This is a genomic window from Pseudomonas sp. Choline-02u-1 (assembly GCF_002836515.1).
Lineage (GTDB): Bacteria > Pseudomonadota > Gammaproteobacteria > Pseudomonadales > Pseudomonadaceae > Aquipseudomonas.
The window spans coordinates 57,672-115,342 of record NZ_PJBC01000002.1; the positions used below are offsets into that span (position 1 = coordinate 57,672).

General features: G+C 61.8%; 43 protein-coding genes (2 of these 43 cut by a window edge). 24 read left to right on the forward strand and 19 right to left on the reverse strand.

Going from position 1 to position 57,671, the window contains the following annotated elements:
- Together CXF97_RS01385 and CXF97_RS01390 are read right to left on the reverse strand one after the other, a co-directional pair.
- On the reverse strand, positions 1 to 1,247 hold the 5' portion of the coding sequence (locus tag CXF97_RS01385; RefSeq protein ID WP_101155462.1) for a methyl-accepting chemotaxis protein. 235 nt of this gene lie to the left of the window's left edge; only the first 1,247 of its 1,482 coding nucleotides appear in the window; it begins with the start codon at positions 1,245 to 1,247; the stop codon falls past the left edge of the window.
- Positions 1,248 to 1,430: 183 nt separating this feature from the next.
- Positions 1,431 to 2,237 carry a TatD family hydrolase gene (locus tag CXF97_RS01390; RefSeq protein ID WP_101155464.1) on the reverse strand — a complete coding sequence of 269 codons (807 nt, stop codon included), beginning with the start codon at positions 2,235 to 2,237 and terminating at the stop codon, positions 1,431 to 1,433.
- Between the two features lie 235 nt (positions 2,238 to 2,472).
- On the opposite strand from CXF97_RS01390, the gene CXF97_RS01395 reads away from it, so the two are divergent.
- The 8 genes from CXF97_RS01395 to CXF97_RS01430 all read left to right on the forward strand — a co-directional run bounded on the left by CXF97_RS01395 (position 2,473) and on the right by CXF97_RS01430 (position 29,662).
- Complete coding sequence (locus tag CXF97_RS01395; protein WP_101155466.1) at positions 2,473 to 3,894, forward strand: transglycosylase SLT domain-containing protein; 1,422 nt, start codon at positions 2,473 to 2,475, stop codon at positions 3,892 to 3,894.
- Between the two features lie 113 nt (positions 3,895 to 4,007).
- A complete protein-coding gene (locus tag CXF97_RS01400; protein WP_039759946.1) occupies positions 4,008 to 4,442 on the forward strand; it encodes a DoxX family protein in 435 nt (144 codons plus the stop codon).
- A 248-nt stretch (positions 4,443 to 4,690) separates the two neighbouring features.
- Positions 4,691 to 4,999: a hypothetical protein gene (locus CXF97_RS01405; RefSeq protein WP_101155468.1), complete on the forward strand. Its 309-nt coding sequence runs from the start codon at positions 4,691 to 4,693 to the stop codon at positions 4,997 to 4,999.
- A gap of 659 nt (positions 5,000 to 5,658) precedes the next feature.
- Positions 5,659 to 15,360: a non-ribosomal peptide synthetase gene (locus CXF97_RS01410; protein ID WP_101155659.1), complete on the forward strand. Its 9,702-nt coding sequence runs from the start codon at positions 5,659 to 5,661 to the stop codon at positions 15,358 to 15,360.
- On the forward strand, positions 15,357 to 19,469 hold the full coding sequence (locus CXF97_RS01415) for a non-ribosomal peptide synthetase (RefSeq protein ID WP_101155470.1): 4,113 nt from the start codon (positions 15,357 to 15,359) through the stop codon (positions 19,467 to 19,469). The genes CXF97_RS01410 and CXF97_RS01415 overlap by 4 nt, the downstream gene beginning before the upstream one ends.
- Positions 19,466 to 28,555 carry a non-ribosomal peptide synthetase gene (locus CXF97_RS01420; protein WP_101155472.1) on the forward strand — a complete coding sequence of 3,030 codons (9,090 nt, stop codon included), beginning with the start codon at positions 19,466 to 19,468 and terminating at the stop codon, positions 28,553 to 28,555. Before CXF97_RS01415 ends, CXF97_RS01420 begins: the two co-directional genes overlap by 4 nt.
- Entirely contained in the window at positions 28,548 to 28,733 is a 186-nt protein-coding gene (locus CXF97_RS01425; protein WP_101155474.1) for an MbtH family NRPS accessory protein, read from the forward strand. The genes CXF97_RS01420 and CXF97_RS01425 overlap by 8 nt, the downstream gene beginning before the upstream one ends.
- Positions 28,734 to 28,792: 59 nt before the next feature.
- Positions 28,793 to 29,662, forward strand: a complete 870-nt coding sequence (locus CXF97_RS01430; RefSeq protein ID WP_101155476.1) for a TauD/TfdA family dioxygenase — start codon at positions 28,793 to 28,795, stop codon at positions 29,660 to 29,662.
- 54 nt (positions 29,663 to 29,716) lie between these two features.
- Here CXF97_RS01430 and CXF97_RS01435 read toward each other — a convergent pair whose 3' ends face one another.
- The 5 genes from CXF97_RS01435 to CXF97_RS01455 all read right to left on the reverse strand — a co-directional run bounded on the left by CXF97_RS01435 (position 29,717) and on the right by CXF97_RS01455 (position 35,425).
- A complete protein-coding gene (locus tag CXF97_RS01435; RefSeq protein ID WP_101155478.1) occupies positions 29,717 to 30,961 on the reverse strand; it encodes an MFS transporter in 1,245 nt (414 codons plus the stop codon).
- On the reverse strand, positions 30,961 to 31,476 hold the full coding sequence (locus CXF97_RS01440) for a GNAT family N-acetyltransferase (protein WP_101155480.1): 516 nt from the start codon (positions 31,474 to 31,476) through the stop codon (positions 30,961 to 30,963). Before CXF97_RS01440 ends, CXF97_RS01435 begins: the two co-directional genes overlap by 1 nt.
- Positions 31,477 to 31,690: 214 nt before the next feature.
- Positions 31,691 to 32,191, reverse strand: a complete 501-nt coding sequence (gene greB, locus CXF97_RS01445; protein ID WP_101155661.1) for a transcription elongation factor GreB — start codon at positions 32,189 to 32,191, stop codon at positions 31,691 to 31,693.
- Positions 32,192 to 32,237: 46 nt separating this feature from the next.
- Positions 32,238 to 34,742, reverse strand: a complete 2,505-nt coding sequence (locus CXF97_RS01450; protein WP_101155482.1) for an ABC transporter permease — start codon at positions 34,740 to 34,742, stop codon at positions 32,238 to 32,240.
- The gene (locus CXF97_RS01455; protein ID WP_016770883.1) at positions 34,742 to 35,425 is read right to left on the reverse strand and encodes an ABC transporter ATP-binding protein; all 684 of its coding nucleotides are present in this window, start codon (positions 35,423 to 35,425) and stop codon (positions 34,742 to 34,744) included. Before CXF97_RS01455 ends, CXF97_RS01450 begins: the two co-directional genes overlap by 1 nt.
- 10 nt (positions 35,426 to 35,435) lie before the next feature.
- On the opposite strand from CXF97_RS01455, the gene CXF97_RS01460 reads away from it, so the two are divergent.
- From CXF97_RS01460 to CXF97_RS01470, 3 genes are all read left to right on the forward strand, one after another.
- Positions 35,436 to 36,041 (forward strand): arylesterase, encoded by a 606-nt coding sequence (locus tag CXF97_RS01460; RefSeq protein ID WP_178081132.1) that lies wholly within the window; start codon positions 35,436 to 35,438, stop codon positions 36,039 to 36,041.
- 57 nt (positions 36,042 to 36,098) lie between these two features.
- Positions 36,099 to 36,392, forward strand: coding sequence for a hypothetical protein (locus CXF97_RS01465; RefSeq protein ID WP_003226812.1), 294 nt, complete (start codon positions 36,099 to 36,101; stop codon positions 36,390 to 36,392).
- A 105-nt stretch (positions 36,393 to 36,497) separates the two neighbouring features.
- Positions 36,498 to 37,466, forward strand: coding sequence for a L,D-transpeptidase family protein (locus tag CXF97_RS01470; RefSeq protein ID WP_101155486.1), 969 nt, complete (start codon positions 36,498 to 36,500; stop codon positions 37,464 to 37,466).
- Positions 37,467 to 37,595: 129 nt separating this feature from the next.
- Here the strand turns inward: CXF97_RS01470 and oprI are convergent, their stop codons facing one another.
- Positions 37,596 to 37,847, reverse strand: coding sequence for an outer membrane lipoprotei OprI (gene oprI, locus CXF97_RS01475; RefSeq protein WP_003183784.1), 252 nt, complete (start codon positions 37,845 to 37,847; stop codon positions 37,596 to 37,598).
- Positions 37,848 to 38,486: 639 nt separating this feature from the next.
- Between oprI and CXF97_RS01480 the strand changes: the two genes are divergently transcribed.
- Complete coding sequence (locus tag CXF97_RS01480) at positions 38,487 to 38,768, forward strand: GNAT family N-acetyltransferase (RefSeq protein WP_016770879.1); 282 nt, start codon at positions 38,487 to 38,489, stop codon at positions 38,766 to 38,768.
- Positions 38,769 to 38,828: 60 nt separating this feature from the next.
- Here CXF97_RS01480 and CXF97_RS01485 read toward each other — a convergent pair whose 3' ends face one another.
- Together CXF97_RS01485 and CXF97_RS01490 are read right to left on the reverse strand one after the other, a co-directional pair.
- Positions 38,829 to 39,905 carry a 3-deoxy-7-phosphoheptulonate synthase gene (locus tag CXF97_RS01485; RefSeq protein ID WP_101155488.1) on the reverse strand — a complete coding sequence of 359 codons (1,077 nt, stop codon included), beginning with the start codon at positions 39,903 to 39,905 and terminating at the stop codon, positions 38,829 to 38,831.
- Between the two features lie 129 nt (positions 39,906 to 40,034).
- Positions 40,035 to 40,478: a PilZ domain-containing protein gene (locus CXF97_RS01490; protein ID WP_101155490.1), complete on the reverse strand. Its 444-nt coding sequence runs from the start codon at positions 40,476 to 40,478 to the stop codon at positions 40,035 to 40,037.
- Here CXF97_RS01490 and CXF97_RS01495 point away from each other — a divergent pair.
- The 5 genes from CXF97_RS01495 to cysB all read left to right on the forward strand — a co-directional run bounded on the left by CXF97_RS01495 (position 40,477) and on the right by cysB (position 44,431).
- Entirely contained in the window at positions 40,477 to 40,863 is a 387-nt protein-coding gene (locus tag CXF97_RS01495) for a co-chaperone YbbN (RefSeq protein WP_101155492.1), read from the forward strand. The genes CXF97_RS01490 and CXF97_RS01495 overlap by 2 nt on opposite strands.
- Positions 40,860 to 41,816 (forward strand): putative 2-dehydropantoate 2-reductase, encoded by a 957-nt coding sequence (locus CXF97_RS01500; RefSeq protein WP_101155494.1) that lies wholly within the window; start codon positions 40,860 to 40,862, stop codon positions 41,814 to 41,816. Before CXF97_RS01495 ends, CXF97_RS01500 begins: the two co-directional genes overlap by 4 nt.
- 20 nt (positions 41,817 to 41,836) lie before the next feature.
- A complete protein-coding gene (locus CXF97_RS01505; RefSeq protein ID WP_101155496.1) occupies positions 41,837 to 42,742 on the forward strand; it encodes a 5'-nucleotidase in 906 nt (301 codons plus the stop codon).
- 97 nt (positions 42,743 to 42,839) lie between these two features.
- On the forward strand, positions 42,840 to 43,343 hold the full coding sequence (locus CXF97_RS01510) for a universal stress protein (protein ID WP_101155498.1): 504 nt from the start codon (positions 42,840 to 42,842) through the stop codon (positions 43,341 to 43,343).
- Between the two features lie 113 nt (positions 43,344 to 43,456).
- On the forward strand, positions 43,457 to 44,431 hold the full coding sequence (cysB, locus tag CXF97_RS01515) for an HTH-type transcriptional regulator CysB (RefSeq protein ID WP_016770873.1): 975 nt from the start codon (positions 43,457 to 43,459) through the stop codon (positions 44,429 to 44,431).
- A 9-nt stretch (positions 44,432 to 44,440) separates the two neighbouring features.
- On the opposite strand, the gene CXF97_RS01520 is transcribed toward cysB, so the two are convergent.
- Both CXF97_RS01520 and CXF97_RS01525 read right to left on the reverse strand, forming a co-directional pair.
- Positions 44,441 to 44,923, reverse strand: a complete 483-nt coding sequence (locus CXF97_RS01520; protein ID WP_101155500.1) for a GreA/GreB family elongation factor — start codon at positions 44,921 to 44,923, stop codon at positions 44,441 to 44,443.
- Between the two features lie 2 nt (positions 44,924 to 44,925).
- On the reverse strand, positions 44,926 to 45,339 hold the full coding sequence (locus tag CXF97_RS01525) for a hypothetical protein (RefSeq protein ID WP_101155502.1): 414 nt from the start codon (positions 45,337 to 45,339) through the stop codon (positions 44,926 to 44,928).
- Between the two features lie 125 nt (positions 45,340 to 45,464).
- On the opposite strand from CXF97_RS01525, the gene earP reads away from it, so the two are divergent.
- Positions 45,465 to 46,607, forward strand: a complete 1,143-nt coding sequence (gene earP / locus CXF97_RS01530) for an elongation factor P maturation arginine rhamnosyltransferase EarP (protein WP_101155504.1) — start codon at positions 45,465 to 45,467, stop codon at positions 46,605 to 46,607.
- A 48-nt stretch (positions 46,608 to 46,655) separates the two neighbouring features.
- Entirely contained in the window at positions 46,656 to 47,225 is a 570-nt protein-coding gene (locus CXF97_RS01535; RefSeq protein ID WP_101155506.1) for an elongation factor P, read from the forward strand.
- An 81-nt stretch (positions 47,226 to 47,306) separates the two neighbouring features.
- Here the strand turns inward: CXF97_RS01535 and CXF97_RS01540 are convergent, their stop codons facing one another.
- From CXF97_RS01540 to CXF97_RS01555, 4 genes are all read right to left on the reverse strand, one after another.
- Positions 47,307 to 48,317, reverse strand: a complete 1,011-nt coding sequence (locus CXF97_RS01540; protein ID WP_101155508.1) for an alpha/beta hydrolase — start codon at positions 48,315 to 48,317, stop codon at positions 47,307 to 47,309.
- Positions 48,318 to 48,353: 36 nt separating this feature from the next.
- Positions 48,354 to 48,773, reverse strand: coding sequence for an organic hydroperoxide resistance protein (locus CXF97_RS01545; protein WP_007940002.1), 420 nt, complete (start codon positions 48,771 to 48,773; stop codon positions 48,354 to 48,356).
- A 327-nt stretch (positions 48,774 to 49,100) separates the two neighbouring features.
- Entirely contained in the window at positions 49,101 to 49,556 is a 456-nt protein-coding gene (locus tag CXF97_RS01550; protein ID WP_101155510.1) for a MarR family winged helix-turn-helix transcriptional regulator, read from the reverse strand.
- Positions 49,557 to 49,632: 76 nt separating this feature from the next.
- Positions 49,633 to 50,589 (reverse strand): LysR substrate-binding domain-containing protein, encoded by a 957-nt coding sequence (locus CXF97_RS01555; RefSeq protein ID WP_101155512.1) that lies wholly within the window; start codon positions 50,587 to 50,589, stop codon positions 49,633 to 49,635.
- Positions 50,590 to 50,701: 112 nt separating this feature from the next.
- Between CXF97_RS01555 and CXF97_RS01560 the strand changes: the two genes are divergently transcribed.
- Positions 50,702 to 51,448, forward strand: a complete 747-nt coding sequence (locus CXF97_RS01560) for a sulfite exporter TauE/SafE family protein (protein ID WP_371918359.1) — start codon at positions 50,702 to 50,704, stop codon at positions 51,446 to 51,448.
- On the opposite strand, the gene CXF97_RS01565 is transcribed toward CXF97_RS01560, so the two are convergent.
- Positions 51,438 to 52,292: a LysR substrate-binding domain-containing protein gene (locus tag CXF97_RS01565; protein ID WP_178081135.1), complete on the reverse strand. Its 855-nt coding sequence runs from the start codon at positions 52,290 to 52,292 to the stop codon at positions 51,438 to 51,440. The two genes, CXF97_RS01560 and CXF97_RS01565, sit on opposite strands and share 11 nt — an antisense overlap.
- Before the next feature lie 97 nt (positions 52,293 to 52,389).
- Between CXF97_RS01565 and CXF97_RS01570 the strand changes: the two genes are divergently transcribed.
- A complete protein-coding gene (locus CXF97_RS01570; RefSeq protein ID WP_101155518.1) occupies positions 52,390 to 52,611 on the forward strand; it encodes a DUF1127 domain-containing protein in 222 nt (73 codons plus the stop codon).
- A 64-nt stretch (positions 52,612 to 52,675) separates the two neighbouring features.
- Entirely contained in the window at positions 52,676 to 53,911 is a 1,236-nt protein-coding gene (locus CXF97_RS01575) for a winged helix-turn-helix domain-containing protein (protein WP_101155520.1), read from the forward strand.
- Between the two features lie 84 nt (positions 53,912 to 53,995).
- Here CXF97_RS01575 and CXF97_RS01580 read toward each other — a convergent pair whose 3' ends face one another.
- On the reverse strand, positions 53,996 to 55,342 hold the full coding sequence (locus CXF97_RS01580; RefSeq protein ID WP_101155522.1) for a class II 3-deoxy-7-phosphoheptulonate synthase: 1,347 nt from the start codon (positions 55,340 to 55,342) through the stop codon (positions 53,996 to 53,998).
- 152 nt (positions 55,343 to 55,494) lie between these two features.
- Here CXF97_RS01580 and CXF97_RS01585 point away from each other — a divergent pair, with 152 nt between their 5' ends.
- On the forward strand, positions 55,495 to 56,250 hold the full coding sequence (locus CXF97_RS01585) for a spermidine synthase (protein WP_101155524.1): 756 nt from the start codon (positions 55,495 to 55,497) through the stop codon (positions 56,248 to 56,250).
- Between the two features lie 116 nt (positions 56,251 to 56,366).
- On the opposite strand, the gene CXF97_RS01590 is transcribed toward CXF97_RS01585, so the two are convergent.
- Positions 56,367 to 57,158: a crotonase/enoyl-CoA hydratase family protein gene (locus CXF97_RS01590; protein ID WP_101155526.1), complete on the reverse strand. Its 792-nt coding sequence runs from the start codon at positions 57,156 to 57,158 to the stop codon at positions 56,367 to 56,369.
- Between the two features lie 420 nt (positions 57,159 to 57,578).
- Here CXF97_RS01590 and CXF97_RS01595 point away from each other — a divergent pair, with 420 nt between their 5' ends.
- Positions 57,579 to 57,671: the 5' portion of a DEAD/DEAH box helicase gene (locus CXF97_RS01595; protein WP_042607879.1), read on the forward strand. Its footprint extends 1,581 nt past the window's final position; 93 of the gene's 1,674 nt are visible here — the first part of the coding sequence; it begins with the start codon at positions 57,579 to 57,581; its stop codon lies off the right edge, out of view.

Genomic DNA, 57,671 nt, shown 5'->3' on the forward strand with positions numbered 1-57,671 from the left:
GCGCCAGCTTCCTGGGCCTGCTGCACGCAGTCGTCGGCCTTGTACGAACTCTCCTGCATGAAATCCACCGCATCGCGGGTGCCGGCCTGCAACGCGGCGATCATGCCGGTGATCTCGTCAGTGGACGCCTGCACGCGCTTGGCGAGGTTGCGCACCTCATCGGCGACCACGGCAAAGCCGCGACCCATCTCCCCGGCGCGGGCGGCTTCGATCGCCGCATTGAGCGCGAGCAGATTGGTCTGTTCGGCGATGCTGTGAATCACGCTGACCACGCCGCTGATCTTCTGGCTGTCCTCGGCCAGGCGTTGAATCATTTCCGCCGTTTGCTGCACGCCGCTGGACAACCCGGCAATCGATTGCTGCACCCGCGCCACCACCTGCTGACCACTGCCGGCGAGGCCGTCGGCGGTTTTCGACAGATCGCGCGTGGCGCCCGCATGTTGAGCGATGTGATAAACGGTGGCGGTCATTTCGTTGATCGCGGTGGCAGCCTGATCGGTTTCGCTCTGCTGACCGAGCATGCCGTGACGCACATCGTTCATGCTTGAGGCCAGCCGCGCGGCACCGACATCCAGTTGCCTCGCGGTGTTGGCAACAGTGTTCACGACGCGTTGATAACCGGCCTGCATGGCATTGAAGGCATTGGCCATCTGCCCGACTTCATCTTTGCCCACCAGTGGTACGCGAGCTGACAGATCGCCGGTTTTTTCAACGTGCAGCATCACGTCTTTCAAGGTGTTGAGCTGGCTGAGCAGAAAGCGGATCAACAGTTGCGAAGCGCCGAGCATTGCCAGCATCAGAATCAAGACCGCCAGCGCATAGTTGGCGAAGCGTTCGCTGAATACTTGGCTCAGGCTCGGCGCATAGGCAATGACCGCCACTTGTTCGCCATCGGCACGGCTGAATACCTCGGCGCCGATCAACGGATTTTCGCCGAGCAGTGGCAGAGGATTGATGGTGTTCCAGCCGATGCTGCCGCTGATTTCCAGCAGCGGTTGATCGTTCAGACGCGGCGCTTCACCGGGCTTGAAGGTCAGCACCTGAGCGGACTTGGGCAACGGTTGCCCGGACGGCCAGGCCTTGAGCAACTGCGCCTGCGCCTGGGCGGATGCCTGCGCGGCGTGGCTGCGGGCCTGTTGTTCGAGGTGTACGGCGTACAAAACCAACAGCAGGGTGGTGACAAAGGCGACCGCGTTGACCGCCCAGAATTTGTATTTCAGCGAGATATTGCTAAGCCAGGCACCCATGGAGGTCTTCTCTGATAGCGGAAACAGTTTTGGCAAGGTGCCATTATTGTGCCGCTATTCAGAAAACCATTTTTTGATGCGGATCAACAGATCAAAGATCAACAGATCGCAGCCTTTGGCAGCTCTTGCATTGGCACGGCGTACATTCTGTAGGAGCTGCCGAAGGCTGCGATCTTTTGCGGTTTACACCAACATCGGAAGATTAAAAAACGCCCGGGCACACGCGGTGGTATGCGCGGCCAGCGCTTCCTCGGTCTCGCCGCGATGCAACGCCACCTCGCGCAGCACTTCGGTCAGGTACGCCGGCTCGTTACGGCCGTTTTTCGGCTTCGGCCGCAGCGTGCGCGGCAACAGATACGGCGCGTCGCTTTCCAGCATCAGCCGTCCCGGCTTGATCTCTTTCACCAGCGAATGCAGATGCGTGCCCCGGCGTTCGTCGCAGATCCACCCGGTTATACCGATGTGCAGATCCAGATCGAGGTAGCTGAACAAGGCCTTTTGCTCGCCAGTGAAGCAGTGCACCACCGCCGCCGGCAGTTGATCGCGGAAGTCCTTGAGGATCTCCAGCAGGCGCTGGCTGGCATCGCGCTCGTGCAGGAACACCGGCAATTGCAGTTCGACGGCCAGCGCCAGATGTTCTTCCAGGACCTTTTCCTGTTGCGGGCGCGGGGAGAAGTCGCGGTTGAAATCCAGCCCGCATTCGCCCACCGCGACGACGCTGGATTCGTTCAACAGACTGCGCAGGCGGCGCGCGCTGTCGGCGTTCCAGTCGCTGGCCGAATGGGGGTGAATACCGGCGGTGGCGAACAGCTGTTTGCCGCTTCCATCCAGTTGCTGGCACAGTTCCAGCGCCTGCTCGCTGCCCTCGACGCTGGTGCCGGTCAGCACCAGTTGGCAGACGCCGGCGGCATAGGCGCGGTCGAGTACGGCCTGGTGTTTGTCGGCGAAACTGGGGTTGGTCAGGTTGACGCCGATATCGATGAGTTGCATGGTGCTACCTCGGGCCGAAGGCCGGAAAGCATATCAGAGCTGTAGATTTATAAGAAAAGCCAAGAACTACAACGAGTTAAGGCTGTCTGTTGAGGCCGCGAAAGACTCCGGGGTGGCGACAATGCCATCACTGTGCCAGTCTCTCGCACTTTACCAGCGCACAAAGCGCTCTGTTTTCGTCGGTGATGTCGTCTCTTTTGCGACGCAATCGCCCCGTATTCTTTTCGGAGAGTGGATGCATCGTCCCTCGGTTCTGCTGCTGTTGTGTGCTGCGTTGCTGCTGCCGATGACGGCGGTCGCGCGCCTGCCCGGGCCGCTGCAAGCCGTGCCGGCAAGCAAGGTCCGCGATCTCTCCGAAATTCGCAGCAGCCGCGTATTGCGGGTGCTGGTCAATCAGAGCCGTAACAGCTCCGGCGAGGTCCAGGGCCAGGCGATTGGTGTCGAATACCATCGCCTGCGCGCCTTCGAGCAATACCTTAACGGCCATGCCCGCGACGGCCAGGAAGTCACCCTCAAAATCATTCCCAAAGCCAAGGATCAACTGCTCGGCGCTTTACAGCGCGGCGAAGGCGATATGGTCGCGCCCGGTGAATTGCTCGATCTGCCCTCGGGCTATGCGGTCGCCAGCAGCGAACCGATTGCCAGCAACGTGCCGCTGGTGCTGGTCGGCATCAAGGGCCAGCGCCGCTATACCAAGGTTGAGCAACTGTCCGGCAAAACCCTGGCGCTGCCCACCGGCAGTGCGGCGGGGGAGGTGGTCAGCCAGCTCAACCAGAAACTGGCGTTGCACAAACTGGCGCCGATCAATATTGAATGGGTTGATCCGACGCTGGCCGTTGAGGACGTGCTGGAGATGGTCCAGGGCGGGATTTTCCACCTGACCATCGTCGAGCAACCGATTGCCGAGCGCTGGGGCAAGATCCTGCCGAAGCTGCGCCTTGATCGGCAATTGAGCCTGGGCGAGCCGGGCGAGGAGCATTGGTTCGTGCGCCGCGATGCGTCGATGTTGCGCGCGAGCATCGACCGCTTTCTTACCGGCTACAAGAAGCCGTCGGACGAAGACGCCGCGTTCCTGCGCATCTATCGCCGTCTCTATCAAGTGCACAATCCGCTGGCCAAAGGTGATCGCCAGCGACTGGAAAAACTTCGTCCGACCCTGCAAAAGCACGCCGACGCTCAGAACATGGACTGGCTCAACCTGGCGGCGCTGGCGTTCAAGGAGTCGCGCCTGCAGCCCAACGCCCGCAGTGGCAGCGGCCCGACCGGGCTGATGCAGATCACCCCGTCTGCCGCGCAACGGGTCGGCGTGAGCAATATCCAGAATCTCGATGCGAATGTTCAGGCCGGCGCCAAGTACCTGGCGATGATCCGCCGCAAGTTTTTCAGCAGCCCGAAACTCAACGAGCGTGAGCGCATGGCTTTCACCCTCGCCGCTTATAACATCGGCCCCGAGCGCGTGCAGGGCATGCGCGCCGAAGCCCGACGCCGTGGCTTGAATCCCAATCAGTGGTTTTTCCAGGTTGAACGCATTGCCATGGAGCAGGTGGGAATGGGCGCCGTCAGCTATGTTAATAGCGTGAACAAGTATTACCTGGCATTCGATCGGGAGCGCGAGTCGCTCGAGCCCCGGCAGCAGAAAGTGGTCAGTCGGAAATAATCTAATAATCCGATTCTTATGGCGCATTTTTTGCGCTTTAAACATGAAATAAACTGATTAATATAGCGACCAACCCAAACACACAAACACTTCTGCACAACAAGGAATGCCCCATGAGTTCTCTGATCAACAAGGTTCTGTTCACCCGCGCCGGTTACGGCCTGACTGTCCTGCGCATTGCTGTCGGCGTGATCTTCGCCGCCCACGGTTCGCAGAAACTCTTTGGTCTGTTCGGTGGCTACGGCCTGGCCGGCACTGCGCAATGGATGGAAAGCATCGGCCTGACCCCGGGTTATCTGATGGCCTCGCTGGCCGGCGGTACGGAATTCTTCGCCGGTCTGGCACTGATTATCGGCCTGCTGGTACGCCCGGCGGCACTCGGTCTGGCGTTCCTCTCGCTGGTGGCAATCTTCTCGGTGCACATCGGCAACGGTCTGTTCATGGCCAACAACGGTTATGAATTCGCCCTGGCGCTGCTGGCCGGTAGCATCGCGGTACTGATCGAAGGTGCCGGCAAGCTTTCGGCGGATCGCGCCATCGCCGGTTGAAGGCTCTGGCTCAAGGGAAAGGCCCGCATTGTGCGGGCCTTTTTTGTTGCGGGCGATTCTTGACACTGGTTGGTCACGTTCTCTAGGATGTTGCTCATGCGCCGATTTAAACAGCTACTTGCGGGGCGCCAGGTGACTTCTACAGTTACCGTCAGAAGCCGGAACAGGGCTTCGAAATACCGCTAAAGCGCTGGTTCGGTGTTGCCTCTCACCTGCCATGCAGACTTTTGAGGCAGAGACACGACACGATGAACGCACTACACCCTCCTGCACGTCCCGCGCCGATCACGGCTCACGTCACCCAGCGCAACCCGAAAATCCTTCTTGGCGGCAAACATCAGCCGACGCTCTTGCGTTATCTCGATGGCTGGCCGCGTCGCAGCGGCGGTCCTGCCGCGTTCCTGATTCAGTTCGTCGACGACGGCGAGTCGCTGGCGCGTTTCGCCACTGACAGTTTTGATCTGGCCGTGATTCAGGCGCCGAGCGCAGAAGATGCGCCGCAAATGATCAAGCAACTGATCCGCGTCGCGCGGCAGGGTCTGATCACTCGGCGCTGAGGCGACGGGGCAGAGTCAGCCCGCAATCGCCCGCCCCTTGCCAGTGGCCGCTGGTTGAAAATCTCTTATGGCGGCCACTGGCGAACAGACAGAATTTGCCCCGTACAGCGTCGACGAATGCGAGCGTTCTCCCCGTAATAACGCGGAGGAATGACTAGTAACATGTTTAAAACTTTTTGTTTACCTCATCCCGGGCAATCGTGGTTATTATTCGGCAACGCCAGGGGTCAATATCCCGGCGTCAAAGGATTGTCGATGGGTTATAAGCCCGGCAATCTCATCCGAACGGGTCCAACCTGGCGCTGACACCCCTGCGCAGGCCGATGCCCGTCGCTGACCCTCAAAGGAAAGGTGAGGTGTTAATTGGTCAAATGGTCTGCATGGGTTGGTGTGGTGGGAAAAACGACACGAGTCGCCATCGCTCCCACCAGTTTCCTCGCTGTTCGTCACTCATTCCTTGCGCTGTTCGCCAGCCAATTCCCCCGCAAATTCGTGTACGCCATTGCGCCCGCTCATGACGCTGGTCCGCAGGCACGCGCCGCACCATCCCCCTGAATTACGCATCACCGATCCGGCACAACGTGTCGGGCCTGACCGGCGGGCTATGAACGTCCCAGCCAAGCACACACAAAAATAATCCAGTCATGGACGGTAGCCTGATGTTCGACAAATCCTCCTTGCGCGGGGCGACCCCCGCGCAGCCCAGCACTACATCCGAAAATCCATCCGACACTGCGTCACTCGCCTACTGGCGCGAGCGGCTGGACGGTGCCCCGGCGTTGCTGGAATTGCCCACCGACCGGCCACGACCGGCGGTGCAGAATCTGCAAACTGCTGCGTACGGGGTGGAACTGGATGCCTCGCTGACCGCAGGCCTGAAAAGTTTGAGCCAACGTGACGCCAACGCTTTGTGCATGACGCTGCTCGCCGGGTGGGCGGTGGTGCTGGCGCGGTTGTCGGGTCAGCACGAGGTGATCATCGGCGCATGCACGGGTAAGTCGGGCAGCATTCTGCCAATGCGCGTGTCACTTGCAGAGGCCACTTCCACAAGCCAGCTGCTGATGCGCATCCGCGCTGCGCTGCACGGTGCCGAGCAGCATCAAGACGTGGCGTTCGAGCAACTGCTCGCGTGCCTCAACCACGAACAAAGCCCCGCCTGCCATCCGCTGATGCAGGTGTTATTCGCCTGGGAAAATTCGCAACCGCTGCCTGCCGGGTTCGACCTGAGCCTGGTGCTGGCTGAATCGCATGGGCGCATCAGCGGCCATTTGCATTACGCCCCAGCGCTGTTCGACGCCGCGACCATCGAGCGTTTTGCCGGTTACCTGAACACGGTGCTGCAGCAGATGGTGGCGCAACCCTCGGCTTCGGTGATGGCGCTGCAAATGCTTGGCGCAGCCGAACGCCAGTACCTGCTCCACGACTGCAACAGCGCCGAGCAATCCTTCGACACCACCCAAGTCGTACACGGTTTGTTCGAAGCCCAGGTGCGGCGCAACCCGGACGCCATCGCCGCCCGCTGGCACGACGAGGCGCTGAGTTATGGCGCACTGAACACTCGTTCGAACCGCCTGGCCCATCACCTGCGCAGCCTGGGTGTCGGGCCGGACGTGCGCGTCGGGCTGTGCCTGGAGCGCTCGCTGGACATGCTGGTCGGCCTGCTGGCGGTGCTGAAGGCAGGCGGTGCGTATGTGCCGCTGGATCCGGCTTATCCTGCCGCGCGGCTGGCGCATATGCTCGCCGACAGTGCCCCCGCCGTGGTGCTGAGCCACGGTTCTGTCGCTGCCAGCCTTGCACATTCCACCGTGCTGGACATCGCCGACACTCGCCCCTGGGACGCGCAACCGGAGGACAACCCCGACCCCAATGAAGTTGGGCTGACGCCTCGGCACCTGGCATACGTGATCTACACATCCGGCTCCACCGGCGCCCCGAAAGGCGTCATGGTCGAGCACCGTGGGCTGATCGCCGTGAGTGCAGCCTGGGAAAAACTCTACAACCTCGACGCGTCCCTCAATCACCTGCAAATGGCTGGTTTTTCTTTCGACGTGTTCAGCGCCGATCTGATCCGCGCCCTCGGTTTTGGGGGCACGCTGGTGCTGTGCCCGCGTGCATCGCTGATGGACCCGCCCGCGCTGTATCGCCTGCTGAGCGATGCTGCGATCGGTTTCGCCGACTTCGTGCCGGCTGTGCTCAATCCGTTGCTGGCCTGGGTTGAAGAAAGCGGCCACGACCTGTCGTTCATGCGCACCGTGGTCTGTGGGTCGGACGTCTGGACTGCCCACAGCGCCCGACAATTGCGCCGACTGGCTGGCGACCACGTGCAGATCGTCCAGGCGTACGGCGTGACCGAAGCGAGCATCGACAGCACGTGTTTTGAATTGCACAAAGGCAGCGTGGCCGACGGCGTGTTGCCTATCGGGCGTGCGCTGGCCAATACGCGGATTTATCTGCTCGATGCCTTGGGCGCCCCGGTGCCGGCGGGTGTCGCCGGGCACTTGCACATCGCAGGCATCGGTGTCGCCCGGGGTTATCTGAATCTGCCGCAACTGACCGCCGAACGTTTCATCGACAGTCCCTTCGTGGCAGGCGAGCGCCTGTATCGCAGCGGTGACCTGGCACGTTATCGGGCGGACGGCGAGTTGGAGTTTTTAGGACGCAATGACTTTCAGGCCAAGCTGCGTGGCCTGCGCCTGGAGCTGGGAGAAATCGAAGCGCGTCTGGCGGACATTGCCGGCGTGCGTGAAAGCGTGGTGCTGTTGCGCCAGGACACGGCTGGCGAATCGCGACTGGTCGCTTACTACTGCGAAAGCCGAGGCGCGGCGCTCAAGCCGCGTTCGCTGCGTAAGCAACTCAACCTCAGCCTGCCGGATTACATGGTGCCCACAGCGTTCGTGCGCCTGGATGCGCTGCCGCTGACGGCCAACGGCAAACTCGATCGCACGCAATTGCCAGCGCCGGACGCTCAGGCCTTAGATCAGCGCGACTATCAGCCGGCGCAAGGTCCACTGGAAATCGCGCTGGCTCAAATCTGGGCCGACGTGCTCGGCGTCGAGCAGGTTGGCCGCCAGGATCAGTTTTTTGCGCTCGGTGGCCACTCGCTGCTGGTGATGCGCGTACTGGCTCAAGTGCGCCAGCAACTCGGCCTGGAAGTGGCCCCCTCGGCGCTGTTTGCTGCGCCGGTGCTGGAACACTTTGCCGAACGGCTCAAACGCAACCAGGACACGGCTCGCGTGGCGATAGCGGCTGTTGAGCGCTCGGGCGCGCAAACGTTGTCGTCTGCGCAGCAGCGCCTGTGGTTCCTCGCACAAATGGAGGGTGGGAACGCGGCGTATCACATGCCGTTGAACCTGCGCTTGCGCGGTCCGTTGCACATCGCAGCCCTTGAACGCAGCCTCAATCAACTGGTGGACCGACATGCCGCGTTGCGCACCACGTTCATCACCGTCGAGGGGGAAGGGCAGCAACTGATCGGTGAGGTGGGGGCTTTCATCAAGCTGGCGGTAACTGACTTGCAAGGTCAACCCGAGGCGCGTCTGGCGCAATTGATCGACGAAGAAGGCGCAAAGCCTTTTGACCTGAGCCGCGGACCGCTGATGCGCGTCAGCCTGTTGCGCCTGGCCGAGGATGACCACGTGATGCTGCTGACCCAGCACCACATCATCTCCGATGGCTGGTCGATGGGCGTGCTCACCCGTGAACTGGGCCTGCTGTACGAAGCGGCGATTCATGAGCGCGACAACCCCTTGCCCCCGCTGCCTGTGCAGTATGTCGATTACGCCGTATGGCAACGCCAATGGCTGACCGGCGATGTGCTGGCCGAGCAGTGCCGCTATTGGCGCGACACCCTCAGCGGCGCGCCGGTATTGCTGGAATTGCCGGCCGATCACAAACGCCCAGCGGTGCAGGACTATCTCGGCGGTTTCGTGCCGTTGGTATTGGATCGGGCCCTGACTGACCGGTTGAAAGCCTTGTGCCGGCAGCAGGGCACCACGCTGTTCATGATATTGCTCGCGGCCTGGTCGCTGGTGCTGTCGCGACTGTCCGGGCAAGCCGATGTGGTGATCGGCGTGCCGTCGGCCAACCGTACGCACCAGGAACTGGAAGGTCTGATCGGCTTCTTCGTCAACACCCTGGCGCTGCGCATGACCCGCGCGGGTTCGCCGACGGTCGCGCAATGGCTGCAGCAAGCGCGCCGCGTTTCGCTGGGTGCCCAGGAACATCAGGACCTGCCGTTCGAACAGGTCGTCGAGTTGCTCAACCCGCCTCGCAGCCTGGCGCACAGCCCGCTGTTCCAGGTGCTGTTTGCCTGGGAACAGGATCAAGACTCGGATCTGCTGTTGTCCGGCCTTGAGGTCAGCCCGGTGCAGAGCAGCCATCATGTGGCCAAGTTCGATCTGCAATTGGCGCTGCATGAGCGTGACGGGCAGATCGTCGGCGGTCTGGAATACGCTTGCGGGTTGTTCGAGCCGGGCACGGTGGCGCAGTTTGCCGAATACCTGCGCCGGGTACTGACGCAGATGGTCGAGCAGCCGGAACAAGCGTTATCGAGCGTCAGCCTGCTGAGCACGGAACAACATCAACAGATCGTCCACGACTGGAACCGTACCGAGCGCGACACCTCGGCCATGCCTGACACGGTCGCGCGCTTTGAAGCCGTGGCCCGGTGCACGCCAGAGGCAGTGGCGTTGATCGCAAATGACCGGCAACTGAGTTATCGCGCACTCAATCAGGCCGCCAATCGCCTCGCGCATTACCTGATCGAGCAAGGCGTGCGGCCCGAGCACCGGGTCGGTCTGTGCCTGGAACGCTCGCCGGAAATGGTCATCGGTTTGCTGGCAATCCTCAAGGCGGGCGCGGCGTATGTGCCTTTCGATCCGGCTTACCCGATGGAGCGTCTGGCGTTCATGTTCAGCGACGCGGCGCCAGCCTTGCTGCTGACTCACAGCGCCTTGCCAAATGCGCTGCCGACCGACATCGACACCTGCTGCCTGGATACAGATATGCAGCGCTGGGCGCATTGTCCGGACACCGATCCGCAGGTGAAGGTCAGCCCGGATAATCTCGGCTACGTGCTCTACACATCCGGCTCCACCGGCCGCCCGAAAGGCGTGGCGCACAATCGCCGCGCGCTGGATAACCTGATTGCCTGGCAGCTTGATCAAGCACCGGCACCGGGCCGGGTCCTGCAATTCGCTTCACTGAATTTCGACGTGTCGTTCCAGGAGATCTGCAGCACCTTGTGCTCGGGAGGCAGCCTGTTGCTGATGACCGAAGACAGTCGCAAAGACCTCGCCGCGCTGCGTCCGACCCTGGTGGCCGAGGGCGTGCAGCGGGCGTTCCTGCCGTTTGCCGTGTTGCAACAACTCGCCGGGCTGACCGAGGCCGATGCACCAACGCCGGCCGGTGGTTGCGAAATCATCACGGCCGGCGAAGCCCTGCAAATCAATGATGAACTGCGCGGATTTGTGCGCGGCCTCGGCGGCGCGCACTTGCACAACCAGTACGGCCCGACCGAAACCCATGTGGTCAGCCAGTTCAGCTTGTCGTGCAGCGACGCCGCCGACTGGCCGGACGCGCCGCCGATTGGCCGACCGATCGCCAACGCGCGGCTGTACGTGCTCGATGACGATATGAACCCGGTGGCGGTCGGCGTGGCGGGGGAGTTGTACATCGCTGGCGCCTGCCTGGCTCGCGGTTACCTGAACCGCCCGGACCTGACCGCCGAACGCTTCGTGCCGGACCCGTTCAGTGGCGAACCCGGCGCGCGCATGTACCGCAGTGGAGACTTGGCGAAATTCCAGGCCGACGGCAACGTGCTGTACTTGGGACGCATCGATCAGCAGGTCAAGTTGCGCGGTTTCCGGGTCGAACTCGGCGAGATCGAGAGCTTGCTGCAACAGCAGCCCGGCGTGCAGGAAGCGGCGGTGTTGCTGCGTGAAGATATGGCAGGTGACAAGCGTCTGGTGGCCTACGTGGTCGGCCCGGCGTCCAGCGAAACCCTGCGTGCCGCACTTCAACGGCACTTGCCTGAGCACATGATTCCCACTGCATGGGTCTCGCTGGCGCAGTTGCCGTTGACCCGCAATGGCAAGCTCGACCGTCTGGCATTACCGACGCCGGAGCGCACCGCCGGGGCTGCTTACGTGGCGCCGCGCGACGACATTGAACAGCAAATGGCCGAGATCTGGGCCGAGGTGCTCAAGTGCGAACGAGTCGGGGTTCACGACAACTTCTTTGAATTGGGCGGCCACTCGCTGCTGGCGACCCGGATGATCTACGCGATCAACCAGCGCATGGGCGCGCAGCTGTCCTTGAGCAATCTGTTCAAGACGCCGGTGCTGATGGATCTGGCGGCGCAGGTGCAGGCCGGGCGCAGCAATGATGCTCAAATCGTCCCGGCCTTCCTTGAGATCGAGGCAGATCGTGACGCGCGGCATGCGCCGTTCCCGCTCACCGATATCCAGCAAGCCTACTGGTTCGGTCGCGAAGCCACGGTCAGCCTCGGCGGGGTCAGTGCTCACGGCTACGAAGAACTGCGCATCCCGGACTTCGACGCCGCACGTTTCGAGCAGGCGCTCAATCGCATGATTCAGCGCCACGACATGCTGCGCGTGGTGTTTCTCACCGACGGTACGCAACAGGTGCTGGAGCAGGTGCCGACCTATTGCATGCCTCGCAGCGATTTGCGCGGTTTGCCCGCGGAGGTCGCGCAACAGGCGCTGCAAGCGACCCGCGAGCGCCAGTCGCACCAGGTGCTGGACGCCAGTCGCTGGCCACTGTTCGAGTTCGGCCTGTCGTTGCTCGATGATGGCATCACCCATTTGCACATCAGCCTGGATGCGTTGATCGTCGATGCCGCGAGCACACAGATTCTCGCCCGCGAGCTCATGGCGTTTTATGCTGACCCTCACCTGAGCCTGCCCGAGCCGGGGCTGACCTTTCGTGATTACGTGCTGGCCGAACATCAACTGCGCAGCGGCATTCGTTATGAACAAGCGCTGAGCTACTGGCGCGAACGGGTCACCCGCCTGGCACCGGCGCCAGACCTGCCGCTGGTTCGCCAGCCGGACAGCATCGGCAATCCGCACTTCACGCGACGCGACCGCGATATGCCGGCGGCGCAGTGGTCGCAGCTCAAAGCCGTGGCCAAACAGTTCGCGGTGACGCCGTCGGTGATGCTCCTCACGGCGTTCAGCGAAGTGCTGGCGCTGTGGAGCCGCCAGCCGCGATTCACCCTGAGCCTGCCGCTGTTCAACCGTTTGCCGTTGCACCCGGACGTCGATGAAATCATCGGCGACTTCACTTCCCTGGTACTGCTGGAAGTTCACGTCGAGGGGGGCATGAGCTTCACCGACAAGGCTCGGGCGTTGCAGGCGCAATTGTGGCAAGACATTGATCACTCGGTGGTCAGCGGCGTGCGGGTATTGCGCGAATTGTCCCAGGCGCGTGGCGTGCAGCAGACGGCAATGCCGATCGTGTTCAACAGCACGCTCTCTGAGGCCGCACCGGAACTCGCTGAATTCAATCTCGCGGACGCGTTGAACGCCCAACCCATGCACAGCATCACTCAGACGCCGCAAGTGTGGCTCGACCACACGTTGCTGGAGCTCGAAGGACGTCTGCTGTTCAACTGGGACAGCATCGATGAGCTGTTTCCGGCGGGCATGATTGAGGACATGTTCGTCGCCTATAACACACTGCTCGATTGCCTGCTGGAGCCGTCGGCCTGGGCGGCGAGTACGCCACAACTGTTGCCAGTGGCGCGTTTGCCGGCACCGCCCGACACTCAAGGCACGTTGCCGTTGATGAACGAGTTGTTCGAGCGTCAGGCTCTCATGACGCCGGCCGCTGTGGCCGTGATTGCTGCGCAACGGCAATTCACCTACGGGCAATTGCGCACGGCGGCGCGGTCTCTGGGGGCGCAGCTTCAGGCCGAGGGCGTGGTGCCCAATCGCCTGGTCGCCGTGATGATGGAACGCGGCTGGGAACAAGTGGTGGCGACCCTGGCGATTCAGTACGCCGGTGGCGCTTATCTGCCGATTGACCCGACCCTGCCGGCGGAACGCGTGCGGCATATCCTTGAGCGCGCCGAAGTCAGCCTGGTGCTGACCCAACCGGCACTGCTTGGCGTGATCGAGTGGCCTGGGCAGGTCAGCGCCATCGCCGTGACCGATGAGGTCATGGTCGAACGCGCGCCGTTGCAACCGGTCAACGTTGCACCCACCGATCTGGCCTACGTGATCTACACCTCCGGTTCCACCGGCATGCCCAAAGGCGTAGTCATCGATCATCGCGGCGCAGTCAACACCTTGCTCGACATCAACCGGCGCTTTGCCGTTGGCCCAACGGATCGGGTGCTGGCGATTTCGTCGCTGAGTTTCGACCTTTCGGTCTATGACTTCTTCGGCACCCTGGCCGCCGGCGCGGCGGTGGTGGTGCTTGAACCGCAACTGGCCCTCGATCCGGCGCACTGGCGGGACTTGATCGAACGTCACCAGGTAAGTTTGTGGAACTCGGTGCCGGCGTTGCTCGGCATGTTGCTTGAATACGTCGAGGGCGAGCGCGGCACACTGCCCGCCAGCCTGCGGGTGGCGATGCTTTCCGGCGACTGGATTCCCCTGACCCTGCCGCAACGGCTGTGGGCGTTGCAGCCGGCGGCGCAACTGTTCAGTCTCGGCGGCGCGACCGAAGCTTCGATCTGGTCGATCTGCTATCCGGTGCAGCACGTCGACCCGGCATGGCGCAGCATCCCTTACGGCAAAGCCCTCGATCACCAGCGCTTCTACGTGCTGGACGAAGCGCTGCAAGTGCGCCCGACCTGGGTCGCCGGGCAGCTCTACATCGGCGGGATCGGCCTTGCTCAGGGTTACTGGCGCGATGAAACGCTCAGCTCCGCCAGCTTCTTCCCGCACCCGCTGACCGGCGAGCGCCTGTACCGGACCGGCGATCTCGGGCGTTGGCTGCCGGATGGCAACATCGAATTCCTTGGCCGCGAGGACAATCAGGTCAAGGTCCAGGGTTATCGCATCGAGTTGGGCGAAATCGAAGCCGCGCTCAATCGTCACCCGGGCGTGCAAGGTGCGGTGGTGCAAATCCTTGGCAGCACGCTTGGAGAAAAACGTCTGGCCTGCTATGTGCTCAAGGCCGATCCGGCGTTGCAAGCCAGCGACTTCGCCCAGTACCTGGCGGACAAACTGCCGGCGTACATGGTGCCGTCGTCGTTCACGTTCGTCGACGCCTGGCCGCTGTCGTCCAACGGCAAGGTCGACAAGAAGCGCCTCCCGGAGCCGTCGCAGCAAGAGCCGTCCGGCGCAGCGCTGGAAGTCGACGGTGCGCAGGAACAGCGGCTGGTGGAGATTGTGCAAGGCGTGCTCAAGCGTGATGCCATCGCTGGCAACGCCAACCTGTTGAACCTCGGCGCAACATCGATCGACATCGTGCGCATCAGTAATGCGCTGTCCAGCGAACTGCATTTTCGCCCGCACGTGGCGCAACTGTTGGCGCAACCGACGTTGCTGCACCTGATCGGCATGTACCGCCAAAGCCTGCAGCACCAGGCATTGGTCAGCAATGCGCAGCAGCGTGTGAGCAGCACCGAGGACGTGATCGAGGATCCGCAACTGCGCGCGCAGTTCAAGGCAGATCAGCGCGGACGTCGCACCTTTGCCCAGACGTCGCCGAGTGTGGCGCTGACATTGCCGCAGACCCCGGCATTCGCCAAGCGATTCAGCGATTACCGCTCGGTGCGCCAATACGCCACGCAACCGATCCAGACCCGCGCCTTTGCCGAGCTGTTGGCTGCACTTGCCCAGGGACAACTCGACGGCGAGGTCAAATACCAGTTTCCGTCGGCCGGCGGTTTGTACCCGATCCAGGCGTACCTGTACGTCAAGCCGGAACGGGTGCTCGGCATCCCCGGTGGCGCGTATTACTACGACCCGTGCGAACACCGCTTGGTGGCGCTCGACAGTGGCGTGCTCGACCCGGACACCTACGACTACTTCGTCAATCGGCCGGTCTTCGAAAACGCCGCGTTTTCGCTGTTTTTCATCGCCGACATGGCTGCGATCCGTCCGCTGTACGGCGAGCGCAGTCGCGACTTCTGCCACATCGAAACCGGCGCCATCGCGCAATTGCTGAGCATGACGTCCATCGAGCAAGGGTTGGGCCTTTGCGGCATGGGCTCGATTGATGAGCAGCAATTACCGGCGCTGTTCAACCTCGGACCGAGCCATCAATTGATCTACTCGATGGTCGGTGGCCTGCGTACCACGGATGAGCAACACCGCGCCGCGGTTGAGGCCTTTGCGCCCGACCGGCCCGGTGATGACAGCGACATGGAGGAATTTGAGGTATGAACGCCTATCAATTGCTGGAGCTGTTCACGCGTCATGGCGTAGCCCTTGAAGTGGACGGCGACAAGCTGCGCTGCAAGGCGCCTCGCGGGTTTCTTACAGACGAGATGATGCAAGCGCTCAAGCTGCACAAGTCTGAACTGATCGCGTTGCTCGGCGGCGATGATGGCGCGGTGATTCCCTCCAGGGCGGGCGATGAAGTGGACTGGCCGCTGTCTTTTTCGCAGCGCCAACTGTGGTTTCTCGATCAACTGGAACCGGGCAACGCGTTCTACAACGTGCCCACAGCGGTGGCGCTCAAAGGGCCGCTGCACGTGCAACTGCTGGAGCGGGCGCTGAACGCGCTGATCCAGCGCCACGAAATGCTGCGCACGACGTTTTGCATGGTCGATGGCGAACCCCGGCAAATTGTCCATCGCGCGATGCCGCTGGCCTTGCAGGTGACCGATCTGAGCAACCTGCCGGGCACCGAACGCGAGCAGCACGTGCGGGCGGCAGTTGATCAAGACGCCCGCGCGCCATTCGATCTGGCCGCCGGCCCACTGTTGCGCGCCTCGTTGCTGCGCCTGGCTGAGGATGAATATCTGTGGCTGTACAGCGTGCACCACATCATCGCCGACGGCTGGTCGATGGGCGTGATCCTGCACGAAGTCGCGACCCTGTACGGCGATTATCTGCGCGGCGATGCGTCGAGTCTGGCGCCATTGCCCGTGCAGTACGCCGACTACGCCCGTTGGCAGCAACGACGCCTGGGTGGGGATGCATTGACTGCGCAACTCGATTACTGGCGGCGCACCCTGGCTGACGCGCCGGCACTGTCGACTGTTCCCACCGACCGGCCACGGCCACTGGTGCAGCGTTACGCTGGCGCTACGTTCAGCTCATCGCTCGACGCCAACACCTTGCGCGAACTCCAGGGCCTGGCCCGACAAACCCAGGGCACGTTGTTCAACGTGTTGATGGGCGCATTGGCCGTGCTGCTGTGGCGGCACAGCGGTCAGCGGGATGTGTGCATCGGTACGCCATTCGCCAACCGCAGCCGCCCGGAAATCGAGCCGCTGATCGGGCACTTCGTCAACACTGTCGTGGTTCGCCAGCGCCTTGATCCTCAGCACACTTTCGCCGAATTGCTGCGGGACGTGCGCGGGCAAATGCTCGACGTGCACGCTCATCAGGACGTGCCGTTCGATCAGGTGGTCGAGGCCGTCAATCCGCAACGCGATACCGCTCATTCGCCGTTGTTCCAGGTCATGCTGGTGCTGCAGAACACGCCCGGGGGCGATCTGGACATGCCCGGTTTGAGCCTGTCGCCGTACAGCACCAGCAGCGCCACGGCCAAGTTCGATCTGGCGTTCGAATGGGTTGAACGGGAAGGGCGGCTGAACCTGTTGGTGGAGTACAACACCGACCTGTTCGACGCGGCGACGATCGAACGCTTGAGCGGGCATTACCGACAGTTGCTCCAGCACATCGTCGAAGACCCCAAGCAGCCGATTGGCGCCTTGTCGCTGCTGGCTGAAGCCGAGCGCGAACAGATCCTCGTGGACTGGAACCGTTGCGCACCGCTGGCACAACCGGTGGACTGCGTGCACCGATTGTTTGAAGCCCAGGTTGCGCGCAACCCGCAAGCCTGTGCGGTGACCTTCGAAGCGCAAACCCTGAGCTACGACGAGTTGAACACCCGGGCCAATCGTCTGGCGGCGTATTTGCGCAGCCTCGGTGTCGGCCCGGACGTGCGCGTGGCAGTGTGCGTCGAGCGTTCGCTGGAGCTGCCGGTGGCCTTGCTCGCGGTGCTCAAGGCCGGCGGCGCGTATGTACCGCTGGACCCTGATTATCCGGTCGGACGCCTGAGCCACATGCTCAGTGACAGCACCCCGGCAGTGCTGCTGACGCTCGGCTCGGCGCACGCGATATTGCGTCAGGCGCAGCAAGGTTCAAGCTGGGACGCGCCGGTGCTCGACCTCCAGGCGCAGACCGCGCTCTGGGCCGATCTGTCGCCGGCAGACCCCGACCCGCGCAGCGTCGGTGTCACGCCCGATCACCTCGCCTATGTGATTTACACCTCAGGCACCACCGGGCTGCCCAAAGGCGCGATGGTCGCGCATCGCGGCCTCGCCAATCTGCTGTTGTGGTGCTCGCAGATCTGCGGCGAACGCGGGGTCATGCTGCACAAGATTCCGTTCGGTTTCGACGCCTCGGCCTGGGAGACTTTCTGGCCGCTGGCCACCGGCGGACGCTTGGTTATCGCGCGTCCTGGCGGCCATCTGGAGCCCGGTTACATGGCGAAAACGGTGCGCGAGCAGCGGGTCACGGCGCTGGTGTTCGTGCCGGCAATGCTGCAGCTGTTCCTCGAAGTCGATGAGGTCAGCCTGTGCACCGAACTGACCGATGTCTTCAGCGGCGGCGGTGAGCTGTCGCCAGCCCTGGCCCGGCGCTTTCAGCAGCGACTGCCCCATGCCCGTTTGCACAACGTCTATGGCCCGACCGAAACCACGGTGATCAACAGTGTCTGGACCCTGGAGCCCGGCGGCGAAGTCCCGGCTCTGCAAGTGCCGATCGGACGGCCGATCCCCAACAACCGTTTTTACGTGCTGGATGAGCGCGATGCGCCGGTGCCGGTCGGGGTGACCGGTCAATTGCACGTCGGCGGCGTGGGTGTCGCGCGCGGTTATCTGGGCTTGGCGCAGCTCACCGCCGAACGCTTTATCGACAACCCGTTTGTGCCGGGAGACCGGTTGTATCGCAGCGGCGATCTGGCGCGTTATCGCCCGGACGGCCAGTTGGAATTCCTCGGTCGCAATGATTTCCAGGTCAAGCTGCGTGGCGTGCGCCTGGAGCTCGGCGAGATTGAAGCGCGGCTGGAGGCCTTCGCCGATATCCGGGCCGCCGTGGTGCTGATGGTCGGCGATACGGCGCAGAACCAGCGGCTGGTTGCCTGTTGTGCGGTGATGGAAACCCCGGATGAATCGGCGCTGCACGCGCACCTGGCGGCGACCCTGCCGCGTGCCGTGTTGCCGAGCGCTTATCTGTGGCTCGACGCGCTGCCGCTGACCGCCAATGGCAAAGTCGATCGCGTGGCCCTGACGACCCTCGCCGATCAAGACCTGGCCAACCGTCAGGTCAACCTCAGCAGCCCGCGCGATCATATTGAATTGACGCTCTACCAAATCTGGAAAGGTCTGTTGCTGGCGACCCAGATCGGCATTCGCGACAACTTCTTCAATGTCGGCGGAACGTCCATCGCGGCGATCAAAATGGCCCACCAGATCGGCCAGACGTTCGGCGTCGAAGTGCCGGTGCGCGTGGTGCTCGGCTACCCGACCATCGAAGCCCTGGGCGGCTGGTTGCGCGCCGGCGCCAGTCCAGCAGCGGGGCAAAGCAACCTGATCGAATTCCGTCGCGGCGCAGGTCAGCGCAATGTGGTGTGCATTCATCCGGCGGGCGGCACTGCGTTTTGCTATTTGTCCCTGGCCAAAGTGCTACCGGAGGAGGTCGGCGTGTACGGCGTGCAGTCACCGGGGCTGAACCCAGGTGAGGTCACCGAGCCGACGGTCGAAGCCATGGCCCAAGCCTATTTGCGCCTGATCGAACCCTTGGCGACGCAGCCGCTGGTGCTCACCGGGTTGTCCTTCGGTGGCCTGGTGGCTTACGAAATGGCCCGGCGCCTGACAGCCGCCGGCCATCGCCGGGTAACCGTGGTATTGCTCGATACCCAAGGCTCGGATGATCCGGGTTTCCGCCAGCAGATCGGCACCGTGGATATGGCCGAGTTCCGCGACAAACTGGTGCGGTTCAATGGCATGTACCCCGGCATCGAAGACGCGCAAGTCGAACGTTATTTCAACCTCTACAACCACAACCGTCTGGCCATGGCTGGCTACGAGTGCGAGCCGCGTGCCGGTCGCGTGGTGTTGATCCAGGCCCGGGAAGGCTTCAGTCGCCAGCAATTGCATCCGCTACGCAGCTTCTGGCGTCGGCGTGCCGATGACTTCCTGGCGAAACTGGTGAATGGCGGTCACTGGGACATGCTCGAAACCGCTGAAGTGCATCGGGTCTCACAGACCCTCAAGCAGGAGCTGCAACGCTTTGACGCGCAGGAGGCGAAATCATGAATCCACAGATGCTGACATTGCTCGCACAATTTGCCGCACAAGTACGCCGCGATCCCCAAGCCCTGGCAGTCGTCGATCAGCAGGTGCGCCTGAGTTACAGCGAACTGGCCAGCGCCAGCGAGCGCATCGCCCGGGGTTTGCAGGCACGGGGCGTGCAACCCGGCGAGTCCGTGGCGCTGTGCATGCCCCGGGGCTGGCAATGGCTGGCCGCGATCCTCGGCGCGCTGAAAGTCGGTGCCGTGGTGGTGCCGCTGGACCGGGCCAGCCCGGCCAAACGCCGCGATTTGATCCTCGCCGATGCCGCCTGCGTGGGGCTGATCGCCGCGGATGAGTCGTGGGCGCCAGCAACCGCGTGTTGGACGGCGAATGTCGACACGCTGCTGGATTACCCGCAGCAACCGCTGCAACCCTTGGCCGACACGTTTGCCGAGGTGAGTTTCCTGTTTTACACCTCGGGCACCACCGGCACACCGAAAGCCGTGGAAGTCGGTGAAAAGGGCGTGCTGCGCCTGACGCAGACCGCAGGCTATATCGAAATCCGTCCGACGGATCGCTTTGCCTGCCTGTCCAATCCGGCCTTCGATGCGTGCAGTTTTGAACTGTGGGCGCCGCTGCTCAACGGTGGCTGCTGCGTGATGATTGCCGATCACGATGTGCTGGACGCGCAACGTCTGGCCCAGGTTCTGGAAGAGGAGCGGATCGACAACCTGTTCATGACCGTTTCGCTGTTCAACACCTTGAGCGCGGACTGGCCCGCGTGTTTTGCCGGCCTGCGTCAGTTGCTGATCGGTGGCGAGCAGATCAGTGCCGCCGCCGTGCGCGCCTGGTACGCGGCGAATCCCCGCAGTCAGTGCCAGATCTTCAATGTCTACGGGCCTACGGAATGCACGACGTTTGCCTTGTGCTACCCGATTGCCCGTGACTTCGGCGGCGCGTCGGTGCCGATTGGCCGGCCATTGCCGGACACCGGCGTGCAGGTGCTGGACGAGCAGCAACGGCCGGTGGCGGCCGGTGAAGTCGGCGAGTTGTACCTCAGCGGCAGCGGTGTCGCCCGTGGCTATCGCAACCGTGCCGAAGACACCGCTCGCAGCTTCGTGCGCCTGGCCGAGCTGGACGGCGGCGCCCAGATTCACTACCGCACCGGTGATCGGGTGCGGATCAATGTCGAAGGGCTGGTCGAATACATTGGCCGCGCTGATCGGCAGGTCAAGGTTCGTGGTTTTCGCATCGAACCGGGGGAGGTGGAGCAACAGATCCTGGAACATCCGCTGGTGCTGCAGGCCTATGTCTGCACCCGACGTCGGGAGGCCGAAGACCATCAGTTGCTGGCATTCATCGTCCCTCGCGAGGGTTTGCAGTACCGTGAATTCGAGGCCCATCTGCAGGCCCGACTGGCGTTCTACATGCTTGCGCACCAGGTGTTTCTGCTCGAGCGACTGCCGTTGACCGCTAACGGCAAGATCGACCGCGACGCCTTGCTGGCACAGCCGTTGAGCCCTTGGCGGCCCCCCGTCGAGCCGAGCGATGTCGAGGGTTCTCCCGCGTTGGACTGGTTGCTTGCACAGGTTCGTTTGCTGCTCGGGCAACCGGCGCTCAATGCGCACGATGACTGGCTCGGCAGTGGCGGCGATTCACTCAAGGCCATGCGTCTGCGTTCAGCCATTCGTACACACTGGCAGCGCGAGATTGCCGTCGCAACGCTGTTGAGCGAGCCGTTCGTGGCACTGGCCGAACAGCTGAACGGGCAACAGGCCGACGTTATCTATCCTCCCGCGCCAGCCGTCAGCCATGCACTGCGTCTGCCGGCCACTGCCGAACAACGCCGCTTGTGGCTGATGCAGCAACGAACGCCGACTTCGACCGCTTATAACGTGCCGCTGATTCTCCATCTGGCTGCCGGTGTTGATGTGTCGTCGCTGGCGCGTGCCGTGGAGCAACTGGTGGAGCGCCATCCGGCCTTGCGCACGGCATTCGTGTCTGGCGCCGATGGCCTCGATCAAGTGATTGCCGAACAAGGGACGGTGTGTCGCACCTTCGAGACAGGGCATTTCACCGAAGAGACCTGGCGAGCCTTTGCAGCATTGGTGTTCGGCACGCCGTTCGATCTGGCGATGCCGACGCTGTTCCAGGCCTGGCTGCTGCCGTTTGCCGATGGAAGTTGCCGGTTGCTGCTCAACCTGCACCACATCATCGTCGATGGCTGGTCGATGAATCTGTTGTTCGACGACCTGACGCAGCTGTATGAAGACGCCGTGCGTAGGCGCGTCAGCCCTCAACCGACACCACAACTGACCACGCTGGAATTCGGCCAATGGCAGCGGCAGTGGAGCGTCGACCCGCATTACCTCGGCCAGCGCGAGGCGTTGGCACGATTGCATCGCCAGCAAGAGGCGCCGTCATCCGCGCTGATGCCGATGCGGGCTGTCAGCCCGCCAGCCAGACTGCATCGCGCACCCTTGGGCGAACTGCGCAACGCGGCCCTTGACCGTTTTTGCAGCCAGCAGCGCCTGACCCGTTTCGAAGTGCTGCTCAGTGTCTTCGCCTGGAGCCTCTACGCGCTGACCGGGCGGGAGCGGCCACGTATCGCCAGTCCAGTGGCGAACCGGCCGCTGGCGCAGTTTGAACCGATGCTGGGGATGTTGGCCAACACCGTGCTGATTCCGACAAGCATCGATGACACCTTGGCGCTGAGCGAGCAATTGCGCCGTCAGACCGACACGGTGCGCGAGGTGCTGGCGTTACAGGACGTCGCGTTGGCGGATGTGGTGGAAGACCTGCGGTTGTCGTCGGACAGCCAGTTGTTCGATTTCATGTTCGTGCTGGAAAACACCGATTACGCCGTACTGGCGCGGTCCGGTTTGCAAGCGACCCTGGAGTTCAGCGAGCACTTGCAGGCCAAATGTCCGTTGACCTTGCTGGTCGTGGGGGCCGAATGCTGGTGGGAATATCAGTGCAGCTACTTTGATCAAGCGCAGATGCACACCGTGCATGAACTGCTTTGCCGCAGCCTCGACCTGCTGCTGGAATCACCGGCCGCCACCCTGGATGATCTCCTCACCCCTTATCGGCGTCACCTGCCGGTGGCCAGTGAAGGTTCGCGCGACGAACCGCCGTTCAACACCGTGGCCGACTGGTTCGGTCATCAAGTGCATTGCACCCCCCACGCGATTGCGCTGGTCGCTGGCCAGCAGCAGTTGAGCTATGGCGAACTGGATGAATTGTCCAACACCCTGGCCGGGGCCTTGATCGAACGCCATCCGCTGCCGAATCCAGACAACACGCCGCTGCATGTGGTGCTGTTTCTTGATGCTTCGGTCGAGCACATCGTTGCCTTGCTGGCCCTGGCAAAACTCAATCTGACCGCCGTACCGCTCGATCCCGGATATCCGCTGGCCGTGCAGCGTCAGGTACTGGAACAGGCGAACCCGCATTGCCTGTTGTTCAGCGCCGCGACCGAAGCGGCACTGGGTCACCTTGATGCCGAGCGTTTTGCCCGGTATCGGGTAGACCTGAAGTGCGAACGCCGAGCGTTCGCACGCGCCCATCATGTCGGCGAGCGCGCGCTGTACACGCTGTTTACCTCCGGCTCCACGGGTACGCCGAAGGGTGTGCAAGTGTCGGATCGGACCCTGTGCAACCTGCTGCACTGGCAGCGCACCGAGGGCCAATTGCCGGCCAGATCGGTGACCTTGCAGTTTTCGATGTTGTCGTTCGACGTATCGTTTCAGGAGATTTTCGCAACCTTGTGCGGCGGCGGCACCTATCACCTGATCACGCCGCGCTGGCGCCAGGATGCACAGGCGTTGCTGGCGTATCTGATTGAGGCGAGGATCGAGCGCCTGTACCTGCCTTGCGTTGCGTTGCAGCATCTGGCGCAAACCGCTGTGGCTCAAGGAACATACCCGCCGGCGTTGCGCGAAGTGGTCACGGCGGGGGAGCAATTACTCTGCACCGACGCGTTGAAAACCTGGTTTGGTGGTCTGCCGCTGGCGACGCTGTTCAACCACTACGGCCCCACCGAAACCCACGTGGTCAGCGCTTACCGCTTGCCGCCGACTACCGCTGACTGGCCGCTGCGCGCACCGATCGGCCACGCCGTCGGCAATGCCCGTTTACTGCTGGTGGACGAGCATGACCGTCCGGTACCGAGCGGTAGCCGTGGTTACCTGTTGGTGGCCGGACCGATGGTGTCGCGCTGCTACCTCGGCGACCCAGCGCTCAACGCGACGCGGTTTGTCGTGTTGCCGCAGGCTGAAGGCGATGCTCGTTTGTGCTATCGCACCGGCGATCTTGCCTGGGCCGACGCTGATGGTTGCCTGCACTACCTGGGGCGCGACGACCAGCAGATCAAACTCAGCGGTCATCGCCTGGAACTGGGGCAGATCGAAGCGGCGCTGATGCAGCTGCCGCCGGTGATCAACGCGGTGGTGATGGTTCAGGCTGAGCCACCGGGCCTGATCGCTTATCTGCAACTGGACGGCGAGCCGGCGATGGCGCAGACGCTGGATCGTCAAGTCGCCAAGCAGTTGCCGGCCCATGTGCGTATTGACGAGTATCGACGGATCGACGCCTGGCCACGTACGCCCAGCGGCAAAATTGATCGCAAGGCGTTAACGGGGTTGGGCGAGGCGCTGCAACGTCGTCGTTCGGTCACCCCGGCCACTGCGTTGAGCCCGTTGGAGCAGCAATTGAGTGCGCTGTTCAGCGCCGAGATCGGCCGGGACATCGAGCCCGATCAAACCTTCTTCGAAGCGGGCGCCACCAGCCTCGGCCTGATGCGCCTGCATGCCCGTTACAACCAGGAACTGACGCACAAGGTGGCGATCGCCGATCTGTTTGAACAGGTGACGGTGCGCAGCCTGGCGGCGCACTTGTCGAGCACGCCATCGAACCCGACCGAGCGGATACGCCATGCCGATGTCGGCCAGCAACCGATGGCGATCATCGGCATGGCGGTCAATGTGGCCGGGGCGCAGAACCTCGAAGAGTTCTGGGCGATGGTGCTGGGCGCCGAGTTGGGCATCGAGCATTTCGAGGCGGCTCAGGGGCGCGTGGGTGCCCGCAGTCAACTGGCCGGAATGCTTGATTTCGACCCCGAGTATTTCGGCATCAGCCGTCAGGAAGCACGGCTGATGGATCCGCAACAGCGGCATCTGTTGATGGCGTGTGTGCAGGCGTTGCAACACGCGGCGATCACGCCGTCTGCCGAAGGCCCGCGCATCGGTCTGGTTGCCAGTTGTGGCGAAACCACCTACTTCCAACAGATGCTGCGCGAGACCGCCGACGGGGATTTGCCGGACGGTTTCCAGATGGCGCTGCACCACGACAAGGACTTCCTGGCGACCAAAGCCGCCTACCACCTCAACCTCACCGGCCCTGCCATGAGCGTGCAGGCGGCCTGCGGCAGCTCGCTGATTGGCGTGCACCTGGCCAGTGCGCTGCTGCGCCAGGGCGACAGTGACGTGATGCTCGCGGCCGGGGTGCTGATCGACCCGACACTGACCGACGGCTATCGCCATCGTTCGCAGCACATTTTTTCCAGTGATGGCCTGTGTCGGCCGTTCAGCGACGATGCCAGCGGCACCATCGGCGCCAGTGGTTATGGCGTGGTGGTGCTCAAGCCGCTGGCCCGCGCCCGCGCCGATGGCGACCGTATTTATGCGCTGATCGAAGCCTCTGCATTGAACAACGACGGCCGCGACAAGATGAGCTACACCGCGCCTTCGGTAGCGGGGCAGAGTGCCGTAATTGGCGAAGCGTTGGCCAGGGCCGGGCTGACCGGTGCCGATATCGGTTACATCGAAGCCCACGGCACCGGCACGTTACTCGGTGACCCGGTCGAGGTGGCGGCGTTGAGCAAGGCGTTCGGTGATGCCCCGGCCGTCAGTTGCGCGTTGGCCTCGGTGAAAAGCCAGATCGGCCATTTGGGCGCGGCCGCCGGGGTCGTCGGGCTGATCCGCGCAAGCCTGGCGGTATTCCACGGCGTGGTGCCGCCGAACCTTGGTTTTGCCCGGATCAATCCGCAGATCGACCTCGCCAATTCGCCGTTTTACATCCCGACCGCAGCGCGGCCATGGCCAGCAGGGCGGCGGCGTTTGGCGGGGGTCAGCAGCTTTGGCATCGGTGGCACGAATGCGCATGTGATCGTGGGGGCCGCGCAGCAGGAGCGAGTGCTGGCTGAGGGCGTGTTGCCCTGCCTGATGATCTCGGCTCACAGCCGTTCGGCTTTGCTGTGCGATGTCGCGGCGATTGCAGGGTATCTGAACGCCTTTCCCGAGCGTCACGAGGCGGTGCTGCGTCACCTGCAATCCGGACGTCGGCAACTGCGTTGGCGCTTGGCAATGGTGTATCGGCCGGGGGAAGCACTGCACACCTCCTTGATCAAGCAAGTGAGCGCATCCGGTGTCAGATTGAACGCCACCGGGCAATCGCCCCAAGCGCTGATCGACGCCTGGTATGACGGTGCCACCATCGACTGGCCGCAGCACTCGGCGCCGCCGCCGTGGGATCTGCCGCCAGCGTCTTTCGATCTTGAAACCTTCCGCTTCCAGAGCGCCGTTGAAACTGAAAACGCAATAGCCGTTGAGCGAAAGCCCTTGGCCGATTGGTTCTACCAACGGCAGTGGTCCCGCGTGCAGCGTTTGCACGCTGAGGCGGTCACGGAACGACGCGAAACGTTGGTCATTTGCAGTAACGACGCGCTCGACACGGCCGTGCTGGAGCGCCTGAACAACGTCTATCAGCGAGTGGTTCAGGTGCGCGCCGGTAATGGTTTCAAACGGCACACGCCGGATCATTTCGAACTCGACCCGCTGGATACCCCGACGCTGACTCGCCTGCTCGATGAGCTGGCCGTGCCTGCCTTGGGCGAACTCGACTGGGTGCACGCGTTACCGCTGTCGGTGACCGGGCCGGTCAATGAGCAAAGCCTGGTGGCAGCGCAATGGGCCGGTCTGGACACCGTCAGCGCCTTGATGCAGGCCTGGGGACAGACCTCGCGAACCACGGCGTTGCGCCTGTGGCTGATGTCGTGGCAGGCCTGCCCGGTTGCGGGTGAGGTGCTGCGTCCCGAACTGGCGGCGCTGGCCGGCATCACCGAAGTGGTACCCCAGGAATACCCGGTACGCTGTCATTGGCTGGATTGGCCGACGCCGCGCATGGATACGCAGCAGCTGATGGCGTTGCTCGCGGCTTCGGCGTCCCTGCCACGGCGCATGGCGATTCGCGACGGTTACCTGTGGCAACCACGGCTGCTTGCCAGTCCGTTACCGGCCAGCGCTGCGCTGGCGAACAGGCTGCCCATGGACGGCACGTTTCTGATATTGGGCGGCACCGGCGGTATCGGTCGCACGTTGGCCGAGCACCTGCTGCAGGCGCCGCAACGACGCATCGTCGTGCTGTCACGCGGGGGTGAAATGCCAGCGGCGCTGGCGGCCTATGGCGGCCGGGTCGAGCACGTCCGGGCTGACATCGCCGACCTGACGCGCTGGCCTGCGGTGCTCGATCAACTGACCTGTCGCTACGGCCGCATGGCGGGAGTGGTTCACGCTGCAGGTGTCGGTGCGGGAAGCCTGATCCGCCAGCGTGATGCCCGGCAGTTGGGTGAAGCCATGGCGTCCAAGACCCGGGGCATGCTCGCGGTCGAGGCGCTGATCGAAGCGATGAGCCCCGGGTTTGTGCTGTATTGCTCATCGATGTCCGCGCTGTTCGGCGGCGCGGGGCACCTGGATTACGCGGCCGCCAGTGGCGTGCTCGACGGCTTCGCCCATTACCGTCCGAACGCCGCCGGCGACTGCGTGCGGCTGAGCATCAACTGGGACGTCTGGCGCGACATCGGCATGGCCACCGGCGCGGGCACTGGCGATGCCGCGCATCAGGGGCACCTGGCGGTCGGCATGACGGCGCAAGAGGGCTGTCGGGTTTTCGATCTGGCCATGGCGACGCAACTGCCACAACTGTTGATCTCGACCACCGGCATCGTTGCTGCACGGCGTTTCTATCCGGTTCGCCATGGCGCCGCCATTGCGCCGGTGGCTGCATCAACGGTGCTGGATCTGCCCAGCCGTCTGCATGAATGCCTGTGCCGATGGCTGGGGGTCAGCAGCCTCGATGAAGACGATTCGCTGTACGAGCTGGGGGCGGATTCGTTGACATTGCTGGACCTGATCGATGAGTTGCAAGCGGCCACCGGCGTGGTGTTCCAGCTGTCGCAATTCAGTCACAAGGTCAGCCTGCGAGAAGTCCTGGCGTTGGTGGACGCGGCTGCAGTCGGTTTGACGTCGGCGGTGCCGGCAACCTGGGCCGACGCGGTGCAGATTGATCAATGGCACGCCGGTGCGGGGCGCGAGTGGCTGTACCTGATTCACCCGGTGGGCGGTGATGTCCAGGCGTACCGAGCGCTGGTGTCGGCGCTGCACCCTGATCTGGGCGTGCGTGTGATTGCCGACCCGGCGTTGCGTCTTCCGGATTTGCCGAACATCGGCGTGACTGAGCGCGCGGCACTTTACTTGAAGGCCATCGAGGCCCGGGAAGCCAACCGCGGTGCCTGGCGCCTGGCTGGGTGGTCGTTTGGCGCCTGGGTGGCGCAGGCGATGTGCAGTCTCGTAGCGCCCTGCGGATTCAGGCAGCCGCTGCTGTACCTGATCGACCCGCCCGCGCCGGACGCCGGAGCGGAACTGGCGAGCATCGGTGCGCAGGCTATCGAGCAGGTTTTCCAGCGCGAGTTTGCCCAGCGCTGGCCCGATTCCCTCGACCGGGCATTGCCCGAAGACCGGCAAGCCTATTTGCAACACCTGACCCGTTGCTGCCAGCACAACATCGCCAGCATGCAGACCTTTCAGCCACCGGCGTTGGCGAACACCTGCGTGCGCATCTTCAGCGCCGCTCAAGCCAACCCCTACAGCGTGGGCGAGGCCTGGAACGCCGCAGACCTGAAACAGGCCTGGCAGGACTTGCTCCCGCAGTTGCTCAGCTGGCAGCGGCTGGACACCGATCACTACGGCATCGTTGCAGGGCCATGGGCGCAGGTGATTGCCGACATTATCAGCACCGATACGCAACCCGAAGAGGGCAATCAGCATGAGTGACAGCAATCCGCAATTCGAGGTGGTTCGCAACGACGAAGGCCAGTATTCCCTCTGGCCGGTGGGCAAGCCGAGCGCCAATGGCTGGACGCAGGTGGGGCAACGCGGCGAACGACAGGCTTGCCTGGATTACATCGCAGAACACTGGACCGACATGCGGCCGCTTTCGCTTCAGGAGTGAGCACTGTTGACCCACAGGGTCTGGTGCCTGGCCATCCAAATTAAAAAAGGTGAGGGAACATGGATCAATTGGCATTGAAAGCTATCGAGGGCATCGCGGGGCAATCCCGCGCGCCTTACCGCAGCATCACCCTGGACCGTCTCACGCCGATCATCGGCGCCGAAGTAGGCGGGATCGATCTGTCACAACCATTGAGTGAAGAGCAACTCACGGAAGTGCGCAGGGCCTTGCTGGAAAATCACGTGCTGGTCTTTCGCGATCAGCATCTGACAGTCGAACAGCACAAGGCTTTCGGCCGACTGTTTGGCGAGCTGCGGGCCTTGCCGGTGGAGGACATCGACGGCGATGACCCTGAGCTGGTCGTCATCCGCGCCAGCGCGAAATCGCGCTTCGTCGCCGGGGAAACCTGGCATTCCGACGGCACGGCGGATCTGGAACCGTCCATGGGCTCGATGCTCTACGTCAAGGAAACCCCGGCCATTGGTACGGGTGGCGATACGCTGTTTGCCAATATGCACCTGGCGCTGGAAATGCTGTCGCCGGCCATGCAGCAGTTCCTCGGGGAGTTGACTGCGATCCACGACGGCGCGATTCCGTGGCAAGGCTTTCAGCCACCGGCCAACCTGCCCAGCACAGAACACCCAGTGGTGGTTCGCCACCCGGAAACCGGCCGCAAGTCACTGTTCGTGAACTCCGGTTTTACCTCGCACATCGTTCAGCTGTCTGGCGGCGAGAGCCAGACGCTGTTGAACATGCTGTTCGACCTGGTTGCGCGGGAACCGATCCTTAGTTGCCGGGTGCGCTGGGCGCCGAACACTCTGGTGTTCTGGGACAACCGCTGCACCCAGCACCACGCGGTCTGGGATTACTTCCCGCATTCGCGCTATGGCGAACGTGTGACGATCCTTGGCAAACAACCCCGCGCGTGACCCCGCTATGGTCCTTGGCGCCAGCGAGATGGATCGCTTCGCCAAGGACAGCCATCAAGCCGGGGGGGACGCTGGCACCAACTCGGGCTGGCTGGCGCGCAATACCCAATACCCCAACAACCCGATCGGAATGCAGGTCAGCGCCAATCCCCAGAACAATACCGCACCACCGTACTGTGCAATCACCACCGCACCGAGTAACGGCGCCAGCGCTGAACCAAACCCCGCCAACATCGAAATCCCGATAAAGCTGCCGCGCATCCCCGGCGGCGCCAGGCGATCGATCAAGGTGCCGAACAGCGGCATCACAATGATCTCGGCAAAGGTTGCAAAGACCACGGCGAACAGCCAACCCGCCCACCATGCCTCGGTGTTCAGTGCTATCAGGGCGTGGGCAATCATCAGGCAGCCCAGCGCCACCAGATAGGCGGTTTTGTCGGCCAGGGCAATCAACCAGTTCATCAGCAACAAGTGCACCACCAGCACCACGGCGGCGTTGGTGAAACTCATCATGGCGATGATGTGGTTGATGTCATCGACGCTCAGTTGCAGCAGGTAGAAGGTCAGAGGTTCGTCCATTTGTGCGTAGAGCAGCACCAGGAAAAAGTTGGCGACGATGATTGATAAAAACAACTGGCTGCGCAGCATCGCGCCGAAGATCTGCCGCAGCGGGGGGGAAGTGGTTTGCGTCAGTTGCGGGTTATGCAACCGTGCACGGTCCGCGTGGATGATCGTCAGGGCCAGCATGGCGCAGGCGCCTATGGCAATGCAGAACACGCCGTCGCTTTGATGGTTGGCAAACCACAGGCCGATCAGCGGGCCGATTGCTGCCGCGCAATTGACCACGTAATAACGGATGTGGAACAGGAAGGTGCGCTGGGCGGCATCGACCGCGGTATCACTTAAGAGCATGCGCAGCAGAGGTTCGAGAATGCTCTGGGACACCGCCATGCCGATGATCGCCACGAAATAGCTGGTTTGCCCGGGTAACAGGCCCATAACCAGGTAACAGCTGGCACTCAGTGCGCACCCCAATAACATCAGATTGCGCGTATTGAAGCGGTCCCCCAGCAGGCCACTGAGTGGCGACAAGGCAATCGATATCACCGCGCCGAGAGCCAGTTGCGCGCCGATTTCAGTGATCGGCGTACCGAAGCGTTGGTTCATCGCCACCGCAATGAATGGCCAGATCATGAACGAAGCGACGCGAGCCAGGCCAATGCCCAGCAACAGCCAGCGCGTCGGAGCGGGCAGGGCACGTAACGAGGCCAGTGTGCCGGTGGCGGGGCGCTGGTCCATCAGCCCAGCCGAAGCTGATAGATCAGGTCGTCAAACCATTGATCACCAATCCGATAGGCCTGGGGCACGCGGCGTTCAAATGTGAAACCGCATTTTTCCAGCACTTTGCACGAGGCGATATTGCCGTCGGTGACGGTCGACTCCAGCGACTCCAGGCCGATGGCCGCCGCGTAGTCGATGATCGCCTTGCGGGCCTCTGTGCCGAAGCCCTTTCCTTGGAACTCCGGTAGCAGCAGCGTGCCAACCTCGGCATGGCCGGGCGACAGAATGCGCATCCCGCTGACGCCGAGTTCCTGCTTGCTGGCCTTGTCGATCACCACCAGACATAACCAGTGCTCGGACTGCGGCGTCCACGCGGGCAGGCGATGGTCGAAACCTTTGCGAATCTGTTCCTCGGCCAGCTCGCCGAATACGAATTGCATGGTCAGGGGTTCGGTGTGCAGCCTGACAAACAACGGCCAATCGGACTCGACCATGGTCCGCAAATGCAACTGCTCGGTGTTCAACGCCAGCATCCATTGCTCCTGATGTGATCAAAAAAGGACAGGGGTTTCAGGCGGCGGGGCTGGCTGCATGACACGAGGTTGATAGCTGCGCCGTGTTCCCTGTAAGCGCGCCAGCTTAAATTATCAGGTGATCGGTGGACATCGCGATTGCGTGCCGATTTGATACACCAAGTGTTCCGGTTTATCGGGAAACGGTGTCGTGCACCTTCGCGCGCACCCTTTGTCAGGGTGAGGTGTTCGCGCTGTCTGGGGAGTTGTCGTATGAAATCCGGTTGATGTACCAGATCGCCTCGCCGGTCGGGGTCTGCACGACGGCTTCGTCACCTTGCCCCTTCTTGAGCAGCGCCCGGGCCATCGGCGAGTCGATCGAAATGTAATCGTTGCGTCCGTAAATTTCGTCGTAACCCACCACTCGGAATTTTTTCAGCTCTCCTTCGTCATTTTCAACCTCGACCCAGGCGCCGAAAAATACCTTTCCTTCCTGCTCGGGGGAATAATCGACGACCCGGACGTCCTCCAGGCGCTTGCGCAGATATCTGATCCGTCGATCAATTTCTCGTAGCAGCTTTTTGTTGTACTGGTAATCGGCGTTTTCGCTACGGTCACCAAGTGACGCCGCCCACGCCACTTTCTGAGTGATCTCGGGCCGGTAGACCCGCCACAAATGATCAAGCTCAGCCTTGAGGGTGTCGTAGCCGCCGCGAGTGATGATATTTGTGGCCAAGACGGCTTCCTTTGGATAAGTCATGCATGTTCAAGGGGCGAGTCTATCAACCCTCGCGCAACACTGTCAGCGGGCTGGCGTTCAGAGCCCGGCGAGTGCCAAACACACCAGCGCCACCAATCAGCGCGGCGCCAATCAACGGCAGCACCAGCAGCCATGGATGCGGATGCCATGGCAGGTCGAAGGCGAAGCGGTACAGCACCAGGCTGACCACTTCCGAGCCGATCGCCGCGAGCAGACCGCTGACCGCACCCAACAAACCGAACTCGATTCGCCGCGCCTTGATCAACAACCGCCGCTCGGCGCCCAACGCACGCAACAGTGCGCCCTGGCGGATGCGTTCATCCAGCGTCGCTTGCAGCCCCGAAAACAGCACCGCCATTCCCGCAGCCAGAACAAACAACAACACGTATTCCACCGCCAGAGTGACCTGGGCGAGGATGCTGCGCAGCTGTTCAAGCAACGCTTCGACCTGCAGGATGGTCACCGCCGGGAAGGTCCGCGACAGCTCGACGATCTGCTGATCATGCCCCGGCGCCAGATAGAAACTGGTCAGGTAGGTCGCGGGCAGATCCTTCAAGGTACCGGGCTGAAAGATCATGAAGAAGTTCGGCTGGAAGTTGTCCCAATTGATCTCGCGCAGGCTGGTGACCTTCGCTTCGCGATTGACCCCGCCGACACTGAACACCATGTGATCGCCGAGTTTGAGTTTAAGGCTTTCGGCCACCTTGCCTTCCACCGAAACCCCCGGCACATCGTCGGACGGCTGACCGCTCCACCATGAGCCGGCGGTGAGCTTGTTGCCGGGAGGCAGATCAGCCGCCCAGGTCAGGCTCAGGTCGCGTTGAATGGCGCGATCCCCCGCCGAGTCCTTGCTGACGATTTGCTGCACCGCCTCGCCATTGATGCTGATCAGTCGTCCCGGCACGACCGGATACAGCGGTGCCGCTTGCGCGGAGACCTTGATCAGGTGGTCGGCGAAAGCCTGTTTGTCAGCCGGCAGGATGTTCAGCGCGAAGTAGTTCGGGGCGTTTTTCGGCAACTGGTTTTGCCAGGTATCGAGCAGTTCACCGCGCAGCAGCGCGATCAGCGCCATCGACAGCAGGATCAGGCCGAACGCCAGCGACTGCCCAGCTGCGGCCAACGGATGACGCAACAATTGGCCAAGGCCCAACCGCCACGGCAACGAGGCGCGGGCGAGCATCCTGCGCAAGCTTTGCAGCAACAGCAGCAGCAGGCCACCCAGCACCAGCGCGGCGACCACGCCACCACCGAGCAGGGCAAAGGTCAACAGCAGGTCGAGACTCAGGCGCCACATGATCAGGCCCAGCGCACCCAGCGCCGCGCCGTAGACCATCCATGTGCTCGACGGGATCGGCAGCATGTCGCGACGCAATACCCGCAGCGGTGGCACGCGACCCAGAGCTGCGAGCGGCGGCAAGGCAAAACCGGCCAGCGCCACCAGCCCGGTGCCGATCCCGGCAATCGCCGGAAACAGGTCACCCGGCGGCACGTCACTCGGCAACAAATCATGCAGCAGCGCGAACAGCCCCAGTTGCGCCAGCCAGCCGAGCAGGGCACCACTGATGGCGGCAACCAGCCCAAGCACGGTCAGTTGCAGACTGAACAGCACCATGGTTTCCCGGCGCGATAAGCCGAGGCAGCGCAGCAAGGCACTGGCATCGAAACGCCGGCTGGCGAAACGGTTGGCCGACAAAGCCACCGCCACCCCGGCCAGCAACACCGCGACCAGACTGGCCATGTTCAGATAGCGCTCGGCCTTGCCCAGCGCGCCGCCAATCTGCCGGTTACCGTCACGGGCGTCCTGGATTCGCTGGTTTGCGGCGAGGCCCGGTTTGATCAGCTCGCGATAGGTTTCCAGCGCCTGCGGTTCGCCGCGCCAGAGTTCGCGATAACTCACCCGGCTGCCGGGTTGCACCACGCCGGTGGCGGCGAGGTCGTCAAGATTGATCAGCACCCGTGGCGTCAGGCTGTAGAAGTTGCCGGCGCGATCCGGCTCATAGGTCAGCACGCGCGTCAGTTTCAGGGTCTTCATGCCGACGTCGATGCTGTCGCCGATCTGCAGATCCAGCGCGGTCAACAGACGCGCCTCGACCCAGGCTTCTCCGGGTTGCGGTTCGCCGCCGACTTCTTCCTGAGCAAAGGGTGCGGGCGCGCTTTTCAGCTCGCCACGCAAGGGATAGGTGCGGTCGACGGCTTTGATGCTGGATAACTGAATGCCGTTGTCGGTGGCAATGACGCTGGAAAACTCCACCACTTGTGCATGATTCAGGCGCAGTTCGGTGCCGCTGCGGATTTGCTCCTCGCGGGCCGGCGAGCTGCCTTCCAGCACCAGATCGGCGCCAAGAAACTCGGTAGCGCGCAGCATCATCGCGCCATTGAGGCGGGCGCCGAAGTAGCCGATCGCGGTGCTCGCCGCGACGGCCACCACCAGCGCAAAGAACAACACACGCAACTCGCCGGCGCGGGCATCGCGCATGAGCTGGCGCAGGGCAAGGCTGAACAGACGCAACAGCGGCAGACGTGCCATCAAGGCTCCAGAGGGGCGACCAGTAGCCCGGCTTCAAGACGGATCAGACGCCGGCAGCGATGGGCCAGGCGTTCGTCGTGGGTGACCAGCACCAGCGTGGTGCCGCGTTCCTTGTTCAACTCGAACAGCAAGTCGCTGATGCGCTCGCCGGTGTGGCTGTCGAGGTTACCGGTCGGCTCGTCGGCGAACAGCACGTCCGGTTCGGCGGCGAAGGCGCGGGCGATGGCTACACGTTGCTGTTCACCGCCAGAGAGCTGGCGCGGCGAGTGGGTCAGGCGCTGGCCGAGGCCGACGCGCTGGAGCAATTGCGTGGCGCGCTCGCGGGCATCTTTGCGGCCATCGAGCTCGAGCGGCAGCATGACGTTTTCCAGCGCATTGAGGCTGTCGAGCAACTGGAACGACTGAAAAACAAAACCGACGTGCTCGGCGCGGATTCGTGCGCGCTGGTCTTCGTCGAGATTGCTCAGGCCTTGGCCGGCGAGGGTGACTTCGCCGCTGCTGGGCAGGTCGAGGCCGGCGAGCAGGCCGAGGAGGGTGGATTTGCCGGAACCGGACGCGCCGACGATGGCCAGGCTGTCGCCCTTGTTCAGTTCCAGGCTGAGTTCGTGCAGGATAGTCAGTTCACCTTCCGCGCTAGGGACCACTTTGCTGAGGTTCTTCGCGGTGAGAATGCTTGCGCCCATGGAGAATCCGATGCGTGTATGGTTTTTGAGTGCTGGCCTGGCCTTGATGTGCATGGCCCAGAACGCAGCGGCGGGTACTGTCCTGATCGTTGGCGATAGTATCAGCGCCGGTTTCGGCCTGGATACCCGTCTGGGGTGGGTGTCGCTGCTCGAGCAGCGGCTCAAACAAGAGGGTTTCGACGACAAAGTGGTCAATGCCTCGATCAGTGGTGACACCAGCGCTGGAGGCCAGGCGCGCCTGCCTGCGCTGCTTGCAGAGCACAAGCCTGCGCTGGTGATCCTCGAACTGGGTGGCAACGATGGCCTGCGCGGGATGCCGCCAACGCAATTGCAACAAAATCTTGCTTCGATGATCGACAGCTCGCGGCAGAACGGCGCCAAGGTGCTGCTGCTCGGCATGCAGTTGCCGCCCAATTATGGCAAGCGTTACACCGATTCGTTCGCCGAGGTTTACGGCAAGCTCGCCGAAGAGAAAAACATCCCGCTGGTGCCGTTTTTTCTCGAAGGTGTCGGCGGCCATCCGGACCTGATGCAGGCCGACGGTCTGCACCCGGCCGCCGGGGCTCAGGGCAAGTTGCTGGAAAATGTCTGGCCGACGCTGAAACCGCTGTTATGAGGCTTTTCTAGTGACAGGCTTTCGGCTAATGTGGCGCCCCCTAATTTGGAGCCCCCGATGCCGCGTCCTGCCTGGTCCCTGTTTGCCTACCAACTGATCGAGCCTGACGAGCAGCTGGACCTCTTCGCCTGCCAGGAAGTGCGGGTGCATCTGGTGACGCGTCAGCTGGAACTGGGTGGCTCGGCCGATCGCACCCTGTGTGGCAGCCTGTTGCCGGCGCAACCGCGCTGGTCGAGCGTGGATCGCCGGGTGTTTCAGGACCAGCGCCTGTGCTCGCTGTGCCGCGCGATACTTGAATCGCAGAAACGCGGTACGTCGCCGATCTGGCCCGAGCTGCGATTCGAACTTTAAGATCAAAAGGCGCGACACGGTCTATCGGCGTGTCTCCCGAATCCCCAAGCCGCGGTGTACAATCGCGCCCTTATACCCTTGATGATCATGCGAAGGATTTTCCGGATGTTGCCGCGCTTTCCTGCCGTCACCCGCTGCCTGACACTTGCCGCCCTGTGTGTGGCCGGTCCCGTTGCTGCATTGGAGCTTCCTCTGCCACCACCCGGCGAAGACATCGTCGGCCAGGTGCAGGTGATCAAAGCCAAGTACGAAGACACCTTCGCTGACTTGGGCACCACCTACGATCTGGGCTATTCGGAAATGGTCGCGGCCAACCCGGGCATCGATGCCTGGCTGCCGGGCGCCGGCACCGAGATCGTCCTGCCAACGCGTTTCATCCTGCCACCGGGGCCGCGTGAAGGCATCGTCATCAACCTCGCCGAATACCGCCTCTATTACTACCCCAAAGGCCGCGACGTTGTTTACACCTTCCCGCTGGGTATCGGCCGCGAAGGCTGGGGCTCGCCGATCGCGCACACCTCGATCATCGCCAAGACACCGAACCCTACCTGGACACCTCCGGCCTCGATCAAGGCCGAACACGCCGCTGACGGTGATCCGCTGCCGAATGTAGTACCGGCCGGTCCTGACAACCCGCTGGGGCCGTTCAAGTTCACCCTCGGCACGCCGGGCTACCTGATCCACGGTTCGAACAAGAAGTTCGGCATCGGCATGCGCACCAGCCACGGCTGCTTCCGCATGTTCAACAACAACGTGCTGGAAATGGCCGGCATGGTCCCGGTGGGCACCTCGGTGCGCATCATCAACGACCCGTACAAGTTCGGGCGCAGTGGCGGCAAGGTCTATCTTGAAGCGCACACGCCGCTCGATGACAAGGGCAATCCGTCGGTGGTCGACAAGCACACGGCGGTGATCAACGCGATGCTCAAGCGTGAAGACATCACCAGCAACCTGCGCATGAACTGGGATGTGGTGCGTGATGTGGTCGCGGCCGAAGACGGTCTGCCGGTAGAGATCGCCGTGCCGAATACCTCGGCGCCGATGGTCAGCAGTGCACCGATCGATCTGCAATAACAGCGTTGAATGAAAAACCCGCCGAGGCGTGCAGCGCCGGCGGGTTTTTTATTGCCTGGAGACAAATGCCGGGCACAAAAAAGCCGATCCGGAAAACCGGATCGGCTCGATAACAATCCCGAGGGATTATTACTTGCGGCTAGCTTTTTCCAGCATGCGCAGAGCACGCTCGTTAGCTTCGTCAGCAGTCTGTTGTGCTTTTTGAGCAGCAGCCAGAGCTTCATCAGCTTTACGGTAAGCTTCGTCTGCACGAGCCTGGGAGCGAGCAGCTGCGTCTTCAGTAGCGGTCAGACGTGCTTCGGTTTCTTTCGATGCGCTGCTGCAACCGGTAGCCAGAACTGCGGCCAGAGCCAGAGCAGAGAATTTCAGAACGTTGTTCATCGTGTTCCCCTTCAAGGACTTTCAAATTAAGTGGCTGTCTCCTCACGATTGAGGAAATAGCCGGCGTACATACTACCCATTACTTGTAGTAAGTAAACTGACGTAGCGCAAGAAGCAAAAAAAATTGTAGGCGTTGATTCTTTTTCGAGCAACTTTTAACTGCGCTGTATAAAAAATATCCAGCTGCAAGCCCCGGCGTGAGCGACTCAAACGGAAAAAGTTCCCACGCTTGGCTGCTGTTTTTGCGACTTTAGGTAAAGTCTTTCTAAATGAATTCGTCCACACTTTTGTTCAGGTTCTGCGAAGCGCTTCGCGTATCTTTGTTGATGCTCAGGTGACTTTAAAAAAGGTTGCACGTCTTAAGTCTCAACATTCCGGCAATGTTCAGGCAAACGGCACGCGAAGAGCGTCTTGCGGCCCAACCTGCGAGCATCGAAGTCCTTGTGCACAAACCGTCCGATGACGAGCGTACCTTGAGCATTTGCGCCAATGGTGCCTACTATTCAGCAGGTGTCAGGTTGCGCGAGATCGGTGTGGCTCTTCTCGGTGTCCATCAGGCACGGGGTGGCGTAGATGTTCCTTCGCCGGGAAAACATCGGTAAGGTAGGGGTCACAATTCAAGACCCGCGAGGAGTAGTGATGAGCGAGGCGTTGTCCATCCACCATGACCAGGCTGGTCATCAATTCGAGACCACTGTGGACGGTCATCGTGCTTACCTGACCTACATGGATCTGGGCAAGCAGACCCTGGATATCTATCGCACCTTCGTGCCCAACGCCCTGCGTGGCCGTGGCATTGCCGCAGCGTTGACTGAACGCGCGCTGCAATACGCCGAAGAAATGGGCTATACGGTGATTCCGTCCTGCTCGTACGTTGAGCGCTATATGGAACGCCATCAGCGCCGCGCCGCCAAAATCTGAACCGTACACACAAAAACGCCGGACACTGTCCGGCGTTTTTTTATGCCTGCAGAACGCAGCTTACGTGCGTTGACGTTTCGGCAACACGTCCTTGAGCTTGGCGTGCATGCTGCGCAAGGTGTTTTCGGTAGCGGACCAATCGATGCAGGCATCGGTGATCGACACGCCATATTGCAGGTCGGCGAGGTCTTTTGGAATCGCCTGGCAGCCCCAGTTCAAGTGGCTTTCAACCATCAGGCCGATGATTGAATGGTTGCCTTCGAGGATCTGGTTGGCGACGTTCTCCATGACCAGCGGTTGCAGGGCCGGGTCCTTGTTGGAGTTGGCGTGGCTGCAGTCGACCATGATGTTCGGCTTGATCTTCGCCTTGTTCAGCGCCTGCTCGCAGAGGGCGACGCTGACCGAATCATAGTTCGGCTTGCCGTTACCGCCGCGCAGCACCACGTGACCGTAGGCATTACCTTTGGTGGTGACGATCGACACGCCACCCTCCTGGTTGATACCGAGGAAGCGGTGCGGGCTCGACACTGACTGCAGGGCGTTGATCGCCACGGTCAGGCCGCCATCCGTGCCGTTCTTGAAGCCGACGGCCGAAGACAGGCCGGAAGCCATTTCGCGGTGAGTCTGCGATTCGGTGGTGCGCGCGCCGATGGCCGACCAGCTGATCAGATCCTGCAGATACTGCGGGGAGATCGGGTCAAGGGCTTCGGTGGCGGTTGGCAGGCCTTTTTCAGCCAGATCCAGCAGCAACTGACGACCGATATGCAGGCCGTCCTGAATCTTGAACGAGTCGTCCAGGTACGGATCGTTGATCAGGCCTTTCCAGCCGACGGTGGTACGCGGCTTCTCGAAGTACACGCGCATGACCAGATACAAGGTATCGGAGACTTCCTCAGCCAGCAGCTTGAGGCGATCGGCGTATTCGTGGGCAGCCTTGATGTCGTGGATCGAGCACGGGCCGATCACGACGAACAGACGGTGGTCGGTGCCATCGAGAATATTGCGAATGACTTCGCGGCCCTTGGTGACGGTGCGCAGGGCGGCGTCGCTCAGGGGGATATCACGCTTGAGCTGATCGGGAGTGATCAGGGTCTCGTTAGAGGCGACGTTTAGGTCGTTGATCGGTAAATCAGCCATCGTTTACTCGTCAGGTCACGGGTGCCGGCCGCCAGCGATCCCCGCGCGGCGGAGCACAGCAGATTTAGCGCGTCGGGGGAGCCGAACCTTAGCGCGTCAGACGCGGCTCGACAATGGGCAAACCGTGCTTTAGTCCAGCGCTGGCTGCGCAAAAGCGTTGCGCAGGTTGTCATGGGAGAACTCTTCGGCGTGATCCTCGACCCATTGCAGGGCCAGCGCCTGAATATCCTGCAGGTCATCGTGGCTGTCCTGCATGCGCCAATAGCGTTCGATCTGGCACACCTGCTCACCCATTCGCGCGCTGAACAGGGTCTGTTCGTCAGTGAAAGCGATGCCCACCAGATAGCCCTTTTTACGCCGCAGACACCAGGCCACATAGCCCGGACAACAGAAGTCGGCATTCAACGTCGGCATGCGCACTTGCAGCGCAGTACCGTGGCGCCAGGCGCGGTGGTAATTGCAAGCGATGCCGCCGAGGCTGATAGTGTGCAGCTGTTGTCTGGAAATGCATTCAGGCTTGAGCAACGTCAATTCAACCGGCACTTCGTCCGGATGAGGAATGAAACGTCCCATGAGCACAGACTCCCTGTGTCGGCCATCTGACATTGTTTCTCCCAGTATAGTGGTCGAATCCGAGCTGACCGACTTCGACGCCGACCAGCGGCTGCTGGCGATGCGCGGGGTTTCCCTGGTGATTTTCACCAGCGTCGGCTGCGCCAGTTGTCGTTATGCCCGCGAGGTCTTGCCGGGCATGCCGCTGGCGCTCGACCGGCTGTGCTGGATCGACGCCGGCGACAATGGCGGCCTGGTCGAGCGTTATCAGGTGTTTCATTTGCCGGCGCTGTTTGTGGTGCGCGACGGCGAGTTCTTTGGCGCGGTGCACGCTCGTCTGACAGTTGATGAACTTGATCAGGCAGTGGCACAGGCGCTGGGTCGAATTGCAGAGGAGTTGCCATGAGCGAGACAGTCAGCAAACCGGTGGTGGGGATTATCGGTACCGGTGCAATCGGTGGGTTTTACGGGGTGATGCTGACGCGCGCCGGTTTCGATGTGCACTTCTTGTTGCGCAGCGAATTCTCGGCGGTGGCTGAACGAGGCTTGCAGATCAACAGTGCGGTGCACGGCTCGATGACACTCAATCCGGCCAATGCCTATTGCGCCGCCGAAGACATGCCGCGCTGTGACTGGCTGCTGGTCGGCACGAAGTCCACCAGCAACGCCGATCTGGCGCCGGCGATCATGCAGGCCGCCCAACCCGACGCAAAAGTGCTGTTGCTGCAGAACGGTCTGAATGTCGAAGACAGCTTGCGGCCGCTGTTGCCCGATTCGCTGCATCTGCTCGGCGGTCTGTGCCTGATCTGCGTGCACCGCGAAGGTCCGGGGCAGATTACCCATCAGGCACTTGGTGCGGTGAACGTCGGTTATCACAGCGGTCCGGCTATCGATGAAGTGGCGCGCATGGCGATTGTCGAGGAGGGCGCCGGGCTGTTTCGCGCCGCCGGCATCGATTCTCAGGCAATGAGCAATCTGCATCAGGCGCGCTGGCAGAAACTGGTGTGGAATATCCCTTATAACGGACTTTCAGTGCTGCTCGGCGCAGGTACTGAAGCGCTGATGAAAGATGTCGACAGCCGCTTGTCGATTCAAGCGTTGATGGCCGAAGTGGTGCAGGGCGCCAAGGCGTGCGGCTACGAGATCCCGCCCGGCTATGCCGAGTACCTGTTCACCATGACGGAAAAAATGCCCGATTACTGGCCGAGCATGTACCACGACTTTTCACACAAGCGCCCGCTGGAGCTGGAGGCGATCTACGCCCGCCCACTGGCGGCGGCAAAAGCGGCAGGCTGCGAATTGCCGCGTATCGAGGCGTTGTATCGCCATTTGGGCTTTATCGACCGACGCAATATTTGAGTCGCAGGCTTGGGGGCAGCATGGCCAATAACATCGATGACAAACTGGTGCTGGCGATTTCCTCGCGCGCCTTGTTCGACCTGAGCGAAAGCCACAAGGTCTACCTGTCGAGCGGCGTCGAAGCCTATCGGCAGTATCAGATCGAGCACGAGGACGAAATTCTCGCGCCGGGCGATGCGTTCCCGCTGGTGGAAAAACTCCTGAGTCTTAACAGTCGTCTCGGCCGCGCGCGGGTCGAGGTGATTCTGGTTTCGCGTAACAGTGCTGACACCGGGCTGCGCGTGTTCAACTCGATTCATCATTATGGTCTGGCGATTTCTCGTGCGGCGTTCGTCGGTGGGCGCAGTCCGTATCCTTATCTGAAAGCGTTTGGCTGCGACCTGTTTCTCTCGACCCACGCCGAAGACGTGCGCGCGGCGCTGGACGCCGGGTTCGCTGCTGCAACGATTCTCTCCGGTGGCGCCAGTCGCGCAGCCAGCGACGAATTGCGCATTGCCTTCGACGGTGACGCAGTGATTTTTTCCGACGAGTCGGAGCGCGTCTATCAGTCTGGAGGGCTGGAAGCGTTCCAGGCCAAGGAACGCGAATCGGCACGCGAGCCGTTGCGCGGCGGGCCGTTCAAGGGCTTTCTGGCAGCGCTCAATCTGTTGCAGCGCGAGTTTCCCGAGGATGATTGCCCGATCCGCACGGCGCTGGTGACCGCGCGTTCGGCGCCGGCCCATGAGCGGGTGATTCGTACGTTGCGGGAATGGGATATTCGTCTCGATGAGTCGCTGTTTCTCGGTGGCCTGACCAAATCGGCGTTCCTCGAAGCGTTCGCCGCCGACGTGTTCTTCGATGACCAGACCGGCCATTGCGAGCTGGCTCGCGAAGTGGTCGCCACCGGCCACGTGCCCCATGGCATCAGCAACGAACCATTGATCTAGAGCCTTTTCATTCAGGACGTTGCGTCGCACGTCGTACTCGCCAAGGCACTGCTAAGCTGAATCAATCTCCGCCATCGTTGGCTCGCGAGGAGGCCCCATGATTCGCTCAATGCTGTATGCCACCGACCTCGGTCTGTACGCACCGTTCGTGATGCAGCATGCCTTGGCATTGGCGCGCACCTTCAATGCCGATCTGTATGTAGTGCACGCGGTGGAACCGATGGGCCTGTTCGCCGAGTCGGTGCTGCAGAGCTATCTCGACGAACAGGCATTGAACGAATTCCATAGTCAGGGTCTGAAAACAGTCATCGCCAATATCGAACAACGGGTGCTTGACAGCTTTCGCGAAGAACTGGGAGACGACGGCGAACAGGATCTGCAGCGCATTCGCGCAGTGCGCGTGCTGCAGGGCGATCCGTCGCAGGTGATTCTCGATCAGGTGCACAAGCTCTCGGTCGATCTGTTGATCGTCGGCAGTCACAGCCACGGTGTCGGCGCAGAAACGCCGTTGGGGCGCACGGCGGCGCGGGTGCTGCAACTGGCCAAAGTGCCGGTGTATCTGGTGCCGCTGATGGAACGCCGGCGGCGTGAGGATCACTGAAGCAGGAATAATGGCGTTTTGATAAAAAAGTTCTAGATTTATTCTTCGAACCATTAATATAGTTATATACCGTCGCTGATGCCCGTGGCGTCTACCTGCTTTGAGGGATTGATATGAAGCTTCAACAACTGCGCTACATCTGGGAAGTGGCGCACCACGACCTCAACGTTTCCGCTACCGCTCAAAGCCTGTACACCTCGCAACCGGGCATCAGTAAGCAGATCCGCCTGCTGGAAGACGAGCTGGGCGTCGAAGTCTTCGCCCGCAGCGGCAAGCACCTGACCCGCGTCACCCCGGCCGGCGAGCGCATCATCACCACCGCTGGCGAGATCCTGCGCAAAGTCGAAAGCATCAAGCAGATTGCCCAGGAATTCTCCAACGAGAAAAAGGGCACCCTGTCGATCGCCACCACCCACACCCAGGCGCGTTATGCGCTGCCGCCGGTGATCAGCAATTTCATCAAGCAATACCCGGACGTGGCCCTGCACATGCATCAGGGCTCGCCGATGCAGATCGCCGAAATGGCCGCTGACGGCACCGTCGATTTCGCCATTGCCACTGAAGCGCTGGAGCTGTTCGGCGATCTGGTGATGATGCCGTGCTACCGCTGGAACCGCTGCGTGGTCGTACCCCACGGCCACCCGCTGACCAAGCTGCCGAAGCTGACTCTCGAAGCGCTGGCCGAATATCCGATTGTTACTTACGTGTTCGGTTTCACCGGCCGTTCCAAGCTCGACGAAGCCTTCAGCCATCGTGGCCTGACGCCGAAAGTGGTGTTCACCGCTGCTGACGCCGACGTGATCAAAACCTACGTGCGTCTGGGTCTGGGCGTAGGCATCGTGGCTAAGATGGCCGTCGATACCAAGCTCGATAACGATCTGGTGGTGCTGGATGCCAGCGAGCTGTTCGAGTCGAGCATCACCAAGATCGGTTTCCGTCGCGGCACTTTCCTGCGTGGCTTCATGTGCGACTTCATCGAGAAATTCGCGCCGCACCTGACCCGTGAAGTCATGGCCAAGGCTATTCAATGCCACAACAAGCAAGAGCTGGAAGAGCTGTTCGACGGCGTCGAACTGCCCGTTCACTAAGCACCCGCTTCAGAGCACCTCGGTGACAGCAAACTGTTGCCGGGTGCCCGCCACCAGAATCTCCACCTCATCACCCTCGAACTTGCCCAGCAGGCTTTTGCCCAGTGGCGAGCGGGGGGTGATGACGGTGATCGGCTGACCCACCAATTCGATTTTCAGGCCCGCCGCGTCCGGCGCCAGAAACAGCCATTGCTCACGGCCCTTTTCATCTTCCAGGCCGAGCAGGGCGCCGACTTCGATGCCGCGATTTTCATCGTAGGCACGCAACGTCAGGTTCTGGCACAGCGCCAGTGAATGACGGATCTCCTCAACCCGCTTCGCCTGACCCGCCGCCAGATACGACGCCTCCAGCCCCAGCGTGTCGTATTTGTTTTCGGCGATGTTTTCTTCGTGGGTCGCGGTTTCGTAAGCGGTTTGCGCGGCGCGCTCGGCGATGTCGAGGTCGATGCGCAGCTTGTCGAGAATCAATTGGTGGACGCTGTGTTTGTTCATGATCAATCGCAGAATTGCAAAACGTTGGCGCGGCTCTTTTCGGTCGGCGCGGTCTGGTCCTGTTGCAGCCAGAACTGGCATTTGGGGTTCGACGCATTGCGCGAGTTGGCGCGCGCCTGATCCAGTCGAGCCTGCTGTTCATTCTTGCGCAGGTTTTCTTCGTACTGCTGGAACATCGGCGTTGCTGGCGGCGCAATGTCCGGCTGTGGCTCGACGGCTGCTGGCGGCTTGGCCAATTGCTGCACCGCTTGCGCGACGGGCGCCAGTTGCTCGGGGAAGATGAAGCGCGAAAGCAGCCAGCAGGTCAGCGCAATGGCGAGGAAACCCAGCCACAGGCCGAGCGCAATGCTGCCGGTCAGCTGCAGCGCGCTAAGCTGAACAGGCAAGGGACGACGCGGATTCGGGCGGTAGGGCATGGCGGCCTCCTGGCGGATGGTTACGGGCAAGCGGCGATTGTCGCACGAAGATTAATCGCCGTCGGCTCTTCTGCACGAAGGCATTTATGCGGACAATCGAGGTTTTTTGCCAACGGGAGAAAGGCATGGCTGAAGCGAAACCCCGCTGGGATATTTTTTGTACCGTGGTCGATAACTTCGGCGACATCGGCGTGACCTGGCGTCTGGCCCGGCAACTGGTGGCCGAACATGCCTTGCCGGTGCGTCTGTGGGTGGATGACCTGCGCGCATTCGAGCGCATCTGCCCGCAGATCGACATCAATCTTGCACAGCAGTGGCAACAGGGTGTCGAGGTGCGTCAGTGGCCGAGCGAATGGCGGCACGCCGACGCTGCCGATGTCGTCATCGCCGCCTTCGCCTGTCAGTTGCCCGCTGACTACATGGACAGCATGGCCGCACGGCAGACACAGCCGCTGTGGCTCAACCTCGATTATCTCAGCGCCGAAGACTGGGTCACCGGCTGTCACGGCTTGCCGTCGGTGAAATACAAATCGGTGCAAAAATTCTTCTTTTTCCCAGGCTTCAAGCCGGGCACCGGTGGCCTGCTACGTGAGCGCGGACTGCTCGAACAGCGTCGGCAGTTTCAGCGGGATGGGTCGGCGCAGCGACATTTCCTGCAAGGCTTGGGCATCGATCCCGCGTCCGACGCGCAATTAATCTCCCTGTTTGCTTATGAAAATGCCGGGCTGGCCAGTTGGCTGGATGTGCTGGCGGCTGACCCGCAACGCACCCACCTGCTGGTGCCGGAAGGGCGGATTCTGGGCGATGTGGCGCGCTGGCTGGGTGCGGAATTTCTGCCGGTGGGCGCGATTCATGTGCGCGATTCACTGACCGTGCAAGTACTGCCGTTCGTCCGTCAGGACCAATATGATCAGCTGCTGTGGTGCTGCGATTTCAACGCAGTGCGTGGCGAGGACTCATTCGTGCGCGCGCAATGGGCCGGGCGGCCAATGCTCTGGCACATTTATCAGCAGGACGACGATATCCATCTGGACAAGCTCGATGCTTTTCTTGCGCTCTATACTCACGGCCTTTCGCCCGCTGCGGCGCAGGCGATGAACGGTCTGTGGCGAGCGTGGAGCGCCGGGCAACCAATCGGCGAGCACTGGCTGGCGGTGCGAAATCATTGGCCTGAGCTTGAGGAAAACGCGCAAGCATGGTGTCTGGAACAGGCCTTGCAGGCCGATCTTGCCACGGCGCTGGTACAGTTTTATGTAAATTGGATATGATACGCGGCCTAGATTTTTGTAAATCCCATCCAAATTCGGATATTCGCAATGAAAACTGGTAAAGAACTCAAACCCGGTACCGTGATCCGTATCGACAACGATCCTTGGCTGGTTCAGAAAGCTGAATTCACCAAGTCGGGCCGTAACAGCGCGATCATGAAGACCAAGCTGAAGAACCTGCTGACCGGTTACAAGACCGAAACCGTTTACGGTGCGGACGACAAACTGGACGACGTGATCCTGGATCGTAAAGAAGCCACCCTGTCGTTCATCAGCGGTGACACTTACACGTTCATGGACACCACTGACTACACCATGTACGAACTGAACGCTGACGACATCGAAGCCGTTCTGCCGTTCGTTGAAGAAGGCATGACCGACGTCTGCGAAGCCGTATTCTTCGAAGGCCGTCTGGTTTCCGTAGAGCTGCCGACCACTATCGTGCGTCAGGTTGACTACACCGAAGGCTCCGCTCGCGGTGACACTTCCGGCAAGGTAATGAAGCCTGCCAAACTGAAGAACGGTACCGAACTGTCGGTTGCCGACTTCATCGAAATCGGCGACATGATCGAGATCGATACCCGCGAAGGCGGTTCCTACAAAGGCCGTGCGAAATAAGCACTGCTTTTTGCGCAAAGAAAAAACCCGACCATTGAGTCGGGTTTTTTTATGCCTGTTGCAAACACTCGGATGGGGTATTTATTTCAGGTGTTCCTTGAGCTCTTGCGCAGCCTGCAACATCGCCGAACGCACCGCCGGAACCTGGCTGACCACATTAAGCAAACCGTAATCGTGGATCATGCCGTTGTAACGCACCGACGTCACCGGCACGCCGGCTTCGTCGAGTTTGCGTGCATAAGCTTCGCCTTCATCACGCAACACGTCGGCACTGGCAGTCTGCACCAGTGCAGGCGGCAAGCCTTTGAGTTGCGCGGTGGTGGCGCGCAGCGGCGAGGCGTAGATCTCGTTGCGCTGTTTGGCGTCGGTGGTGTAGTTGTCCCAGAACCACTTCATCATGTTGCGAGTGAGGAAGTGCCCTTCGGCGTACTGGTCGTACGAACCGGTGTCGAAGTTGGCATCAGTCACCGGCCACAGCAGCGCCTGGAATTTGATTGCCGGGGTGCCTTTGTCCTTGGCCATCAGCGCAACCACTGCGGCCATGTTGCCGCCGACGCTGTTGCCGGCCACGGCCAGGCGCTTGCCGTCGACATTGATCTCTTTGCCGTGTTCCGCCACCCATTTGGTTGCGGCGTAGGCTTGGTTGATCGCCACCGGATAATGCGCTTCCGGCGAAGGGGTGTAATTGACAAACACCGCCGCCGCCCCCGAACCGACCACCAGATCGCGCACCAGACGTTCGTGAGTGGGGAAATCCCCCAGCACCCAGCCGCCGCCGTGGAAGAACATGAACACCGGCAGCTCACCCTTGACCCCGGCCGGCCGGACGATGGTCAGGCTCAGCGGTTGACCATCGACCTGGATGGTCTTCTCGCTGACATCGGCTTTCGGCAGCGTCAACTTGACCCCGGACTGCGCGCCGACCAGCACGGCGCGGGCATCCTTGGGCGACAGCTGCTCGATCGGCTTGCCGCTGTCTGAGTTCAGCGCATCGAGGAATGCCTGGGTGTTGTGTTCGACATCACCGGCAAAAGCGCTGTGCACCGACAGGGCGAGAAGGGTACCGGTCAAGACTTTGCTGAAAGTGTTCATGTTCAATTTCCTTGTTCGGGCCGGGGGCTTGAGTGATTACACGGTGACGTGCAGACGGACATCGACGTTGCCACGGGTGGCGTTGGAGTACGGGCAGACCTGGTGAGCGGCGTCGACCAGCGACTGCGCGTCGGCTTGTTCCAGGCCCGGCAGGCTGATGTGCAAATCGATGTCCAGACCGAAACCGCCAGGGATCTGACCGATGCCGACATGGGCGGTGATTGACGCGTCGTCAGGAATCTTGCGCTTGGTCTGGCTGGCGACGAATTTCAGTGCGCCGATGAAGCAGGCCGAGTAACCGGCAGCGAACAGTTGCTCAGGGTTGGTCGCCGCACCGCCAGCACCGCCGAGTTCTTTCGGGGTGGCCAGTTTGACGTCGAGTACGTTGTCGCTGGAGATCGCACGACCGTCACGGCCGCCAGTGGAAGTTGCGATTGCGGTGTAGAGAGTTTGCATGGTGTGAGCCTCATCGGTGGTGTTGTAGTGCGCTAATTGTTTGCGCGCTAAGTAGGTGTGAAGAGAATGTATAGCGCTAATGTTTAGCGCGCAAGATAAATTTACAGAAAAAGTGGCGTTTGGCTCAAAGGCGAGGCATGAGAGAGGGTCGTAAGGCTTGATCTAGAGCGTTTGGCGGGGGAAGTACCGTGGCGAAAAATATTTGTTGGCGCTGGACTCAGTGTGGGAGCGGGCTTGCTCGCGAAGGCGTCCTGTCAGCCAACGCTCGCTCTGACTGATCAATCGCTTTCGCGCCCAAGCCCGCTCCAACAGGGAATGTGGCAGGGCTTAATTCAGGCTGTCTTGCAGATGCCCTCGCAGCGCTTGCAGCTCGGCCTGCAACTTCTGCAAACGTTCGAGGGTGAAGCCACTCGCCCCAAGAAGGCACTGCGGCACGGTTTGCGCCTTGTCGCGCAGGGCTCGGCCCGCTGCAGTCAGTTCGACGATCACTACGCGTTCATCTTCGCGGCTGCGGGTACGGCTGAGCAGGCCTTCGGCCTCCAGGCGTTTGAGCAACGGCGTCAGCGATCCGGGATCGGTCAGCAGGCGTGCGCTGATTTCTCCGACGGTCAAGCCATCTTTCTCCCACAGCACCATCATCGCCAGATACTGCGGATAGGTCAGGCCCAGCGCCTGCAACAGCGGCTTGTAGACCTTGGTCATCATTAGCGAAGTCGAGTGCAGGGCGAAGCACGCCTGATTATCGAGCAGAAGGTCGTCGCAGTTGTCGCGTTCGCAAGTCATTGTCAAAGCCTTGATCGTTGATCGTTTTTTAATCTAGCGCTCGAATCTTTAAGGCGCCAGATAAATATGCCCGACGTCAGTGCCGGGCGAATTGCCGCTGCAATGCCAGATCCCACGGCGGCACCGGGCTGAAACGGGTTTTCAGATATTCCAGCAACAAACGACTGCGCGAATGAATCTGCTGTTCCATGCGCAGCGCGTAAATACCGGTGGACTCCGGTGGCGGCAGGCCATTTTCGCAGAACAACGGCACCAGCTCCCCTCGCAGCAGGTATTCGCTGGCCAGCCAGGTCGGCAGGTGTGCGACGCCCAGACCCGCCGCCGCGCCACACGCAAGCGCTTCGGCATTGTTGGCGCTCAGGCGCACGCGGGATGGCCGGTGCAGTTGCATTTGCCCGTCCACTTCGAATTTCCAGGCAAAGGGCGGCGCAAGGCCTTCCCAGTCGAGCCCGTCGTGGTCACTCAACTGCGCCGGATGCTCGGGCACGCCGCGCTGCTTGAGGTAGTCAGGGCTGGCGCAGGCGACGCGTACCATGCTCGCCAATGGCGTGGCGACCAGGCGCGAGTCAGCCAACTGCCCCGTACGCAACACCAGATCGACTTTGCCCAGACTGGTGCCGGCCATGTCGCTGAAGCTGTCGATCAGATGCATCTGCACATCCAGTCCCGGGTACAGAAGGAGAAAATCGGCAATTACCGGCGCCAGATGCCGCCTCCCGAAGGCTGCAGGCGCATCGATGCGGATCAGTCCTTCCGGCGCGCTGCTTAATGAAACGGCTTCGGCACGTGCCAGTTGCAACTCGGCGATGATCCGCCGCGCCCGTTCGGCAAACGCCAGACCGGCCGACGTCGGCAGGACCGCGTGGGTACTGCGCACGAACAGCTGACTGCCGACGGCACTTTCCAGGCTGTCGATGCGCCGGGCCACGGCGGAAGGGGTCAGCGGATGGCGGCGTGACGCGGCTGAGAAACTGCCACTCTCCAGTACATCGAGAAACAGGCCGAGCTGATCGGTCAATTGATTGGGATTCATGAGAAAACACGCTTGTGCAGGATCGGCAAAGCCATTGTGCGTTGCTGTGCGTTTCCCCGCTAGGCGCGAGTGCGTAGCATTGGCCGCCTGTCGTTAGAGGATTACCGTTGTGATGGATTTTCTGTTGTACCTGTTGTTCGGCGCTGCCCTTGGCACCTTGGGCGGGATCTTTGGCATCGGCGGTGGCTTGATTGCGATTCCTTTGCTCGGCGTTTGGTTCGGCCTCGATCAGCAGATCGCCCAAGGCACGGCGCTGGTGATGGTGGTGCCCAACGTGATGCTGGCGCTGTGGCGTTATCACCAGCGCAATCGCATCGAGTTGCGCCATGCGCTGCCGCTGGCGGTGATGGGTTTTTGCTTCGCCTGGCTCGGCTCGATCTGGGCGGTGGGCATCGATGCGCAAACCATGCGCATCGGGTTTGTCGCCTTTCTGGTGGCGCTGTCGGCGTACAACCTGCTGAAAATGTTCGGCCCGCGGCCAGCACCGACCGCCCAAATGCGCCATTCGTGGCCATGGCTGGGCGTGCTCGGCGCGGCGTCAGGAACCATGGGCGGCTTGTTCGGCGTGGGGGGCGCAGTGGTCGCCACGCCGGTGCTGACCAGCCTGTTCGGCACTACCCAAGTGGTCGCTCAGGGCTTGTCCCTGGCGCTGGCCCTGCCGAGTACCGGCGTGACGCTGGTGACTTATGCGGTACACCACGAAGTCGACTGGATGATCGGCTTGCCGCTGGCGCTTGGCGGTCTGGCCAGCATCAGTTGGGGCGTGAAAGTTGCCCACGCGATGCCGGAAAAACTCCTGCGTGGGCTGTTCTGCGGCTTCCTCGTGCTGTGTGCGGTGATGCTCGCGTTTAAAGTTTGAAGCCCTCGACGATGTGCTCGGCCAGGCATTCAGTGATCGGCGACGGGTTGTTCAGGTTGCGGATCAGCATGATGCTGGCCTCGGGCAGCAACGGCAGGTCTTCGGCGGTGCCAAGAATGCGCATGTCCGGAGTGATCAGGCTCTCCAGTTGCGCGGTGATCGCCAGCCCCGCGCTGACCACGGCCATCAGCGCCGACAGGCTGCTGCTGTTGTAGGCGATGCGGTAATCGCGGCCCATCGCGTCCAGCGCATTGCACGCCCACAAGCGGCAGAAGCAGTCGCTGTTGAACATCGCCAGGGGTAACGGCGTCTGCTCGTGGGCACTGAAATTCTGCGCCTCGGCCCACACAAAGCGCTCCTTGCGCAGCAACTGGCCGATCTCGTTGCCCGGTTCACGGGTGACGATCGACAAGTCCAGATCGGTGCGCTGCAGCAACTGTTTGCTCGACTCGCAATGCACTTCGATCTGGATCAGCGGATAAAACTGCGCAAACCGCGACAGGATCCCCGGCAGAAAGCGCATCACATAATCATCCGGCGTGCCGATGCGCACGGTGCCGACCATGTGCGGCTCACGCAAGGTATTGAACACCTCACTGTGCAGTTTGAGAATGCGCCGCGCATAGCCGAGCAACACCTGGCCTTCAGCGGTCAGTCGCACCTGACGGCCATCGCGCTCGAACAACTGGCGCTGCAACACGTCTTCTTCCAGGCGTTTCATCTGCATGCTCACCGCCGACTGAGTGCGGTTGACCATCTCGCCGGCACGGGTGAAACCACCCTGGTCGGCGATCGCAACGAAGGTACGCAGGACATCGGTATCGATACTGGGGTAGGCGGACAATTGATGAATCTCCGTGATGCATGCCATCAGAAACATTCGTTGGATTGATCTTAGCGCCGGGACGAGACTTGAGCCATCCACAAAAGGAGGCAAGACGATGAAAGGTCAAAGAGAGTATGTGAACGAAGAACAGCTGTCGGGCCACGGCCATATCGTGTCCGATCTGCTGCACAAATTCAGTCGTTGGTACGAACTGCACCGTGAACGGGAAATGCTCGCCGGCCTCAGCGACGAGGCGTTGAAGGACATCGGCATCAGCCGCGCCGATGTCGAACATGAAACCGTGCGGCCGTTCTGGGACGACCCGATGCATAAATGATGAGGCTATTGCTACACAAACCCCTTTCAGGTGAGGTAGGTTGCGAGCAGACATGGAGGAATAAATGCCCGCGACAGTGTCCTTTTCCCTCAAACAGGCGCGACGTCTGGCGCTGGCTGCCCAAGGGTTCAACGGGCGCCAGCCGCCAACCGTTACCGCCAACCATCTCAACCGGCTGATCGAACGGCTGGGCCTGCTGCAAATCGATTCCGTCAATGCCGTGGTGCGCTCGCACTACCTGCCGCTTTTTTCCCGTCTCGGTTCCTATTCTTTCGACTTGCTCGACCAGGCTGCCTGGAGTTCGGGGCGCCGGCGCACGTTGTTCGAATACTGGGGCCATGAAGCTTCGTTGTTGCCGCTGTCGATGTATCCGTTGCTGGGCTGGCGCATGCAGCGGGCCAGACGCGGCGAGGGCATCTATCAGCAATTGGCGAAGTTCGGTCGCGAACAGCGAGAGACGATTCGCCGCGTGCTGGCATCGGTCGAACAGCAGGGCGCCTTGGGCGCCGGCAGTCTGTCGACTCGCGAAGACAAGGCTGGGCCGTGGTGGGACTGGAGTGCGGAAAAGCTTGCGCTGGAATGGTTGTTCGCTGCCGGTGAAGTGACCGTGGCCGGGCGACGCGGGTTTGAGCGTTTGTACGATTTACCGGAGCGGGTGATACCCGCGGCGATCCTGCAGCAGCCGATGCCGGATGAGGCCGAGGCGCAACGCGGCCTGTTGCTGCATGCGGCGGGGGCATTGGGCGTCGGCACGGAAAAAGACCTGCGCGATTATTTCCGCTTGAGCCCGGCGGATGCGCGGCCGCGTCTGGCTGAACTGGTCGAGGCGGGGCAGTTGCAGATGTGCGAAGTCGGCGATTGGCGGCAGATCGCTTATTGCCTGCCGGAGCCCAAAGTGCCGCGCAGGGTTACTGCCAGTGCGCTGTTGTCGCCGTTCGACTCGTTGATCTGGGAACGCAGCCGCACCGAGCGGCTGTTCGATTTCCGCTATCGCCTGGAGATTTACACACCGCAGCCCAAGCGGGTTTACGGCTATTACGTGCTGCCGTTTTTGCACAACGAACGGATCGCCGCGCGAGTCGATCTGCGCGGCGAGCGAGCGGCGGGGCAGTTGGCGGTGCATGCGGTGCACGAGGAAGAAGCCGGGCTGGACGAGGAGGGCATGCTGGCGCTGGCCGCGAACCTGCAGCGGATGGCGCAGTGGCTCGGAATGGCCCGGGTGCAGTTGAATTGTCAGCGCGAGAGTGCGGCTCGGCTGAGGCTGGCATTGGCGCAAGTGGATGGCGCCGGCACCCTGTAGGAGCTGCCGAAGGCTGCGATCTTTTGATCTTGTTTTGAAGATCAAAAGATCGCAGCCTTCGGCAGCTCCTACACGGGGTGCGGTCTAGCGCCGGACCTGCTTCAACGTTTCGGCAATCAAAAACGCCAATTCCAGCGACTGGTCAGCATTCATCCGTGGGTCGCAGTGGGTGTGATAGCGATCGGACAAGCCATCCTCGGTAATCGGCCGTGCGCCGCCGATGCACTCGGTGACGTTCTGTCCGGTCATCTCGATGTGAATGCCGCCGGCATAGCTGCCTTCCGCTTCGTGCACCTGAAAGAACTGCTTCACTTCACCAAGGATCTGCGCAAAGTCGCGGGTCTTGTGGCCGCTACTGGCCTTGATGGTGTTGCCGTGCATCGGATCGCAGCTCCAGAGAACTTGTTTGCCTTCACGCTGCACCGCGCGGATCAGCGCCGGCAAGTGATCGCCGACCTTGTTCGCACCCATCCGCGCAATCAGGTTCAAGCGGCCAGGATCGTTGTCCGGGTTGAGCACGTCGATCAGGCGAATCAGGTCATCGGGGTTCATGCTCGGGCCGACCTTGACGCCGATCGGGTTGTTCACCCCGCGCAAGAATTCGACATGCGCGCCGTCGAGCTGGCGGGTGCGGTCGCCGATCCACAGCATGTGCGCCGAGCAATCGTAGTAATCGTTGGTCAGGCTGTCGCGGCGCACGAAGGCTTCTTCGTAGTTCAGCAGCAACGCTTCGTGGGCGGTGAAGAAACTGGTTTCGCGCAGTTGCGGCGAGCTGTCCATGCCGCAGGCGCGCATGAACGCCAGGGTTTCATCGATACGATCAGCGAGGTGGCTGTACTTTTCGGCCAGCGCCGAGTTGGCGATGAAATCCAGATTCCATTTGTGCACCTGATGCAGGTCGGCAAAACCGCCCTGAGCAAAGGCGCGCAGCAGGTTCAGGGTCGCGGTGGACTGGTGATAGGACTGCAGCAAACGCTCCGGATCCGGCACGCGGCTCTTTTCATTGAAGCCGATGCCGTTGACGATGTCGCCGCGATAGGCAGGCAGCGTCACGCCGGCAATGGTTTCGTCATTGGCCGAACGCGGCTTGGCGAACTGGCCGGCCATGCGCCCGACCTTGACCACCGGGCAGCCGGCGGCAAAGGTCATGACGATCGCCATTTGCAGCAACACTTTGAAGGTGTCGCGGATCTTCGCGGCGGAAAATTCGGCGAAGCTTTCCGCGCAATCGCCGCCCTGCAACAGGAACGCGCGGCCCTGCGTGACTTCGGCAAACTGCCGGCGCAGCTCGCGCGCTTCGCCGGCGAACACCAGCGGCGGATAGCTGGCCAGGGTCTGCTCGACCTGGTGCAGGTGGGCAGCGTCGGGGTATTGCGGTTGTTGCTGGATCGGCAGGGCGCGCCAGCTGTCAGGGCTCCACGGTTGGCTCATCACGGTCTCGAAGTTTGATACGCAGGGGAGCGCCATGTTAGCAGCAATTAGTGCGTGACCTGTTCCCGCCCCATCGCCGACAATCGCCGCTTTGCCACGGCACCACAGCGGTGCCATCGCGTCACCGCGCCCGGTGACCATCAGGAGACAAAATGACTGAGGAGCGCGTCGAGCATCTGCTCGCCGAAGTACAGGATGAGTTCGGCGTGATTCGCGTGCTGGAAGTGGCCGATTACCGCTTTCTCGAGTTCGGCGATGCGATCGAGCAGAGCTGCGTGTTCACTGCCGACCCGAGCTGGCTGGAGTACGACTACACCCGCGCCATGTTGATTGGCGCGCTGTGCCACGAGCAGCCGGAGAGCGCGCTGTTTCTCGGTTTGGGTGCTGGCACGCTGACCCAGGCTTGTCTCAGGTTTCTGCCACTGGAAGACGTCGAGGCCATTGAATTGCGTCCGGATGTGCCGCGCCTGGCCATTGAATACCTGGGCCTGGACGATGACCCGCGGCTGTACATTCGGGTTGGTGATGCGCTGGAGTTGCTGCCGACGGCAGAGCCGGCGGATCTGATTTTCGTCGACTTGTATACCGACGTCGGGCCGGGCGTCGGGCATCTGGCCTGGAGCTTTCTCGGCGATTGTCAAAAGCGCCTGAATCCGGGCGGCTGGCTGGTGATCAACCAGTGGGCCACCGATGACGGCAAGCCGTTGGGCGCGGCGTTGTTGCGCGGGCTCTATCACCGGCACTACTGGGAGCTGCCGGTGAAGGAGGGCAATGTGATTCTGATTGTCCCGGCGGACCTCGACCAGGCGCTGGACAGGCAGGCGCTGACGCGAAGGGCCGAAGCGCTGGCGCCGCAGTTGGGGTATTCGTTGCAGTCGTTGATCAACTGTATTCGGCCAGCAACCTGAGTGGCTGATTCGTTCACTGTAGGAGCTGCCGAAGGCTGCGATCTTTTGATTCTGATCTTAAAAAAACAAGATCAAAAGATCGCAGCCTTCGGCAGCTCCTACAGGGGGGGCACTCATCAGAGGCCTTTGAAGACCCCTGGCCGCCGCTCCACCAACGACCGCACCCCCTCCCTGGCATCTTCAGTGGCGAGCAGCTTCTTTACCAACGCCGGTAACGCCTGAGCCGCCGCCGTCTCCCCCTCATAGCGCGCCTGTCGCGCCGACAGCAATGTCGCCTGCACTCCGAGCGGCGCCTGCCGGGCAATCCGCTCTGCCAGCTCGATCGCCCTTGGCATCAGGTCTTCACTGGCCATCACTTCCTGCACCAGTCCCAGATGCAACGCATCGTGGGCATCGAACTCATCGCCGGTGAGCAACCAGCGCATCGCATTACCCCAACCGGCGATCTGTTGAAAGCGTAAAGTCGCCCCGCCAAATGGAAAGACCCCACGCTGCACTTCCATCTGCGCGAAGCGGGTATTGCTCGCACACAGGTTGATATCCGCCGCCAGCATCAGCTCGATGCCAATGGTCAGGCAGTAACCCTGAGCGGCGACAATCACCGGTTTGCTCACCCGTGGCCCGACGAATACGCCCCACGGATCGCAACCGCCGGTCGGAACCTGCCAGCCTTCGGCCAACGCCGCGCTGGCATTGACCAGATCGAGCCCGCTGGTGAAATGCTCGCCGTGGCCAAACACCACGGCCACCCGCGCCTCGTTGTCGGCCTCGAACTCGCCGTAGGCCAGGCTCAGGTCGTCGAGCAGGTCGAGATCGAAGGCGTTGCGCTTGGCCGCCCGATCAAGGCCGATCAGGTGCACGTGACCACGACGTTCACGGCTGACGCGGCCGGCGCAGGGCTGATTCATGGCGAAATCCTCAAGCGGGAAGAGCGCAGGCGCGGCGCTTTGCCGCAGTTTGGTGAAACGTTTAAGTGTCATCGCCCGCAGGGCCGGGCCTTTGCAAAATAGACCGTCGCGCGAGTATCCGCAAAAGCCCATTACACGGCGGTGACACACGGATTACGTCGATAAAAAAAGCTCCCTTTTCGGGCGAAATCCGGTATAGTGCGCGCCGGCCTTTAACCGGGCCGCGTTTAGGTAGCGCAATTTCCCGAAGTCAGCTTCGGCTGCACGTCCGCACTGCGGGCTCTTCCTTGACGATTCTTTTCCATTCATTCGTTTTCGCAAATCCCCGCCGACAAAGCTGCCAGGGCGACTCTTGAGTCTCAACACGGCATGCGCAGCTTTGGAGCATGGGTCTTTGCGGATGCACTTAGAGGCAGACCCATGACCCAGGAAACCGGCGGATTCGCCGCTTTTAATCTCAACCCGAATATTCTTGCAGCCGTCGCAGCGACCGGCTACGAAGAGCCTTCGGCG

Bases quoted from the DNA above. Each gene is read 5' to 3' on its own strand.
- oprI (WP_003183784.1), bottom strand. From the start codon at position 37,847: ATGAACAACGTTCTGAAATTCTCTGCTCTGGCTCTGGCCGCAGTTCTG.
- CXF97_RS01465 (WP_003226812.1), top strand. From the start codon at position 36,099: ATGCCGCGTCCTGCCTGGTCCCTGTTTGCCTACCAACTGATCGAGCCT.
- CXF97_RS01520 (WP_101155500.1), bottom strand. From the start codon at position 44,923: ATGAACAAACACAGCGTCCACCAATTGATTCTCGACAAGCTGCGCATC.
- earP (WP_101155504.1), top strand. From the start codon at position 45,465: ATGGCTGAAGCGAAACCCCGCTGGGATATTTTTTGTACCGTGGTCGAT.
- CXF97_RS01425 (WP_101155474.1), top strand. From the start codon at position 28,548: ATGAGTGACAGCAATCCGCAATTCGAGGTGGTTCGCAACGACGAAGGC.
- CXF97_RS01485 (WP_101155488.1), bottom strand. From the start codon at position 39,905: ATGGCTGATTTACCGATCAACGACCTAAACGTCGCCTCTAACGAGACC.
- CXF97_RS01495 (WP_101155492.1), top strand. From the start codon at position 40,477: ATGAGCACAGACTCCCTGTGTCGGCCATCTGACATTGTTTCTCCCAGT.
- CXF97_RS01505 (WP_101155496.1), top strand. From the start codon at position 41,837: ATGGCCAATAACATCGATGACAAACTGGTGCTGGCGATTTCCTCGCGC.
- CXF97_RS01550 (WP_101155510.1), bottom strand. From the start codon at position 49,556: ATGACTTGCGAACGCGACAACTGCGACGACCTTCTGCTCGATAATCAG.
- CXF97_RS01430 (WP_101155476.1), top strand. From the start codon at position 28,793: ATGGATCAATTGGCATTGAAAGCTATCGAGGGCATCGCGGGGCAATCC.
- CXF97_RS01510 (WP_101155498.1), top strand. From the start codon at position 42,840: ATGATTCGCTCAATGCTGTATGCCACCGACCTCGGTCTGTACGCACCG.
- CXF97_RS01570 (WP_101155518.1), top strand. From the start codon at position 52,390: ATGAAAGGTCAAAGAGAGTATGTGAACGAAGAACAGCTGTCGGGCCAC.
- CXF97_RS01545 (WP_007940002.1), bottom strand. From the start codon at position 48,773: ATGCAAACTCTCTACACCGCAATCGCAACTTCCACTGGCGGCCGTGAC.
- CXF97_RS01560 (WP_371918359.1), top strand. From the start codon at position 50,702: ATGGATTTTCTGTTGTACCTGTTGTTCGGCGCTGCCCTTGGCACCTTG.
- CXF97_RS01405 (WP_101155468.1), top strand. From the start codon at position 4,691: ATGAACGCACTACACCCTCCTGCACGTCCCGCGCCGATCACGGCTCAC.
- CXF97_RS01490 (WP_101155490.1), bottom strand. From the start codon at position 40,478: ATGGGACGTTTCATTCCTCATCCGGACGAAGTGCCGGTTGAATTGACG.
- CXF97_RS01410 (WP_101155659.1), top strand. From the start codon at position 5,659: ATGTTCGACAAATCCTCCTTGCGCGGGGCGACCCCCGCGCAGCCCAGC.
- CXF97_RS01540 (WP_101155508.1), bottom strand. From the start codon at position 48,317: ATGAACACTTTCAGCAAAGTCTTGACCGGTACCCTTCTCGCCCTGTCG.
- CXF97_RS01580 (WP_101155522.1), bottom strand. From the start codon at position 55,342: ATGAGCCAACCGTGGAGCCCTGACAGCTGGCGCGCCCTGCCGATCCAG.
- CXF97_RS01555 (WP_101155512.1), bottom strand. From the start codon at position 50,589: ATGAATCCCAATCAATTGACCGATCAGCTCGGCCTGTTTCTCGATGTA.
- CXF97_RS01535 (WP_101155506.1), top strand. From the start codon at position 46,656: ATGAAAACTGGTAAAGAACTCAAACCCGGTACCGTGATCCGTATCGAC.
- CXF97_RS01575 (WP_101155520.1), top strand. From the start codon at position 52,676: ATGCCCGCGACAGTGTCCTTTTCCCTCAAACAGGCGCGACGTCTGGCG.
- CXF97_RS01585 (WP_101155524.1), top strand. From the start codon at position 55,495: ATGACTGAGGAGCGCGTCGAGCATCTGCTCGCCGAAGTACAGGATGAG.
- CXF97_RS01590 (WP_101155526.1), bottom strand. From the start codon at position 57,158: ATGAATCAGCCCTGCGCCGGCCGCGTCAGCCGTGAACGTCGTGGTCAC.
- CXF97_RS01440 (WP_101155480.1), bottom strand. From the start codon at position 31,476: ATGCTGGCGTTGAACACCGAGCAGTTGCATTTGCGGACCATGGTCGAG.
- CXF97_RS01460 (WP_178081132.1), top strand. From the start codon at position 35,436: ATGCGTGTATGGTTTTTGAGTGCTGGCCTGGCCTTGATGTGCATGGCC.
- CXF97_RS01455 (WP_016770883.1), bottom strand. From the start codon at position 35,425: ATGGGCGCAAGCATTCTCACCGCGAAGAACCTCAGCAAAGTGGTCCCT.
- CXF97_RS01390 (WP_101155464.1), bottom strand. From the start codon at position 2,237: ATGCAACTCATCGATATCGGCGTCAACCTGACCAACCCCAGTTTCGCC.
- CXF97_RS01480 (WP_016770879.1), top strand. From the start codon at position 38,487: ATGAGCGAGGCGTTGTCCATCCACCATGACCAGGCTGGTCATCAATTC.
- CXF97_RS01500 (WP_101155494.1), top strand. From the start codon at position 40,860: ATGAGCGAGACAGTCAGCAAACCGGTGGTGGGGATTATCGGTACCGGT.
- CXF97_RS01450 (WP_101155482.1), bottom strand. From the start codon at position 34,742: ATGGCACGTCTGCCGCTGTTGCGTCTGTTCAGCCTTGCCCTGCGCCAG.
- CXF97_RS01420 (WP_101155472.1), top strand. From the start codon at position 19,466: ATGAATCCACAGATGCTGACATTGCTCGCACAATTTGCCGCACAAGTA.
- CXF97_RS01400 (WP_039759946.1), top strand. From the start codon at position 4,008: ATGAGTTCTCTGATCAACAAGGTTCTGTTCACCCGCGCCGGTTACGGC.
- CXF97_RS01525 (WP_101155502.1), bottom strand. From the start codon at position 45,339: ATGCCCTACCGCCCGAATCCGCGTCGTCCCTTGCCTGTTCAGCTTAGC.
- cysB (WP_016770873.1), top strand. From the start codon at position 43,457: ATGAAGCTTCAACAACTGCGCTACATCTGGGAAGTGGCGCACCACGAC.
- CXF97_RS01395 (WP_101155466.1), top strand. From the start codon at position 2,473: ATGCATCGTCCCTCGGTTCTGCTGCTGTTGTGTGCTGCGTTGCTGCTG.
- CXF97_RS01435 (WP_101155478.1), bottom strand. From the start codon at position 30,961: ATGGACCAGCGCCCCGCCACCGGCACACTGGCCTCGTTACGTGCCCTG.
- CXF97_RS01470 (WP_101155486.1), top strand. From the start codon at position 36,498: ATGTTGCCGCGCTTTCCTGCCGTCACCCGCTGCCTGACACTTGCCGCC.
- CXF97_RS01415 (WP_101155470.1), top strand. From the start codon at position 15,357: ATGAACGCCTATCAATTGCTGGAGCTGTTCACGCGTCATGGCGTAGCC.